General features: G+C 65.1%; 49 protein-coding genes and 1 pseudogene (2 of these 50 cut by a window edge). 21 read left to right on the top strand and 29 right to left on the bottom strand.

What is annotated here, in order from left to right; translation table 11 throughout:
- From ACFLEY_RS12605 to ACFLEY_RS12585, 5 genes are all read right to left on the bottom strand, one after another.
- Positions 1-720 carry the beginning of a methanol/ethanol family PQQ-dependent dehydrogenase gene (locus ACFLEY_RS12605; protein ID WP_060908409.1) on the bottom strand. 1,008 nt of this gene lie to the left of the window's left edge, so the window shows 720 of its 1,728 coding nt (coding positions 1-720); its start codon is at positions 718-720; its stop codon lies off the left edge, out of view.
- A gap of 118 nt (positions 721-838) precedes the next feature.
- Positions 839-1,480, bottom strand: coding sequence for a ubiquinol-cytochrome c reductase iron-sulfur subunit (locus ACFLEY_RS12600; RefSeq protein ID WP_060908410.1), 642 nt, complete (start codon positions 1,478-1,480; stop codon positions 839-841).
- A gap of 246 nt (positions 1,481-1,726) precedes the next feature.
- Entirely contained in the window at positions 1,727-2,191 is a 465-nt protein-coding gene (locus ACFLEY_RS12595; protein ID WP_060908411.1) for a group III truncated hemoglobin, read from the bottom strand.
- Between the two features lie 139 nt (positions 2,192-2,330).
- Positions 2,331-3,182 (bottom strand): 3-hydroxybutyryl-CoA dehydrogenase, encoded by an 852-nt coding sequence (locus ACFLEY_RS12590; protein ID WP_011088963.1) that lies wholly within the window; start codon positions 3,180-3,182, stop codon positions 2,331-2,333.
- A 264-nt stretch (positions 3,183-3,446) separates the two neighbouring features.
- On the bottom strand, positions 3,447-4,925 hold the full coding sequence (locus ACFLEY_RS12585; RefSeq protein ID WP_060908412.1) for an FAD-binding oxidoreductase: 1,479 nt from the start codon (positions 4,923-4,925) through the stop codon (positions 3,447-3,449).
- A gap of 227 nt (positions 4,926-5,152) precedes the next feature.
- Between ACFLEY_RS12585 and hisC the strand changes: the two genes are divergently transcribed.
- A complete protein-coding gene (gene hisC, locus ACFLEY_RS12580; protein WP_060912641.1) occupies positions 5,153-6,205 on the top strand; it encodes a histidinol-phosphate transaminase in 1,053 nt (350 codons plus the stop codon).
- Between the two features lie 128 nt (positions 6,206-6,333).
- Entirely contained in the window at positions 6,334-7,032 is a 699-nt protein-coding gene (locus tag ACFLEY_RS12575; RefSeq protein WP_011088966.1) for an ABC transporter permease, read from the top strand.
- On the opposite strand, the gene ACFLEY_RS12570 is transcribed toward ACFLEY_RS12575, so the two are convergent.
- On the bottom strand, positions 7,006-7,815 hold the full coding sequence (locus ACFLEY_RS12570) for an extracellular solute-binding protein (protein ID WP_038966748.1): 810 nt from the start codon (positions 7,813-7,815) through the stop codon (positions 7,006-7,008). The two genes, ACFLEY_RS12575 and ACFLEY_RS12570, sit on opposite strands and share 27 nt — an antisense overlap.
- A gap of 297 nt (positions 7,816-8,112) precedes the next feature.
- Here ACFLEY_RS12570 and ACFLEY_RS12565 point away from each other — a divergent pair, with 297 nt between their 5' ends.
- The 4 genes from ACFLEY_RS12565 to ACFLEY_RS12550 all read left to right on the top strand — a co-directional run bounded on the left by ACFLEY_RS12565 (position 8,113) and on the right by ACFLEY_RS12550 (position 13,083).
- The gene (locus ACFLEY_RS12565) at positions 8,113-9,378 is read left to right on the top strand and encodes a hypothetical protein (protein ID WP_060908413.1); all 1,266 of its coding nucleotides are present in this window, start codon (positions 8,113-8,115) and stop codon (positions 9,376-9,378) included.
- Positions 9,379-9,440: 62 nt separating this feature from the next.
- Positions 9,441-9,725 carry a TonB-dependent receptor plug domain-containing protein gene (locus tag ACFLEY_RS12560; RefSeq protein WP_028174348.1) on the top strand — a complete coding sequence of 95 codons (285 nt, stop codon included), beginning with the start codon at positions 9,441-9,443 and terminating at the stop codon, positions 9,723-9,725.
- 168 nt (positions 9,726-9,893) lie between these two features.
- A complete protein-coding gene (gene blaBJP, locus ACFLEY_RS12555) occupies positions 9,894-10,778 on the top strand; it encodes a BJP family subclass B3 metallo-beta-lactamase (protein ID WP_060908414.1) in 885 nt (294 codons plus the stop codon).
- A 295-nt stretch (positions 10,779-11,073) separates the two neighbouring features.
- On the top strand, positions 11,074-13,083 hold the full coding sequence (locus ACFLEY_RS12550) for a bifunctional diguanylate cyclase/phosphodiesterase (protein ID WP_211433432.1): 2,010 nt from the start codon (positions 11,074-11,076) through the stop codon (positions 13,081-13,083).
- Between the two features lie 2 nt (positions 13,084-13,085).
- Here the strand turns inward: ACFLEY_RS12550 and ACFLEY_RS12545 are convergent, their stop codons facing one another.
- From ACFLEY_RS12545 to ACFLEY_RS12510, 8 genes are read right to left on the bottom strand one after another with little or no spacing between them, the layout of a single operon-like run.
- Positions 13,086-13,805, bottom strand: coding sequence for an ABC transporter ATP-binding protein (locus ACFLEY_RS12545; protein ID WP_060908416.1), 720 nt, complete (start codon positions 13,803-13,805; stop codon positions 13,086-13,088).
- On the bottom strand, positions 13,798-14,553 hold the full coding sequence (locus ACFLEY_RS12540; protein ID WP_028174344.1) for an ABC transporter ATP-binding protein: 756 nt from the start codon (positions 14,551-14,553) through the stop codon (positions 13,798-13,800). Before ACFLEY_RS12540 ends, ACFLEY_RS12545 begins: the two co-directional genes overlap by 8 nt.
- A complete protein-coding gene (locus tag ACFLEY_RS12535) occupies positions 14,550-15,548 on the bottom strand; it encodes a branched-chain amino acid ABC transporter permease (protein WP_060908417.1) in 999 nt (332 codons plus the stop codon). Before ACFLEY_RS12535 ends, ACFLEY_RS12540 begins: the two co-directional genes overlap by 4 nt.
- Complete coding sequence (locus tag ACFLEY_RS12530) at positions 15,545-16,420, bottom strand: branched-chain amino acid ABC transporter permease (RefSeq protein WP_028174342.1); 876 nt, start codon at positions 16,418-16,420, stop codon at positions 15,545-15,547. The genes ACFLEY_RS12535 and ACFLEY_RS12530 overlap by 4 nt, the downstream gene beginning before the upstream one ends.
- 11 nt (positions 16,421-16,431) lie before the next feature.
- Complete coding sequence (locus tag ACFLEY_RS12525) at positions 16,432-17,673, bottom strand: ABC transporter substrate-binding protein (protein WP_060908418.1); 1,242 nt, start codon at positions 17,671-17,673, stop codon at positions 16,432-16,434.
- 22 nt (positions 17,674-17,695) lie between these two features.
- Positions 17,696-20,071 (bottom strand): xanthine dehydrogenase family protein molybdopterin-binding subunit, encoded by a 2,376-nt coding sequence (locus ACFLEY_RS12520; RefSeq protein WP_060908419.1) that lies wholly within the window; start codon positions 20,069-20,071, stop codon positions 17,696-17,698.
- Positions 20,068-20,592, bottom strand: coding sequence for a (2Fe-2S)-binding protein (locus tag ACFLEY_RS12515; RefSeq protein WP_060908420.1), 525 nt, complete (start codon positions 20,590-20,592; stop codon positions 20,068-20,070). The genes ACFLEY_RS12520 and ACFLEY_RS12515 overlap by 4 nt, the downstream gene beginning before the upstream one ends.
- Entirely contained in the window at positions 20,589-21,449 is an 861-nt protein-coding gene (locus ACFLEY_RS12510; RefSeq protein WP_060908421.1) for a xanthine dehydrogenase family protein subunit M, read from the bottom strand. Before ACFLEY_RS12510 ends, ACFLEY_RS12515 begins: the two co-directional genes overlap by 4 nt.
- A gap of 255 nt (positions 21,450-21,704) precedes the next feature.
- Between ACFLEY_RS12510 and ACFLEY_RS12505 the strand changes: the two genes are divergently transcribed.
- On the top strand, positions 21,705-22,325 hold the full coding sequence (locus ACFLEY_RS12505; protein ID WP_060912642.1) for a TetR/AcrR family transcriptional regulator: 621 nt from the start codon (positions 21,705-21,707) through the stop codon (positions 22,323-22,325).
- On the opposite strand, the gene hutU is transcribed toward ACFLEY_RS12505, so the two are convergent.
- Genes hutU through hutI form a run of 3 tightly spaced genes read right to left on the bottom strand, consistent with a single transcriptional unit; the run spans position 22,326 to position 26,780 of the window.
- Positions 22,326-23,996 carry a urocanate hydratase gene (gene hutU / locus ACFLEY_RS12500; protein WP_060908422.1) on the bottom strand — a complete coding sequence of 557 codons (1,671 nt, stop codon included), beginning with the start codon at positions 23,994-23,996 and terminating at the stop codon, positions 22,326-22,328.
- A 13-nt stretch (positions 23,997-24,009) separates the two neighbouring features.
- Complete coding sequence (hutH, locus tag ACFLEY_RS12495) at positions 24,010-25,569, bottom strand: histidine ammonia-lyase (RefSeq protein ID WP_060908423.1); 1,560 nt, start codon at positions 25,567-25,569, stop codon at positions 24,010-24,012.
- Positions 25,566-26,780, bottom strand: coding sequence for an imidazolonepropionase (hutI, locus tag ACFLEY_RS12490; RefSeq protein WP_060908424.1), 1,215 nt, complete (start codon positions 26,778-26,780; stop codon positions 25,566-25,568). The genes hutH and hutI overlap by 4 nt, the downstream gene beginning before the upstream one ends.
- A 99-nt stretch (positions 26,781-26,879) precedes the next feature.
- Between hutI and ACFLEY_RS12485 the strand changes: the two genes are divergently transcribed.
- The 8 genes from ACFLEY_RS12485 to ACFLEY_RS12450 all read left to right on the top strand — a co-directional run bounded on the left by ACFLEY_RS12485 (position 26,880) and on the right by ACFLEY_RS12450 (position 34,672).
- The gene (locus tag ACFLEY_RS12485; protein WP_060908425.1) at positions 26,880-28,238 is read left to right on the top strand and encodes a formimidoylglutamate deiminase; all 1,359 of its coding nucleotides are present in this window, start codon (positions 26,880-26,882) and stop codon (positions 28,236-28,238) included.
- Complete coding sequence (gene hutC, locus ACFLEY_RS12480) at positions 28,235-28,963, top strand: histidine utilization repressor (RefSeq protein WP_060908426.1); 729 nt, start codon at positions 28,235-28,237, stop codon at positions 28,961-28,963. Before ACFLEY_RS12485 ends, hutC begins: the two co-directional genes overlap by 4 nt.
- Positions 28,964-29,073: 110 nt before the next feature.
- Positions 29,074-30,018, top strand: a complete 945-nt coding sequence (locus tag ACFLEY_RS12475; protein WP_060908427.1) for an ABC transporter substrate-binding protein — start codon at positions 29,074-29,076, stop codon at positions 30,016-30,018.
- 71 nt (positions 30,019-30,089) lie between these two features.
- Positions 30,090-30,863 (top strand): ABC transporter permease, encoded by a 774-nt coding sequence (locus ACFLEY_RS12470; protein ID WP_060908428.1) that lies wholly within the window; start codon positions 30,090-30,092, stop codon positions 30,861-30,863.
- Positions 30,860-31,645 carry an ABC transporter ATP-binding protein gene (locus ACFLEY_RS12465; protein WP_038966753.1) on the top strand — a complete coding sequence of 262 codons (786 nt, stop codon included), beginning with the start codon at positions 30,860-30,862 and terminating at the stop codon, positions 31,643-31,645. Before ACFLEY_RS12470 ends, ACFLEY_RS12465 begins: the two co-directional genes overlap by 4 nt.
- Entirely contained in the window at positions 31,638-32,870 is a 1,233-nt protein-coding gene (locus ACFLEY_RS12460) for a Zn-dependent hydrolase (protein ID WP_060908429.1), read from the top strand. The genes ACFLEY_RS12465 and ACFLEY_RS12460 overlap by 8 nt, the downstream gene beginning before the upstream one ends.
- Positions 32,871-32,885: 15 nt before the next feature.
- The gene (locus tag ACFLEY_RS12455) at positions 32,886-33,599 is read left to right on the top strand and encodes a phosphoribosyltransferase (RefSeq protein WP_211433434.1); all 714 of its coding nucleotides are present in this window, start codon (positions 32,886-32,888) and stop codon (positions 33,597-33,599) included.
- Between the two features lie 146 nt (positions 33,600-33,745).
- Positions 33,746-34,672, top strand: coding sequence for a catalase family peroxidase (locus ACFLEY_RS12450; protein WP_011088991.1), 927 nt, complete (start codon positions 33,746-33,748; stop codon positions 34,670-34,672).
- A gap of 19 nt (positions 34,673-34,691) precedes the next feature.
- On the opposite strand, the gene ACFLEY_RS12445 is transcribed toward ACFLEY_RS12450, so the two are convergent.
- On the bottom strand, positions 34,692-35,624 hold the full coding sequence (locus ACFLEY_RS12445) for an AraC family transcriptional regulator (protein WP_211433435.1): 933 nt from the start codon (positions 35,622-35,624) through the stop codon (positions 34,692-34,694).
- A 1,381-nt stretch (positions 35,625-37,005) separates the two neighbouring features.
- On the opposite strand from ACFLEY_RS12445, the gene ACFLEY_RS12440 reads away from it, so the two are divergent.
- A complete protein-coding gene (locus ACFLEY_RS12440; protein WP_028175692.1) occupies positions 37,006-38,166 on the top strand; it encodes an MFS transporter in 1,161 nt (386 codons plus the stop codon).
- Between the two features lie 2 nt (positions 38,167-38,168).
- Here ACFLEY_RS12440 and ACFLEY_RS12435 read toward each other — a convergent pair whose 3' ends face one another.
- Positions 38,169-39,158 carry a tripartite tricarboxylate transporter substrate binding protein gene (locus ACFLEY_RS12435; RefSeq protein WP_060908432.1) on the bottom strand — a complete coding sequence of 330 codons (990 nt, stop codon included), beginning with the start codon at positions 39,156-39,158 and terminating at the stop codon, positions 38,169-38,171.
- A gap of 293 nt (positions 39,159-39,451) precedes the next feature.
- Between ACFLEY_RS12435 and ACFLEY_RS12430 the strand changes: the two are divergent.
- Positions 39,452-42,288, top strand: a pseudogene (locus ACFLEY_RS12430) (ATP-binding protein).
- A gap of 45 nt (positions 42,289-42,333) precedes the next feature.
- Here the strand turns inward: ACFLEY_RS12430 and ACFLEY_RS12425 are convergent.
- The 3 genes from ACFLEY_RS12425 to ACFLEY_RS12415 form a co-directional block, all read right to left on the bottom strand.
- Entirely contained in the window at positions 42,334-43,272 is a 939-nt protein-coding gene (locus tag ACFLEY_RS12425; RefSeq protein WP_011088996.1) for an aldo/keto reductase, read from the bottom strand.
- Between the two features lie 70 nt (positions 43,273-43,342).
- Entirely contained in the window at positions 43,343-44,836 is a 1,494-nt protein-coding gene (locus ACFLEY_RS12420) for an MDR family MFS transporter (RefSeq protein ID WP_396604658.1), read from the bottom strand.
- The gene (locus ACFLEY_RS12415; protein ID WP_211434333.1) at positions 44,833-45,975 is read right to left on the bottom strand and encodes an HlyD family secretion protein; all 1,143 of its coding nucleotides are present in this window, start codon (positions 45,973-45,975) and stop codon (positions 44,833-44,835) included. Before ACFLEY_RS12415 ends, ACFLEY_RS12420 begins: the two co-directional genes overlap by 4 nt.
- A 143-nt stretch (positions 45,976-46,118) precedes the next feature.
- On the opposite strand from ACFLEY_RS12415, the gene ACFLEY_RS12410 reads away from it, so the two are divergent.
- Complete coding sequence (locus ACFLEY_RS12410) at positions 46,119-46,760, top strand: TetR/AcrR family transcriptional regulator (RefSeq protein ID WP_060912643.1); 642 nt, start codon at positions 46,119-46,121, stop codon at positions 46,758-46,760.
- Between the two features lie 178 nt (positions 46,761-46,938).
- On the opposite strand, the gene msrA is transcribed toward ACFLEY_RS12410, so the two are convergent.
- The 5 genes from msrA to ACFLEY_RS12385 form a co-directional block, all read right to left on the bottom strand.
- Positions 46,939-47,454, bottom strand: a complete 516-nt coding sequence (gene msrA, locus ACFLEY_RS12405; RefSeq protein ID WP_060908433.1) for a peptide-methionine (S)-S-oxide reductase MsrA — start codon at positions 47,452-47,454, stop codon at positions 46,939-46,941.
- A gap of 29 nt (positions 47,455-47,483) precedes the next feature.
- Positions 47,484-47,924: a cupin domain-containing protein gene (locus tag ACFLEY_RS12400; protein ID WP_060908434.1), complete on the bottom strand. Its 441-nt coding sequence runs from the start codon at positions 47,922-47,924 to the stop codon at positions 47,484-47,486.
- Between the two features lie 21 nt (positions 47,925-47,945).
- On the bottom strand, positions 47,946-48,368 hold the full coding sequence (locus tag ACFLEY_RS12395; RefSeq protein WP_011089002.1) for an OsmC family protein: 423 nt from the start codon (positions 48,366-48,368) through the stop codon (positions 47,946-47,948).
- Positions 48,369-48,574: 206 nt separating this feature from the next.
- Complete coding sequence (locus ACFLEY_RS12390; protein ID WP_060908435.1) at positions 48,575-49,423, bottom strand: enoyl-CoA hydratase/isomerase family protein; 849 nt, start codon at positions 49,421-49,423, stop codon at positions 48,575-48,577.
- Between the two features lie 71 nt (positions 49,424-49,494).
- Positions 49,495-50,799, bottom strand: a complete 1,305-nt coding sequence (locus ACFLEY_RS12385; RefSeq protein ID WP_060908436.1) for an epoxide hydrolase family protein — start codon at positions 50,797-50,799, stop codon at positions 49,495-49,497.
- A gap of 190 nt (positions 50,800-50,989) precedes the next feature.
- On the opposite strand from ACFLEY_RS12385, the gene ACFLEY_RS12380 reads away from it, so the two are divergent.
- Positions 50,990-52,054, top strand: a complete 1,065-nt coding sequence (locus tag ACFLEY_RS12380; protein ID WP_026192128.1) for an IS630-like element ISRj1 family transposase — start codon at positions 50,990-50,992, stop codon at positions 52,052-52,054.
- Between the two features lie 111 nt (positions 52,055-52,165).
- Here the strand turns inward: ACFLEY_RS12380 and ACFLEY_RS12375 are convergent, their stop codons facing one another.
- Together ACFLEY_RS12375 and ACFLEY_RS12370 are read right to left on the bottom strand one after the other, a co-directional pair.
- Positions 52,166-52,855, bottom strand: a complete 690-nt coding sequence (locus ACFLEY_RS12375) for a VOC family protein (RefSeq protein ID WP_211433996.1) — start codon at positions 52,853-52,855, stop codon at positions 52,166-52,168.
- Between the two features lie 163 nt (positions 52,856-53,018).
- Positions 53,019-53,684: a sensor histidine kinase gene (locus tag ACFLEY_RS12370; protein WP_060908438.1), complete on the bottom strand. Its 666-nt coding sequence runs from the start codon at positions 53,682-53,684 to the stop codon at positions 53,019-53,021.
- Positions 53,685-54,011: 327 nt separating this feature from the next.
- Between ACFLEY_RS12370 and ACFLEY_RS12365 the strand changes: the two genes are divergently transcribed.
- Both ACFLEY_RS12365 and ACFLEY_RS12360 read left to right on the top strand, forming a co-directional pair.
- On the top strand, positions 54,012-56,855 hold the full coding sequence (locus tag ACFLEY_RS12365) for a winged helix-turn-helix domain-containing protein (RefSeq protein ID WP_060908439.1): 2,844 nt from the start codon (positions 54,012-54,014) through the stop codon (positions 56,853-56,855).
- A 118-nt stretch (positions 56,856-56,973) separates the two neighbouring features.
- A protein-coding gene (locus ACFLEY_RS12360; protein WP_060908440.1) for a hypothetical protein crosses the window boundary here: on the top strand, positions 56,974-57,330 show its 5' portion. 351 nt of this gene lie beyond the right edge of the window; only the first 357 of its 708 coding nucleotides appear in the window; the start codon lies at positions 56,974-56,976; the stop codon falls past the right edge of the window.

Here is a 57,330-nt window from a genome sequence, read left to right as displayed (position 1 = left end):
GTTCTTCCAGTCATCGCCCTGCCAGGTGTCGTGACCGGGCTCGCCTTCGCCGGGAATGGTGTAGGTCCGCCACAGCTCCTTGCCGTCCTTGGCGTCATAGGCGGCGACATAGCCGCGCACGCCGAACTCGCCGCCGGAGCCGCCGACGATGACCTTGCCGTCGACGATAAGCGGCATCAGGGTCATGTATTGGCCCTTCTTGTAGTCCTGCACCTTGGTGTCCCACACCACCTTGCCGGTCTTGGCGTCGAGCGCGACGACATGATCGTCAGTGGTGGCGAGATAGAGCTTGTCCTCCCACAAGCCGACGCCGCGGCTGGTCGGATGCAGCTGGAACAGATCGTCGGGGAGCTGCCGCTTGTAGCGCCAGTACTCGTCGCCGGTTTTCGCGTTCAGCGCGATCACCTGCCCCATCGGGGTCGCCACGAACATCACGCCATTGTTGATGATCGGCGGCGCCTCGTGGCCTTCGACGACGCCTGTTGCAAACGTCCAGACCGGCGTGAGACCCTTTACGTTCGAGGTGTTGATCTGGTCGAGCGGGCTGTAGCCCTGCCCGTCATAGGTGCGCCGATAGAGCATCCAGTTGCTCGGTTCCGGATTCTCCAGGCGCTGCGCGGTGACCGGAGAATAATTCTCGATCGGGCCGGCACCGGCGGCGGTCGAGGCAAGACAGGTGAAGGCGACGAAGCCGGACAGAAACCATTGCTTCCTGGTCATGGACGTTCCCCTTTTTCATCCGTTTGAATTCTTGTGTTGAATTCTTTTCGTTCGTCCCGTCGTCCGCCCGTCGGCGGATGCGACCTCTCGTGACGCGGGCACAACCCGCGACCGTCCATCATCCTGGCTGCGCGCCACCTACCTTTCCGATGAAGTTTCCGGCGACGCTGAGCGAACCTTCAGCGAACGCCAGTGGCAGCGCCGCGAGCCGTCGCGGTGCCGGCCCGAACACGACCTGCGCGCCCGCGCGAGGATCGTATTCGGAGTTGTGGCACATGCACTTGAGCACCTCCTTGTCGCCGACGTCGCTCTTCACCCAGGCGGTGACGGGACAACCGGCATGGGCGCAGATCGCCGAATAGGCGATGATGCCGTCGACGGCGCGCGCGCGGGTCTGCTCGTCGAGCTCGGCGGGATCGAGCCGGATGACCAGGATCTCGTTGAGCCGCGAGGCGCTGCGCACGACCGAGGTCTTGGGATCCTTCGGCCAGGCATGCACCGGCGGCCCGCCGGCCTGCAGGTCGGCCGCCGTGATCAGCTTTCCCTCCTGGTCACCTTCGGAGAAGACGAGCACATCGCCCTTCTGCGGTCGTTCGTCGGAGCCGGGCGGATCCTCGCCTGCGCGCGCCGATGCGGAACAGCCGAGGCAGGCGGTGGTGGCGAGCGCACCCAGCAGCAGCGTTCGCCGCGTCTGCTCTGCGCCCGCGTCAACTTCAGGCTCGGAAGATGAGGAATTGATGTTGAACGATGCGCGCGACATGCCCGCTAGCAGGCGCTGGAACTCTGCCGAAAAAAAGGCGAAGAATTGGCGCCGCAGTGCATCAATATGGCTCTGCTCGCTTTGATTGAACGAGAGTGAACGCGTTCAAACGTATTTTCACCAGTTCTACGCCGTACCACGCGAGCGGCATGATGATTTTGCAGATCAGACCAATGATGTTGGAATTGGTGCAACGCGCCATCGCACGATGTGAGCTGCACGTTTCTCAGGCAGGCATTTTGTGTTTCACGATCTGAGCACGTGACGTGGCGAAGCGATGCGGCCTGCGACGGTTGCCGACGCCATTTCAAAACTGTCGGCGATGCGCCGTGCCTTGTCGATGAAGAGCGCAGCCGCCGCGGGCGGACAGACGTCGCGCGCGGTCTGTTCGAACAGATCGAGCCAGCGGTCGAAATGATCGCCGACAAGACCGAGCGGCAGATGCGCGCGCATCGGCGAGCCATGATAGCGGCCGCTCATCAGCACGACGGACGACCAGAAATCCCCGAGCTTGGCCAGATGCTCGTCCCAATTCCGCACGACCGCGAAGACCGGCCCCAGGAGCGCGTCCTCGCGCACGCGCCCGTAAAAGCGGGCGACGAGTTCCGCGATCATCGCTTCGGTGATCCCGGTGCGCTCGATCGCATCCTGGGTCAGCAGGTTCCGGCGCGCGGCTGCCGCCTCACGCTCGGCCTTCAGTCGATCCGACATTGTCCTTTGTTATCCGTTCCGTTGTTCCCGCGGGCCGCCCGTTCAACATTGTCGGGTCAATTGCGCGCGGCGTCTTTGTCGCAGCGCAAATTGCGGGAGGGGCGGCGAGGCTCGAAGGCCCCGCCGCCTACGCCTGTCATCAGGCGCCGTAAGTGTAGAAACCCTGCCCGGTCTTGCGGCCGAGATGGCCGGCATCGACCATTTCCTTCAGCAAGGGGGCCGGACGGTATTTGGGGTCGTTGAAGCCTTTGTAAAAGACCTCCATCACCGACAACATGGTGTCGAGCCCGACGAGATCGGCGAGCGCCAGCGGCCCGATCGGATGGTTGCAGCCGAGCTTCATGCCGGCGTCGATCTCTTCCGCCGTCGCGATCCCCTCCTGGAGGGCGAAGATCGCCTCGTTGATCATCGGGCAGAGGATGCGGTTGACCGCGAAGCCCGGACTGTTCTTGGCCGTGATCGCCACCTTGCCGACGCGCTGGGCGAAATCGAGCGCCTTGGCGTGGGTGTCGTCGGAGGTCTGCAGGCCGCGGATGAGCTCCAGCAGCGCCATCACCGGCACAGGATTGAAGAAGTGCATGCCGATGAAGCGGTCGGGGCGATCGGTTGCGGCGGCAAGTTTCGTGATCGAGATCGACGAGGTATTGGTTGCAACGAGCGTGCGCGGCGACAGCGTCGCGCAGAGGTCCTTCAGGATCTTGACCTTGAGCTCCTCGTTCTCGGTGGCGGCCTCGATCACCAGGTCGCAATCGGCCAGCTTCGCCCGATCGGTGGTGCCGGTGATGCGCTTGAGCGTCGCCTCGCGGTCGGCCGCCGACATCTTCTCCTTCTTGACCAGGCGCTCGAGGCTGCCGCCGACGGTCGAAAGCCCGCGGTTCACCGCCGCATCGGAAATGTCGACCATCACGACCGAGAGCCCGGCCGCTGCGCAGATTTGCGCGATGCCGTTCCCCATGGTCCCTGCCCCGATGATGCCAACGGTTTGGATCATTGCGTCACATCCTTCTCATCCTTGCGGGCGTGCCGGTAGCGGCGCGGCCCCATTGTTCCTGCATCAGGGTCTAGCACCGCCGCGGGGGAGGCGCGACCTGATCCTGCCCCTTCCTTAAAGCATCCATCGCGGGAATAAAGCCGCAAAAGGGCATGATTTGGAGGCCTCGGGCCCGTTTGGCCCGCGCCATGCGGCGCATGCGCCCGTCCAGGCTGCGGTCAGGACCGGATCGATCAGCGGAGGCAACCTGCGGCGTCAGTCGCCTCATCCGAGACGGAGCACCTTGCCCGGATTCATGATGTTCTTGGGGTCGAGCGCCCGCTTGATCGTGCGCATGATGTCGAGCTCGGTCCTGGAACGATAGTGTTGGAGTTCGTCGAGCTTCTCGATGCCGATGCCGTGCTCGGCCGAGATCGAGCCGGCCATGGACGTGATCAGGTCGTTGACGACCCGCGTGATCGCCGCAGAGTACTGGTTGAGCGTCTCGCGATCCATGCCCTTCGGGCCCATGAAGGAGAAGTGCACATTGCCGTCGCCGATGTGCCCGAGCGGATAGGGGCGGATCGTCGGCAGGATCTCGAGCACGGCCTTGAGACCCCTGTCGATGAACTCGGGAATCCGCGAGATTGCGACCGACACGTCGTAGCTGAGGCCCGGCCCCTCGGCGCGCGATGCCTCGGCCACACTCTCGCGAATGCGCCACATGTTGCGCGACTGCGCTTCGGTTTGCGCGATCACCGCATCGAGCACCCGGCCCGCCTCGAGCTGATCGGCCAAGAACTGCTCCATCCGGCCCGACATGCACGTGCCGCCGTCCTGCCGCGGCCGGGCCGACGACCATTCGAGAAGGAGATACCATTCGGTCTCGGCCTTGAGAGGGTCCTGGGTGCCGGGAATATGGCGCAGCACCATGTCGGTGCAGGCGCGGCTCATGAGCTCGCAGGAGCCGACATTGTCGTCGGACGCGGCATGCGCCTCCGACAGGAGCTCGATCGCCGCCCTGGGATCGCGGATCGCGAGCCATGCCGTGCACAAATCCTTCGGCGCGGGCCAGAGCTTCAGCACCGCCTTGGTGATGATGCCGAGCGTGCCCTCGGCACCCATGAACAGATGCTTGAGGTCATAGCCGGTGTTGTCCTTCTTGAGTGCGCGCAGCCCGTCCCAGACATCGCCGTTGGCCAGCACGACCTCGAGACCCAGCACCAGATTTCGCGCATTGCCGTAACGCAGCACCTGCACGCCGCCGGCGTTGGTGGAGAGATTACCGCCGATCATGCACGAGCCCTGGGCACCGAGGCTGAGCGGAAAGAAGCGGTCGTGGCGCGCGGCCGTGTCCTGGAGCGTCTGGAGGATGCAGCCCGCCTCCACCGTCATGGCGTAGCCGACGGGATCGACATTCAGCACATGGTTCATGCGACCGAGCGACAGCACGATGCCGCGGTGCGCCGGCCACGGCGTGGCACCACCCATCAGGCCGGTGTTGCCGCCCTGCGGCACGATGGCAATGCCGTTGTCGTAGCAGAGCTTGACGACAGCGGAGACTTCCGCGGTATTGGCCGGACACACGACCGCCGCGGCCTGCCCTGTCAGCTCGCCGCGCCAATCGGTCACGAACGGGCGCTTGTCCTGCTCGTCCAGGATCAGGCCCTTGTCGCCCACGATGGCTCGCAAGCGGTCGAGAATGGCTGGCGTCACGGGCGCAGTCGGAATGGAGGGAGCGGTGAGAAGGGCTGCGCCCGGCATGTGTTCCTCGCTTTGCGGCTCTTCTGCGCAGCCTGGGGCGCGCCGGCCTTCGTTGTCGTTCTCAATTCTGGACGTTTGCGCGATGAGCCTAGCACGAAGGTAACGCTCGCGGGAACGTCCCCGGCTGCGACGCTTGCGCAAACCTGCCTCGGCTGCTGAACGGGAAGCGCACTTCCGTCGACGCCCGGCGTGCCTTACTGTGCCAAGATCAACCTGGATTGGAGATCATGAGCCGCTTCTGGAGTCCCGTCGTCCACACGCTGTCGCCCTACGTCCCGGGCGAGCAGCCGAAGCAGGATGGCGTCGTCAAGCTCAATACCAACGAGAATCCCTATCCGCCCTCGCCGCGCGTGCTGGCGGCGATCGCGTCGGCTGCGGAGCGGCTGCGCCTTTATCCAGATCCGCGCGCCACGCGCCTCCGCGAGGCGATCGCGGCGTATTGCGATGTTGCGGCCGAGCAGGTGTTCGTCGGCAACGGCTCCGACGAGGTTCTGGCCCACACCTTCCCGGCCCTTCTGAAGCACGACAGGCCGCTTCTGTTTTCCGACGTCACCTACAGCTTCTACCCGGTCTATTGCCGCCTCTATGGCGTCGCTCACGAGGAGGTGCCGCTCGATGCCGCGATGCGGATCGAGATCGCCGACTACAGGCGGCCGTCGAGCGCCATTCTGCTCTGCAATCCGAACGCGCCCACCGGCATCGCCCTTCCGCGCGACGCGGTCGCGGCACTGCTCGCCGAAAACCCGGACCGGCTGGTGGTGGTGGACGAGGCCTATGTCGATTTCGGCGCCGAGAGCGCCGTGCCGCTCGTTGCGCACCACGACAATCTGCTCGTCATCCAGACCTTCTCGAAGTCGCGCGCGCTCGCAGGCTTGCGGGTCGGATTTGCCATCGGCCAGCGGCCGCTGATCGAGGCGCTGGAGCGCGTGAAGGACAGCTTCAACTCCTATCCCGTCGATTGCCTCGCCATCGCCGGCGCCGTCGCCGCGATCGAGGACGAGGCATGGTTCCTCGAGAGCCGCACCCGCATCATCGCGAGCCGCGACGTGCTCACGCGCGATCTCGCGCAACTCGGCTTCGAGGTGCTGCCGTCGCTTGCGAACTTCGTGTTCGCGCGTCATCGGCGCCGGAGCGGTGCCGATCTCGCGGCCGCCCTTCGCCAGCGCGGCGTGCTGGTCCGCCATTTCAAGAAGCCGCGCATCGAGGACTTCCTGCGCATCACGGTCGGAACGGATGAGCAGTGCGGCCGGCTGATTGAAGTGCTGCGCGAGTTGATCTAGTTGAGGGCATGCGGCGGCCCGCCGCTTGCTCACCACAATGGAAGTTGCAGGGACCAGTCTGTGACGCGCCTTTGCCGCCTCGACATCGACGCCCCGGAGGCCGCCCGAACATTGAAGTTCAGGCGCGGATGAACGACTTCGCACGATCCGTTGGTGCCGCCTTCGCGCTGATCGGCGAGGCCGATTCCGAGCTTGTGGGCATCGTCGCCTTGTCGGTGCGCGTCAGCCTGACCGCGAGCATCGTCGCGCTCCTGATCGGCGCACCGTTCGGCGCCTTGCTCGCGATCGCCCGTTTTCGCGGACGTCAGGTCATCATCGTGCTGACCAATGCGCTGCTCGGCCTGCCGCCGGTCGTGGTCGGGCTCGCGCTCTATCTGCTGCTGTCACGGTCCGGCCCGCTCGGGGCGGCCGGCCTGCTGTTCACGCCGGCGGCCATGGTGATCGCGCAGACGCTGCTCGCGACACCGATCGTGGTGGCGCTGGTGCACAGGCCGGCGAGCCTGCTCTGGGCGGAGTATGGCGATCTGGCGCGGATCGACGGGCTGTCGGTCCTGCGCAGCATGGGGCTCCTGTTCGCGCTGGGACGGACTTCGCTGCTGACGGCCTTTCTCGCGGCCTTCGGGCGCGCCATCGCCGAGGTCGGCGCCATCATCGTCGTCGGCGGCAACATCCGCGGCTTCACGCGCACGATGACGACCGCCATCGCGCTGGAAACCAGCAAGGGCGACCTGCCGCTGGCACTGGGGCTCGGGCTGATCCTGCTCGCGCTCAGTGTGGCGGTGTCGACCGTCGCTTTCCTGCTAGTTGGACGCGTTGGGGAAAAATAGCTGCTCGCCGCCGACCTTGTAGCCGGCAATCGCCTGCTGTCCCTTCGGGGAAACCAGCCAGTCGATGAAGGCCTGCCCATCCTGCGCCTTCACGTTGGAATGCTTTGCCGGATTCACGAGCATGACGCCGTACTGGTTGAAGAGCCGCTTGTCCCCCTCGGTCAGGACGGCGAGCTCGCCGCGGTTCCTGAACGACAGCCAGGTGCCACGATCCGACAGAAGATAGGCGTTCGAGGACGAGGCCATGTTCAGCGCCGGCCCCATGCCCTGACCGATCTCGCGATACCAACTGTCCTTGCCGGCACTGAGATCGACGCCTGCCTCTTTCCACAATCTCAGCTCGGCTGCGTGCGTGCCGGACTTGTCGCCGCGCGAGATAAACGGCGCCTTCGCCGCCGCGATCTTGCGCAGCGCGTCAGCGACGTCCTTGCCGCCGCCAATTCGCGCCGGATCGCTCTTCGGCCCGACGATGACGAAGTCGTTGTACATGACGTCGAAACGCTTCACGCCCTGCCCTTCGGACATGAACTGGTCTTCGGCGGGCCTGTCATGGACGAACACCACGTCGGCATCGCCTCTCCGCCCGATATCCAGCGCCTGGCCGGTGCCGACGGCTACGACCTTCACGTTGATGCCCTCGGCCTTCGAGAACAGCGGCAGCAAATAGCCGAACAGACCCGACTGTTCCGTCGATGTCGTCGAGGCCACGATGATGGTGCGATCCTGCGCAAATGCGCATGTTGACCAGACCAGAACCGCTGCGATGGCGGCAAGCTTCCTCATTGTGACGTCCTCGCTCCCCAGACATCTCAAACTACGCGGGGAGGATGACGCAGGGAAGCCCGACGTTCGGCGGCGCGGTTGCACTGTGGTTGGAGTCACAATGGCGAACGGCGATAATGCGGTGTCATTGCGACCGCAGCTTCTCGCGCGATGGTGTGCGGATGTTCTGCAATTGGTCCTACCCAGATTGACATCGGTGTGGCGGCCGGGGCAGTTTTCCATATTGCTGGCGAATCAGCGATTGCCTCACGCCGAGTACCTCTTGGACAACTCCCTGTGCTTTCGAGACTGATATCGTTGCTGCGCCGCATCCCTGCGGTGAAATGGGCGTTTACGAGGCTTCGGCCCTTGCCGCACGGCGGCAGCATTGACGCCGCACCGATCGCCACGGACGATTCGCCTGCCATCGTCGTCGACGTTGCAGAGGCCGCACACACTCCCGACATCAGCATCAGCGCCGATCCAACGCTCAGCGACCCGGGCACCGCGGTTGCGGATCCGGTCGCCGAGGACGACACCGCGATCTCTGTCATCGCGGAGAGTCCGCCGACGGTGCAAACTGATACCAGCGACAGCGACGGTTCATCCCCGGAGACGCCGACGGAGGTCAACGCGGTCGTCGTGGAGGGGGCTTCGATCTCGTCTGTCGACGAGGAGACCGGGCCCGTTGATGTTCCCGAACTCACCGTCAGCGAGGCCGCACCTGCGGAACTCGGGACGGACGTCGAGTCGGTCGGCGCCGAAAAGGCCTCAGTCCCGTCTGTCGACGTCGATAGCGCGCCGGTCGACATTCCCGAACTCATCGTCAGTGGCAGTCCATCTCGCGAGTTCTCTGCCGGCGTTGAGCCCGTCGTCGCCGAGGCGGCACCGGTTTCGTCCGTCGACGTTGAAATCGCTCCGGCTGCTACCCTCGACGTCGTCGTCAGCCACGAGCCACCTCCTAGCGTCCTCGTGGATGTTGAGCCGGCCGTCGTGGACGACCCGCCTGTCGCTCTTGTCGAGATCGAGGTCTCTGCGGCTGATATCCCAGCCGTCAGCGTCGACAGCGGGTCAACCGCCGACGTCGCCATGGAGATCGAGCCGGTCCCCGCAAGCGATCCCGCACCAGTCACAGCGGTCGCCACGGAGGACACTTCTGCCGCCACCTCCGGGGTCGACGCGGACATCGTGCCGGAGCCGATCCTTGCGTCTCCTGCACCGGAGATCCGCAACGCACCGAAAGTTCGCGCAAAAGCGACGGAACCCGTCGATCGCGCGGCGCTGATCCGGCAGCGCTGGGCGGAGACCGGGATCAGGATGTGGAATCCGCGGCTTCACGGCACCGGCGATGCCACGCTGAACATCCAGGGCCGGGTCGAGTTGCTGCCGCCCGCGCCCGGCGAGACGATGCCGCGCTACGACAAGCTCGAGTTCAGGATGCTGGGCGGGCAGATCGTTTGCGAGGGCGTCATCGTCGAGGCGCCCGCACAGGCGAGCCATCGCAGCTTTACCCGGCTCGCCGAGCCAGGGAAGCCAGACCGGGTCCGCGAGCCGGTGCGGGAACGCCAGGCCGCTCTCGCCTGATCCTTTTCCCTGCGGGGATACTCGCCATATGCTAGGCTGACGCCCCGGATATGGGAGATCGCATGCCCGCGGCATCGTTGCGATTGATCGTGATCGTCGCCCTCTGCATCTCGCAAGGAGCATTGGCGGCGTCCAGTAAGCGGCCGCGCCACGTTCCGGCAACGGCACCCGCCGTCGATCCCGCGGCGCCCTACAAAGCCGACCGGCTCTCGTCCTCGCGTGGCGAGACGATCCTCAATACGCCCGGCCAGACCACCGTGCTCACGCGGCAGGTCCTCGACGACATGAAGGCGACGAGCCTGCGGGACGCAATGCGCTCGACCGCCGGCGTGACGATCGGGCGATAGGCTCGCGCTCAGCTTTCACCAAACGCACCGATATTCCCGCACGGCCCATGAATTTTTGCGGACACGTGGCAGTTGCCCCGAGCGCCAGCCACGACGTAACTTGCGCACCGCTCGGGCCGCAACGCCCGCGCCAGACCAAAACGCCAAGAACACTGTGGGAGGTAAACTATGAGAAGGCTGACGGCCGCGCTGTGTGCTCTGACCCTGCTCTCGACTGGCGCGCAGGCGCAAACCATCAAGGATTTTCTGGCAGTCGCCATGAAGAAATGGACGGCGCCGTTCGAGCCGTTCCAGCTCATCGACAACATCTACTATGTCGGAACCGACGGCATTGCCGTCTATGTCATCAAGACATCGCAGGGCCTGATCCTGATGGACACGGCGATGCCCCAGTCAACCGGCATGATCAAGGACAATATTGCGAAGCTCGGCTTCAAGGTTGCCGATATCAAGCTCATCCTCAACACGCACGCGCATCTCGACCACACCGGCGGCTTCGCCGAGATCAAGAAGGAGACCGGCGCGCAGCTCGTTGCCGGCGAGCGCGACAAGCCACTGCTCGAAGGCGGCTACTATCCGGGTGACGAGAAAAACGAGGACCTCGCCTTCCCCGCGGTGAAAGTCGATCGCGCGGTGAAGGAAGGCGACAGGGTCACGCTCGGAGACACCACGCTGACGGCACACGCAACACCCGGCCACTCGCCGGGCTGCACCAGCTGGGAGATGACCGTCAAGGACGGCAAGGAGGACCGCGAGGTGCTGTTCTTCTGTAGCGGCACGGTGGCGCTGAACCGGCTGGTCGGCCAGCCGACCTATGCCGGCATCGTCGACGACTACCGCGCGACTTTCGCCAAGGCCAAGGCGATGAAGATCGACGTGCTGCTCGGGCCGCATCCGGAAGTCTATGGCATGCAGGCCAAGCGCGCAGAGATGAAGGATGGCGCGCCGAACCCGTTCATCAAGCCGGGCGAGCTCGTGACCTACGCGACCGGCCTGTCGGAGGATTTCGACAAGCAGCTCGCCAAGCAGACCGCGGCGCTGGAGAAGAAATAGCGTCATCAGATGCTGCCTTCCACCTCTCCTCGGGCGGGGAGAGGTGCGGCAACAGGTTGCGCCGCCGCACATGGTTAGCAGAGTGTAGCCGCAGCCTTGCAGTACTTTGCACTCGATACTGCTCGTTTCCATGGCCTCATATCGTTAACGCGACCTCACCAACGCACGCGAGCGGAACGGCTGCGGCAGCGTGCAACCAGCGCTAGCCTTTCCGCACGAAACTCGTCTAACGCGCCCTTTACCCCCGCTGTGCAAGATCGCCCTCGTTTTGAAGGGATCCGGGGCGCGTATTTCAATGCCTGTCGCCAATTTGAAGTCTCACTTCGCCGCCGCAATGCGGCTGTTTCGCGTACCGGCGGACAACCCGGACCTGACGCGCGCGCAGTTCGACGCCTTCTCCAAGCAGGTCCCGCTGCTCTACTTCATTCTCATGAGCAACACGATCGCGGTCGCCTACACATATGTGAACGTGGCGCCGGACTGGTTGACGATGATCGTGCCGAGCGTGCTGACCGTGCTTGCGGCCCTGCGCACCTTCTGGTGGCTGCGCCAGCGTCACCTCGTGCGCAGCGACGCCGACATCCTGCGCAATCTGCGCGCCACCAACTGGATGACATTGCCGATCGGCGCAGGCTTCACCATCTGGTCCTTCGCCCTCTACCCTTACGGCGATCCTTTCGCCAAGAGCCAGGTCGCCTTCTACATGGCGGTGACCGTGATCGGCTGCATCTTCTCACTGATGCATCTGCGCTCGGCAGCGCTGATTGTGACGTTGGCCGTCGATGTGCCCTATGTGCTGTTCTTCTGGGCCACCGGCGAGCCGACGCTGAAGGCGATCGCGGTCAACAATTTGCTGGTCTCCGGCGCGATGGTGACGGTGCTGTTCATCTATTATCGCGACTTCGCCGACCTCGTTGCCAGCCGCAAATCGCTGCTGGCGCAGCAGGCGGCGACCCAGGCACTCTCGGACGAGAACTTCCGCCTCGCCAATCTCGATTCCCTCACCGAGCTGCCGAACCGCCGCCGCTTCTTTGCCGAGCTGTCCAGCGCCTTCGTTGATGCCGAGCGCAGGAGCGTCCGCGTCGCGGTCGGGATCATCGATCTCGACGGCTTCAAGCCGATCAACGACAATTACGGGCACTCGGTCGGCGACCGCGTCTTGATCGAGGCGGGCCGACGCATCCGCGAGGCCTGCGAGGGCTTCGGCCCGCAGCGGGTGGAGTTCGCCCGGCTCGGCGGCGACGAGTTCGGTCTTGTCGTGTGCGGCGACCCCGAGGAGGCGGATCTGACGCGGCTCGGCGAGCGCATCGGCGACCAGGTCAAGCTTCCCTACCAGCTCGACACCGCCCATACCGGTCTATCCTGCTCGATCGGCTTCGCATTGTTCCCGCAGTCGGCAACGACGGCGGAAGCGCTCTATGAATGCGCCGACTATTCGCTCTATCACGCCAAGCGCCATCTGCGCGGCCGCACCGTGATCTTCTCGAGCGAGCTCGAGGCCGAGATCCGCAGCCGCGGCGTCATCGAGAATCTGCTGCGCACCGCCGATTTCAGCACCGAGATGGACCTGGTGTTCCAGCCGATCGTGGACGCCATGAGCGAGCACACTACCGGCTTCGAGGTCCTGGCGCGCTGGCACAGCTCCCGCCTCGGCCTGGTTTCGCCGGCCGACTTCATCCCGGCCGCCGAGCGCATCGGCCTGATCCGGCCGCTGACGCAGGCGCTTCTGATCCGCGCACTCGCGACGGCCAGGACCTGGCCCGACCACATCCGCCTGTCGTTCAACCTCTCGGCCCACGACATCTGCTCGCCCGAAGGGATCCTGCCGCTGATCAGCATCGTGGAGAAGAGCGGGCTGCCGCCACACCGGATCGATTTCGAGATCACCGAGACCGCCGTCACCTTCGACTTCGTGCGCGCGCAGCAGTCGATCGCGGCATTGAAGGCAATGGGCTGCGGCATTTCGCTGGACGATTTCGGCACCGGCTATTCCTCGCTGAGCCACGTGCACCGCCTGCCGCTCGACAAGATCAAGGTCGACCGCAGCTTCGTCGCCGACATCAACGACAATCCCGTCAGCCACAAGATCATCAAGTCGCTCACGGGCCTCTGCGACGACATGGAAATCGCCTGTGTCGTCGAGGGCGTCGAGACCCGCGCCCAGCTCGACAGCCTGCGCCGCCTGGGATGCGACTTCATCCAGGGCTACTATTTTGCAAAGCCCATGCGGGGCGATGCAATCGGCGAGTACCTCGCGAAGGAGCGGCAACGCCTCGACGGCGCCGAGGCCAAGGTCGTGGCCTGAGGTCACACCGCGCAGTAGCGCTCCTGAATGTCCTTGTCCGCCAGCAGCGCCGCGGCGCTGCTTTGATGCACGACCTCGCCCTGGTCGATGATCACGGCACGATCGGCAAGCCGCAGGGCCCATTCGACATTCTGCTCCACCAGAAGCAACGTCTTGCCTTCATCACGCAGGCGGCGGAACAACACGCCCATCTCCTCGACCAGCACAGGCATGATCCCCTCCGAGGGCTCATCGAGCAGGACCATCCTGGGCCTGGCGATCAGGGCGCGCGCGATCGCCAGCATCTGTTGCTCGCCGCCGGAGAGCGTCACGCCCTCCTGATCGAGGCGTTCCTTCAGGCGCGGAAAGGTCTCAGCGATCTCGTCGATCGCGGCACGCTCATCGATCTCGCTGCCGGCAGCAACCAGGCCGAGCCGCAGGTTCTCGCGCACGGACAGGCCAGGGACGATGCGGCGCTCTTCGGGCACATAAGCGAGGCCAAGATGAAAGCGCTGATGGGCACGGAGCGGCAACAGCTCCCTGCCCGCAAAGCGCACGCGACCCGTCGCTTTCGGCATAAGGCCCATCATTGCCCGCAAGGTCGTGGTCTTGCCCGCACCGTTGCGGCCGACGAGCGCAACCACTTCGCCCTCCTTCACCTGCAGGGAAATGCCGTGAAGGACATGGCTCGCGCCATACCAGGCGTGGAGGTTCTCGATTTCGAGCAGCGCGGTCTCAGCCATAGCCTTCACTCTGTCCGAGGTAGACCCGGCGGACTTCCGGATTGCTCCTGATCTCGTCGGGCGCGCCGTCCGCCAGCAGGCGACCGTGATGCAGCACCACGACGCGCTTGGACAGGCCCAGCACCATCTTCATCTTGTGCTCCACCAGCAGCACGGTGCGCTTGTCGGCGAGCCGTTCGAGCAGCGCGACCATGTCCTTGGTCTCCTCCGGTCCCATGCCGGCGGTCGGCTCGTCGAGCAATAGCAATTCCGGCTCGGAGACCAGCGCAATCGCGATCTCCAGCGCGCGCTGCTGGCCATGCGACAGGAATTTTGCCAGCTCGCTGCGCTTACCGAGCAGCCCGACAGCATCGAGCGCGGCATCGGCCCGCACATTCAGCTCCGCCAGCCGGGCACGGTTGCGCCAGATGTCGTAGCCGACGGTCAGCGCCTGTGCTGCCACGCGCACGTTCTCGTGCACGGACAGGTCCGGGAAGATGTTGGTGATCTGGTAGGAGCGCGAGATGCCCTGATGCACGAAGCGATGCTGGGGCAGGCCATTCAGCTCGCGTCCCCTGAAGTGCAGCTTGCCCGAGGTCGGCGTCAAAGCACCCGAGAGAATGTTGAAGAAGGTGCTCTTGCCGGCGCCGTTCGGCCCGATGATCGAGGTGAGCTGTCCCGCCGCAAAGGACACGGTGATGCCTTCGAGCGCGACGAAGCCTCCAAAGCGCTTGCCGATCCCTTCGGCGCGAAGCAACTCGCCGCTCATGGCCGTGCCTTTCCGATGCCGAGCGCATCGAGCAGCGTGCCCCAGATGCCCTTGGGCAGGAACAGCACGAAGAGGACGAAGATCGCGCCGACAAAGATCTGCCAATGCGGCGTCCAGAGCGAGATGACGTCCTCCAGGATCAGGAAGCTCGCCGCGCCGACGAACGGGCCGAAGAAGCTGCGGGCGCCGCCGAGCAACACCATCATCACGATCATGCCGGAGGTCTGGTAGTGCAGGATGTCCAGCGGCACGATCGACAGATGCAGCGCCAGCATGCAGCCGCCGAGCGAGGAGATCGCGCCCGACAGCATGAACACGATCAGCTTGCTGCGCTCGACGTCGTAGCCGCAGGCCCGCGCCCGCTGCTCGTTCTCGCGGATCGCCTCGATGACGGCACCGAACGGCGAGTTCAGGATGCGCGACTGGAACCACAGCGCCAGCGCCGCGAAGACCATCAGCACGTAGTATTTGTTGATGGGGTCGAGGAAATTGATGGGAAGGCCGAACAGGCTGATGCGGTCGACGGTGAAGCCGCGCAGGCCGTTCTCGCCGCCGGTGAAGGTCGAGGCCTGCAGCGCGACGTAATAGACGAGCTGGGCCAGCGCCAACGTCACCATGGAGAAGTAAATGCCACGGGTGCGTGTCGAGACGATGCCGATCGCAGCAGCGAGGCAGGTGCTGAGGAGCACGGCGATCGGCACCGCGGCGAACCAGGGTACGCCGTAGCGGCCGATCGCAATGCCGGTGAAGTAGGCGCCCGCGCCGAAGAAGGCGGCCTGGCCGAACGACAACAGCCCGGTGTAGCCGAACAACAGATTGTAGCCCATCACCACGACCCCGTAGATCAGGACGTTCACGGCCAGCGCCTGTGACGGCAGCAGCCAGGGCAGCACGGCAAGCACCGCGATCGAGAGCAGCACACGCTGGTCGAGAATCCAGGCGATCCCATTGCGCGAGGGCCGGGCTACCGACTCGCCGCTCGAAGGCAGCATCACGCGGTCCTCCCTCTGACGCCGAACAGGCCCTGCGGGCGGATCAGCAGCACCACCGCCATCAGCGCGAACATGACGATGGTCGCCATCTCAGGGGCGAACAGCGCGACCATGCTGATGGATATGCCGACCATGAGGCCGGCAACGACAGCCCCGACGATCGAACCAAGGCCACCGATCACGGTCACCACGAACGCCTCCGCAAGCACGAGCGAGCCCATCTCCGGATTGACGCTGCGCATGGGACCGGCGAGCACGCCGCCGAGCGCGGCGAGCCCGACGCCGAGGCCGAAGATCGCAAGCCAGACCCGGCCGATATCGACGCCGAGCACCTGCATGATGGTGGGATCGCGCGCGCCGGCGCGCACGATCAAGCCGATGCGGGTCTTTTCCAGCGTCAGCCAGAGCACCAGCAGCACCACGGCCACCAGCGCGATGACGAACAGGCGGTAGCGCGGGAAGAAGCCGATGCCGAGATCAAGCACACCGACCAGTTGCGGCGGGGTTGGAAACGGAATGCCGTCGCTCCCGAACACGATGCGCACGCCTTCGACGAGGATGTAGCTGAGGCCGAAGGTGAGCAGCAACGGATCGTCGATCGAGCGCCCATAGAGCCTGCGGATCAGGACGAACTCGATCAGCATGCCGAAGGCGCCGATCAGGATGGGAGCGAGCAGCAGTCCCCACCAGAAGCTTCCCGTGAGCGACGCCAGATACAGCCCAGCATAGGCCCCGATCATGAACAGCGCGCCATGGGCGAAATTCACCACCCCGAGCATGCCGAACACGATCGTCAATCCAAGCGCAGTGATCACCAGGACCGCCCCAAGGGCGATCCCGGAGAGAAGCTGCATGATGATCAGCGACAGGTCCATCGTCACAAGACTTACGTCGCGTGGCCGAGTTCGCTGCAGCTGCGCAGCATGTCGTCGGAGCCGGCGTCATTGGCGAGAATGGCGAACAGATCGTTGTCGTGGGCCATCGCGGACTTCTTCTTGGACTCCAGCACCAGCACCGACTGCACCGACTGATGATCGCATTTGCGGTAGTGCTGCGGCCCCTTGGTCAGATCGTACTGCAGCTTCTCCAGGGCATCGACGACCTTGTCGGTGTCGGTGCCGCCGGCGGCCTCGATGGCGGCCAGCAGCGATCCGACGCCAGAATAGCCATAGGCACCGTAATCGGTCGGGATCGCGCCGCCGTTGGCGGCCTTGAATGCCGCGGTGAAGCTGGCTGCCGTCTTGCTCTGCATCTCCAGGCCCCAATAATAGTTGGCGCCGCCGACCACGCCCTCGAACACGTCAGGGCCAACCGCGAGGCGCTGGTTGTGCAGGATGACGGGCACGACGATCTTCATCTGCTGCTTCACGCCGAAATCGACCGCCTGCTTGATCGCGTTGGCCTGGTCCCGGCCGAAATTGGAGATGCAGAGCACGTCCGGTCGCATCGACATCAGCCGCGGCATGAAAGTGGAATAGTCGGCCGCCCCGAACGGATGCAGAATTTCGCCGACAGTGTCAGCACCAATGGTCGTCTGCGCGCGCTTGAAGCCGCGCAGCATCTCATGGCCGTAGGCATAGTCGGCAACGAGATGGGCGACCTTCATGCCCTTCTTCAGGGCCTGCCGCGCTACCGCAGCGGTGGTCATGTGCGGGTTGAGCGCCTCGTGGAATGTGTACTTGCTGAAATCCTTAGCCTCGTTGATCGTGTCGGACTGACTGATCGAGACGTAGATCACGCCGCGGGCGCGGGTGACCTCGTTGACTGCGAGCTGCACGGCGCTCGAGAGCGCGCCGACCACCGCATGAACCTTGTCTTTCTCGATCAACTCCAGTGTGCGGGTCGCAGCTTCGCCCGCATTGAGCTTGTCGTCGCGCACCATGAGCTCGACCTTGCGGCCGCCGATGCCGCCCTTGTCGTTGACGAGCTTGACGGCGAGCTCGGCGCATCTGACCTGGTCGCGCGCTTCCGCTGCGAACGGGCCCGTCAGCGGCGTCGGGAAGCCGATGCGGATCGTCTCATCGGCGGCGCGGCCGAGCCGGGGCATGGCGAGCAGGGCTGCGCTGGCGGAGAAGCCGGCGAGCGCAGCGCGGCGGGTTATTTTCGGGGTCGAACCGGATTTAGGCATGATTTCCTCCAGGGTCTTTTTTCTAGAAACGCTTCAGGGCTTTCAGGACTTTTGTCGGCGTGATCGGAATTGAGTTGATCGTGGCGCCGAACGGCGCGAGCGCGTCGTTGACCGCGTTGAGCACGCAGGCTGACGCCGCCGCCGTGCCGGCCTCGCCGACGCCCTTGGCGCCGAGCACGGTGTCGGCGGTCGGCGTCTCGACATGGCCGATGACGATGTCGGGCATCTCCATCGGCATCGGAACGAGGTAATCGGCGAGCGAGCCATTCATGAGCTGACCGGTTTCGCTGTAGCGGCATTCCTCGAACAGCGCGGCACCCAGCCCCTGCACGACGCCGCCGCGGAGCTGCTCGTCCACCAGCATCGGATTGATGACACGGCCGCAATCCTCGACGATGAAATGCTTCAGCACCTTGATGAAGCCGGTCTCGACATCGGCCTCCAGCGAACAGCCCTGAATGCCGTTGGTGAAGGCGAAGGGATAACCCTGCGGGGCGAAGTGATGGCTTACCGTGAGCTGCGCCTGCGTGCCCGGCGGCAGCGTGTCGGAGCGGAAATAGGCGATGCGCGCGATCTCCGCGATCGGCATTCGCTGGTTCCGCGTCACCGCATCGACGACCTCGCCATCGATGATGTCGAGCGCAGATGGCTGCTCCTGGAGGATCAGCGCGGCGATCTCCAGAATATTGCGCTTGAGCGCACGCGTCGCCTGGAGCGCAGTCTCGCCGCCGATGCCGGCGCCGCGGCAGGCCCAGGTGGCGCCGCCATGCGGCGTCACCTCGGTATCGCCGGTGATGACCTTGACGCGCTCCTGCGCGAGGCCGAGCTGGTCGGCCACGATCTGGCTGATGATCGCCTCGGTGCCCTGCCCCTGCTCGGTGACCGAGATCAGGCAGCGCACCTCGCCCGACGGCGTCAGGCTGAGAATGGCGCCGTCCTGTGAGGAGATCCGCGCGCCTCCGACGCCATAGAAGGCCGGGCTCGGGTTGGTGATCTCGACAAAGGTGGCGATGCCAATGCCCCGATAGATGCCGCGCTTGCGCAAACTCGCCTGCTCGGCACGCAACGCGTCATAATCCATCATCTCATGCAGGCGCTTCAGGCAGGCCTGATGGGACAGCGCCTCGAAGCGGTAGCCGGTCGGCGAGGTCTGCGGATAGGCATCATCGGCGATCACGTTCTGTGCGCGGATGGCAAAGGGATCGAGCCCGACCTTGGCTGCGGCCATATCCACCAGCCGCTCGGTGACGGCGCAAGCGATGGGATGGCCGACAGCGCGATACTGGCTGGTCTGCACCTTGTTCTGGAAGAGCACCTCCAGCGTGGCGCGATAGTTCCTGAAGCGATAGGGCGCGCCCATCAGGCGGATCACCTGATTGCCTTCGACCACGCTGGTGCGCGGATAGGTCGAGAACGCGCCGATCGCGGTCAGGTCAAGGACGTCCATCGCCAGGATTTCGCCCTTGGCATCGACCGCCATGCGGGCCCGGACGCGATGGTCGCGGGCATGGATGTCGGAGACAAAGGATTCAATGCGGTCGGCGACATATTTGACGGGGCGGCCGAGCAGGATCGAAAGGCCGACCACCGCCATGTCCTCGTGATAGACATGAAGCTTCATCCCGAAGGAACCGCCGATGTCGGTTGCGATGACGCGAACGCGGGCCTCGGGGATGCCGTAGTGGCGCGAATAGAGATCCTGGAACTGGTAAGGCGTCTGCGTCCCGTGATGCACCGTGAGCGCGCCGGCAGCGGGATCATAGTCCGCGACGATCGCGCGCGGCTCCAGCGTCACGGCGGTGTGGCGGCCGAAGGAGAATTCCTCCTCCACCACGTGGGCCGCATGAGCGAAGGCCTCGTCGACGGTGCCGTTGTCGAGCTGAGCGCGAAAGCAGGTGTTGTTGGCGCTGCCGGGATTGATCACCGGCCCACCCGCTTCCCGCGCACTGTCGATATCGACAACGAGGGGAAGATCCTCGTAATCGATCTCGATCAGTTCCAGCGCGTCTTCCGCGATGGCCCGGCTCTCGGCGACGACGGCGACCACGGCCTGCCCGGCCCAGACCACGCGATCCAGCGGTAACGGCAATTGCGGCGCCGAGGTCATACCCTTGAAATGATCGAGCGTGCCGATCCAGGGCGTGCAGATTTTTGCGAGGTCCTCACCTGTGGCGACCAGATGCACGCCTTCGAGCGCACGGGTCTGCTCGGTGTTGACGGCGACGATCTTGGCGTGCGCATGCGGGCTGCGCAGGAACGCAGCGTACAGCATGCGCGGCAGGCGGAGATCGCTGACATAACGGCCGCGGCCGGCAAGCAACCGCTTGGCGTTCGGGCGTGGCACTGAACGGCCGATATAAGAGTTCGGGCGGTCGAGCGAGGTCCGTGGCGCGCTCATGTCGCGCCTCCGTTGTCGCTGCGCGCCTTGGCAACGGCATCGATGGCATCGACGATCGCCTCGTAACCGGTGCACCGACAATAATTACCCGACAGCGCGTCGCGGATCTCCTCGCGATTCGGCCGCGCCACCCGCGAGAGCAACTCGTTGGCGTTGACCAGCATGCCCGGCGTGCAGAAGCCGCATTGCAGCGCGTTGCGACGATGGAATTCGGCCTGGAGATCGGCGATCACGCCGCTTTCGGTGAGACCTTCGATGGTCTCGATCTTCGCACCGTCGGCCTGCACCGCGAACATCAGGCAGGAATGCACGGCGCGGCCATCGAGCTGCACGAGGCAGGCCCCGCAGGCGCCCATCTCGCAGCCGGCATGCGTCCCCGTCAGTTCGAGCGCATTGCGCAGGCAATCGACCAGCGTCTCGCGCGGCGCGACCTCGCAGGCAACCTTGCGGCCGTTGACGACGAGGCGGACCCGCACGGTCGCCTCGGCGTCCCCCAGCAGGGTTTCGTCGAAGCCGCTCATGCGCCCTCACCCAGACGTCCGAGCAGGCGTCCCAGCAGCACACGGGCGAGATGCAGCCGCATCGCCGGCGGCACCTCGTCGCTGTCAGGCGGCGCGAGATCGCCTTCGAGCGCGGCTTGGGCGACAGCGATACGCTCCGCATCGAGGGACGAGCCGATCAGGGTCGCCTCCGCTCCCTTCACCCGTGTCGGCGTATTGCCGACAGAGAAAAAGGAGATGCGGATGTCCTCGATGCGTTCGCCGGAGAAGGTCACAAGCATGCCGCAGCCGACCAATGCATAGTCGCCGCGCCGCCGCGCCAGTTCGTCGAACGCAAAGCGCTGGTCGGCCTTGAACAGGGGAACGTAGACAGCGGTGATCAGCTCGCCGGGCTGCAAGGCCGTCTCGAACAGGTCGATGAAGAAATCGTCGGCTTTCACCCGCCGGGCGCCGGAAGGACCCACGACCTCGATCTCGGCATCAAGCGCCAGCGTCATCGCTGGAAATTCGGAAGCCGGGTCGGCAAGCGCAACGCTGCCGCCAAAGGTGCCGCGGTTGCGAATCGCGGGATGGGCGACGAACGGCGCCGCGGCATGCAGCAGCGGCGCGAACTCGGCGATCAGCGGCTCGCTCAGCATCTCGCAATGGCGCGTCAGCGCGCCGATGCGCAAATAGCCGCCTTCGCGCCTGACGCCGCGCAGCTCGTCAATATGGGTGATGTCGATCAGGAGCCGCGGCGCCTGCAGCCGCAGCGACAAGGCCGGCACGAGGCTCTGGCCCCCGGCGATGAAGCGTGCCTCATCGCCAGCGCGCGCATGAGCGTCCAGCGCCTGGTCGATCGTCGCAGCACGAAAATAGCTGAAAGCCCTCGCCTTCACCGCCGTTTCCTCGATATCCGTCGGCTCATCAGCCGGGATGCCAGATTTGTAACCATCTGGTCTCAAAATCCTGACATGCCTCCGGGGAACGGTCAACAGGAAATGACCATTTGGTCACAAATGCACCTTGGGCTATGAAGGCAACAACACGTGCGATTCAGCGACGAAATGGCCCGAAAAGCGCAGAAACCAGCGAAGCGACCGGTCCGACGACGGCCCGAGACAGGCAGCAAGACCGCGCCAAAGCGCCGCAACATGCGCGCGGCCGACCGCGAGCGCGCAATCGTGGACGAAGCGATCCGCTTCTTTGCCGAGCATGGCTTCGAGGGACAGACCCGCGAACTGGCAAAACGCATGGGCATCACCCATTCGGCGATCTATCGCCACTTCCCGAGCAAGGAAGCGCTGATCGAGCGGGTGTACCAGGAGGTCTATCTCAGCCGCTGGTCGCCCGACTGGGGGCCGATGATCCAAGACCGCTCGCTGTCGCTGGAGGTGCGGCTGACGCGCTTCTATCTCGACTATGTCGAACGCGTCTTCGAGTACAATTGGGTGCGGATCTTCGTCTTCTCCGGCATGAAGTCGTTCGGCATCACCGGCCGCTATCTCGACATTGTCCGCCGCGAGATCATCGAGCCCGCGGCCGCCGAGCTGCGTCACGATCTCAAGCTGCCCGATGCGAAGTCCCGCCCACTGAGTGAGCGCGAGACCGAGCTGTTCTGGGGCCTGCACGGCCGCATCTTCTATCTCGCCATCCGCAAATTCATCTACGAAACGCCGATCCCGCCCGATCTCGACGCAATCGTCCGCGACGCCGTCCAGACCTTCATGGATGGCGCGAAGACGACGATGCCAAAGCTGCTGATGAGCGGCTAGCTACTTCGAAAGGCTCGGCAGATCGAGCCCCTTGTCACGAGCGCAGTCGATCGCGATGTCGTAGCCCGCGTCGGCATGGCGCATGACGCCGGTGGCCGGATCGTTCCAGAGCACGCGCGCGATCCGCTTTGCAGCTTCCGGCGTGCCATCAGCGACGATCACCATGCCGGCATGCTGCGAATAGCCGATGCCGACGCCGCCGCCATGATGCAGCGACACCCAGGTCGCGCCGCTGGCGCAATTGAGCAGCGCGTTGAGCAGCGGCCAGTCGGACACCGCGTCCGATCCGTCCTTCATGGCTTCGGTCTCGCGGTTCGGGCTTGCCACCGAGCCGCTGTCGAGATGGTCGCGGCCGATCACGACCGGCGCCTTGAGCTCACCGCGCGCCACCATCTCGTTGAAGGCAAGGCCGAGCCGGTGACGATCGCCGAGGCCGACCCAGCAGATGCGCGCCGGCAGCCCCTGGAATTTGATGCGTTCCCTGGCCATGTCGAGCCAATTGTGCAGATGCTTATCGTTCGGCATCAGCTCCTTGACCTTGGCATCGGTCTTGAAGATGTCCTCGGGATCGCCCGACAGCGCAGCCCAGCGGAACGGCCCGACGCCGCGGCAGAACAGAGGGCGGATATAGGCAGGGACGAAGCCGGGGAAATCGAAGGCGTTCTTCAGGCCCATGTCCTGCGCCATCTGGCGGATGTTGTTGCCGTAGTCGAGCGTCGGAATCCCTTGCGCGTGGAAATCCAGCATGGCCTGGACATGCTCGACCATCGAGGTCTTCGAGGCGCGCTCGACGGCCTTCGGATCGGACGCGCGCTTGGCTTCCCAGTCGGCGAGCGTCCAGCCTTTGGGGAGATAGCCGTTGATCGGGTCATGGGCGCTGGTCTGGTCGGTGACGATGTCCGGCTTGACGCCGCGACGCACCAGCTCCGGAAAAATCTCCGCGGCATTGCCGAGCAGGCCGACTGAGATTGCCTTCTTCGTCTTTGCGGACTCTTCCATGATCGCGAGCGCCTCGTCGAGCGTCGCGGCCTGCCGATCGAGATAGCCGGTGCGCAACCGCATCTCGATGCGGCTCGGCTGGCATTCAACTGCGAGCATCGAGGCTCCCGCCATGGTCGCGGCCAGCGGCTGCGCGCCACCCATGCCGCCAAGGCCGGCGGTGAGAATCCATTTGCCGGCAAGGCTGCCGCCATAATGGCGACGACCGACCTCGACGAAGGTCTCGTAGGTGCCCTGCACGATGCCCTGGCTGCCGATATAGATCCAGGAGCCGGCCGTCATCTGGCCGTACATCATCAGGCCCTTGCGATCGAGCTCGTTGAAATGGTCGAGCGTCGCCCAATGCGGCACGATGTTGGAGTTCGCGATCAGCACGCGAGGAGCATCGGCGTGGGTGCGGAAGACACCGACCGGCTTGCCGGACTGGATCAGCAGCGTCTCGTCGTCTTCGAGCTTGCGCAACGCCGCCGTAATCCGGTCAAAGCTCTCCCAGTCGCGCGCGGCACGGCCGATCCCGCCATAGACGACGAGCTCGCTCGGGCGCTCCGCGACATCAGGATCGAGATTGTTCATCAGCATGCGCAAGGGAGCCTCCGTCAGCCAGCTCTTGGCGCTGATGTCGCGGCCGCGGGGCGCGCGGATGGTGCGGTCGTTGTCCAGTCGGCGGTTCATGCGGAACACCTCTTCAGGCAAGTCTCGGAAATGGATCAGATGGGAGCACGCCGATCGCAGCCGCCGGCAGCGCATCGGCCTCGACGAGCGCGGCTGCCTTGGCGAGATCGCCGGCCATGTAGCGGTCGGCACCGAGCGCGGGCACCTGTTCGCGGAGCGCGGCGATGACGGCGACGAGCGGCGCGCTGGTCGCATGCGGCGCGCGCAGCGTAATGCCTTGCGCGGCGACCAGAAGCTCGATGCCGAGGATGGCGGCGAGATTGTCCGCCATATCGGCGAGGCGCCTCGCCGCATGCGCGGCCATCGACACGTGGTCTTCCTGGTTGGCGCTGGTCGGCGTCGAATCGATCGAGCAGGCAGCCGCACGCTGCTTGTTCTCGGCATAGAGCGCGGCCGCCGTCACCTCGGCGATCATGAAGCCGGAATTGATGCCGGGATCGGGCGTGAGGAACGGCGGCAGACCGAAATTCAGCGCGGGATCGACCAGCGTCGCGATGCGCCGCTCGCTGATCGCGCCGATCTCCGACAGCGCGAGCGCGATCGTATCGGCCGCAAACGCCACGGGCTCGGCGTGGAAATTGCCGCCGGAGACGATCTCGCCGGTCTCGACCAGGACGAGCGGGTTGTCGGTGACGGCATTGGCCTCGACGATCAGGGCTCGCGCAGCCTGCGTGATCAGATCGAGCGCGGCCCCTGCGACCTGCGGCTGGCAGCGCAGGCAATAGGGATCCTGCACGCGTTCGTCGCCTTCGAGATGCGACAGGCGGATGTCGCTGCCGTCGAGCAGCGCGGTCAGCGTCGCAGCCGCGGCGATCTGCCCGGCATGGCCGCGCAGCGCCTGGATTTCAGGGCGGAACGGCGCTGTGGAGGCCATCGCTGCATCGACCGACAGCGCGCCGGTGACGAGCGCGGCACGGGCCAGATGAAACCCACGCAGCACGCCGGAAATGGCATAGGCGGTTGAAAACTGCGTACCGTTGATCAGCGCGAGCCCCTCCTTGGGCCCGAGGGTCAGCGGCGCAAGCCCGGCGGCAGCGAGTGCCTCGCCGCCGGACATGGTCTTGCCGTCGACAATCGCCTGTCCCTCGCCGATCATGACGGCGGTCATGTGCGCGAGCGGCGCGAGGTCACCGGAGGCGCCGACCGAGCCCTGCTGCGGCACCAGCGGACAGACGCGCCGCGCCAACATTCCCTGCAACTGCTCGATCACCTCGCGGCGTACGCCGGAAGCGCCGCGCCCGAGCGAGATGATCTTCAGCGCCATCATCAGCCGCACGATCGGCTCCGGCGTCGCCGGACCGACACCGCAGCAATGCGAGACGATGAGGTTGCGCTGGAGCAGCGCGGTCTGGTCGGGCGGGATGCGCTTCGAGGCGAGCTTTCCGAAGCCGGTATTGATGCCGTAGACGGGGGTGTCTGCTTGCGCCGCCTTGGCGACGATCGTCGCGGCTGCTTCGACACGCGGCCAGAACGACGGATCGAGCACGACGGGCTGTCCCGCAAGCACGCGCGCGAGATCGTCGAGGCTGACCGTTCCCGGTTTGACGACGATCGCCGCGTCCTGCTCCGTCATTGCCCCCTCCAAACCCGGCGGTGCAGCGGATTGAAGCCGATGCGGTAAACGAGCTCGGCGGGCCGCTCGATGTCCCAGATCGCGAGATCGCACCATTTGCCGGCCTCTAGCGTGCCGGTTTCATCGAGCACGCCAAGCGCCCGCGCGCCTTCGCGGGTGACGCCGGCGAGGCATTCGGCCACTGTCATCCGGAACAGCGTCGCGCCCATGTTCATCGCCAGCAGCAGCGAGGTCAGCGGCGAGCTACCGGGATTGCAATCCGTCGCCAGCGCCATGTGGACGCCGTGCTTGCGGAACGCCTCGACCGGCGGCTTCTGCGTCTCGCGGATGAAATAGAAGGCGCCCGGCAACAGCACAGCCACCGTTCCCGCCTTCGCCATCGCGGCAGCACCTGCTTCATCGGTATGCTCGAGATGATCGGCCGACAGTGCGGAGAATTTTGCAGCGAGCGCGGCACCGCCGAGGTTCGACAGTTGGTCGGCATGAAGCTTCACCGGCAGCCCGAGTCCCCTCGCCGTCTCGAACACCCGCGCGGTCTGCCCGGCGGAAAACGCGATGCCCTCCATGAAGGCGTCGACGGCATCGGCAAGACCAGCCTTGGCAACCGCGGGCAGCATCTCCTTGCACACGAGATCGATATAGCGATCCTTGTCACCATCCGCCTCGGGCGGCAGCGCATGGGCGCCGAGGAAGGACGTGCGGATCGCAACCGGCCGCTGGCGGCCGAGGCTGCGCGCAGCTGCGAGCTGACGCGTTTCGGTCTCGGCATCGAGGCCGTAGCCGGACTTGATCTCGACCGTGGTGGCGCCCTCGCCGATCAGCGCGTCGAGCCGCGGCAGCGCGCTTGCGACGAGCTCGGCCTCGCTCGCCTTGCGCGTCGCGGCCACCGTCGAGACGATGCCGCCGCCGGCGCGCGCGATCTCCTCGTAGCTTGCCCCCTTCAGACGCAGCTCGAACTCGTGCGCACGGTTGCCGCCATAGACCAGATGAGTGTGGCAGTCGACGTGGCCCGGCGTGATCCAGCGCCCCGCGCAATCGATCCGCTTGATGGCATCTGCGTCCGCCGGAAAGTCCGCCGCCGCACCCGCATAGACGATGTGGCCGCCGCGCGCGGCAATCAGGCCGTGCTCGATTTCGCCGAGATCGGGGCGATCGGCCCGCATCGTGGCGAGGCGGGCATTGTGCCAGATCCGGTCGAAGCGCTCTGCCATGCAACTGTCCCTTCGCGGATGTCCCTGCGCCCTGGGATGCTTGACTTATATGTCTAGACATATAATCGTAAGGCGGTTCTGTCCAGCCGGCGTGTAATCATGACCCGACTGCATTTCGCCTCCGCGCTCCTGCCCTCGGGCTGGGCCAATGACGTGCAGGTGGTGATCACCGCCGGCGCGATCGCGGCGGTGACGCCGGGCGTGTCGCCGCCCGCCGGCGACGAGCGCCACGACATCGCGCTTCCGGGGCTGGCGAGCCTGCACAGCCACGCCTTCCAGCGCGGCATGGCGGGACTTGCGGAACAGCGCGGCGACTCGACTGACACGTTCTGGACCTGGCGCGAGACGATGTATCGCTTTGCGCTGGCGATGACGCCGGACGATGTCGCGGCCGTCGCAACGCTGCTTTATGTCGAAATGCTGGAGCAGGGTTTTACCCGCGTCGGCGAATTCCACTATTTGCATCACGATCGCGACGGCTCGCCTTACGCCGACCTCGCCGAAATGGCCACGCGCATTGCGCAGGCTGCCGAAGCGTCGGGTATTGCGCTGACGCTGCTGCCGAGTTTTTATGCGCATGGCTCTTTTGGGGGCGCAGCACCACATGCCGGCCAACGCCGCTTCATCTGCTCCGTCGATCGGTTTGCGGCCCTGATGGCTGCCTCGCGCAAAGCGATCGCAAACTTGCCAGGGGCCAATATCGGCATCGCGCCGCACAGCTTGCGCGCGGTGGCGCCGGACGAGCTCGCCGCGATCATTCCGCTCGCCGACGGCGGTCCCGTGCACATTCATGCCGCCGAGCAGGTGAAGGAAGTCGAGGATTGCCTGGCCTGGTCGAGCCGGCGCCCCGTGCAATGGCTGCTGGAGCACGCACCGGTCGATCAACACTGGTGCCTCATCCACGCGACACACACGACGAACGAGGAGGTCACCGCGCTCGCCAAGGTGGGCGCGGTAGCCGGCCTCTGCTCCATCACCGAAGCGAGCCTCGGCGACGGCATTTTTCCAGCCCGCGAGTTCCTCGACGCCGGCGGCCGGCTCGGCGTCGGCACCGATTCCAACGTGCTGGTCGGTGTCGCCGACGAGCTGCGCCAGCTCGAATATGGCCAGCGGCTGAAGCATCGCCAGCGCAATGTGCTCTCCGGCGGCGCAGGCGCCTCGACCGGACGCACGCTGTTCGATCAAGCGCTCGCCGGCGGCTCGCAGGCACTTGCGCAGCCGACTGCCGGCCTCACTCCGGGGGCGCGCGCCGACATCGTCACGCTCGATGCCGCGCATCCGTCGCTCGCGGGACGTCAGGGCGATGCGGCCATCGACGGCTGGATCTTTGCGGCAGGCAGCGGCGCGATTGATTGCGTCTGGGCCGGCGGCGACAAGGTCGTCGAGGGCGGACGGCACCGGCTGCGCCAGGCGGCGCGCGAGCGCTTCAACGCATCGGTGCGGAGGCTGCTCGCATGAGCCTCGCTACTGATGGCGCCGACCAGCCGACGCTCTACAAGCGGATCCGCGCCGACATCGAGAATCGCATCCTGACCGGCGAGTGGCCGCCGGGTCATCGCATTCCGTTCGAGCACGAACTGGTGGCGCGCTACGGCTGCTCGCGCATGACCGTGAACAAGGCGCTGTCGGAACTCGCGCAGGCCGACTTGATCGAGCGGCGGCGGCGCGCCGGATCGTTCGTCCGCCGGCCGCAGCATCAGTCCGCGGTGCTCAAGATCGCCGACATCCGCGCCGAGATCACCGCGCTCGGCCGCGCTTACGGCTACGAGCTGATGCATCGCAAGCTGCGCATGGCGACCGCCGCCGACCGCGACCGTCTTGGCGTGAAGAAGGCCGGCAAGGTGATCGCGATCGCCTGCCGCCATAGCGCCGACAACGTGCCGTTTGCCGTCGAGGACAGGCTGATCGACCTCTCGTCCGTGCCGGATGCTGCGACCGCGGACTTCTCGCGCGAACCGCCCGGCTCGTGGCTGCTTCACCATGTCCCATGGACGGAGGCCGAGCATACGATCAGCGCCATCGTTGCGGACGATCGCGCGGCGCAAGCGCTCGACATCGCCGTCGGCGCGCCCTGCCTCGTGATCGACCGCTACACCTGGCGCAGCACGCGCACGATCACCGCTGTGCGGCTGCTCTATCCCGGTGACTCTCACCGCCTTGTCGCCCGATTCAAGGGAGGCTGAGAGATCAATGTCGGCACAATTCGTGCAACGCTTCGGGCAACGGTCCGCATGGACCGACACGAACAGATCAACAGGACGTCAATCCATCGATCGGCAAGAGGACGACAATCATGCGTAGTTCAAAGGTATTTGCGACAATCATTGCCCTGGCGGCCTCCACTCCCGTGCTCGCCGACGACGTCAAGGTCGGCGTCGGCATCTCCGGGTGGACCGGCTTCGCGCCGCTGACGCTGGCGAAGGAAGCCGGCATCTTCAAGAAGAACGGCCTCGACGTCACGATCAAGAAGATCCCGCAGAAGGACCGCCACCTCGCCATCGCCTCCGGCGACATCCAGTGCGCGGCGACCACGGTCGAGACCTGGATCTCCTGGAACGCCAACGGCGTCGCCACCAAGCAGATCTTCCAGCTCGACAAGAGCTATGGCGCCGACGGCATGGCCGTGCGCAACGACATCGCCGCGATCAAGGATCTGAAGGGCAAGACGGTTGCGGCCTCCGCGCCGGGCACCTCGCCGTATTTTGCGCTGGCCTGGATGCTCAAGAAGAACGGCCTCACCACGAAGGACGTGACCGTGGTGAACCTCGAGCCGGCCGCGGCCGCGCAGGCCTTCGTCTCCGGCCAGAACGACGCTGCCATGACCTACGAGCCGTATCTGTCGACCGTGCGCGCCGCGCCCGACAAGGGCAAGATCATCGCCACCACGCTGGACTATCCGATCGTGATGGACACGTTTGGCTGCACGCCGAAATTCCTGAGCGAGAATCCGAAGGCGGCGCAGGCGCTCGCCAACAGCTATTTCGAGGCGCTCGAGATGATCGCCAAGGACCAGGCCAAGGCCTATGAGATCATGGGCGCGGACGTGAAGCAGACCGGCGAGCAATTCGGCAACTCGGCAAAATATCTGCGCTGGCAGGACAAGGCCGCGAACCAGAAGTTCTTCGCGGGCGATTTCCTGACCTTCAACAAGGACGCCGCCGAGCTCCTGCTCGAGATCGGCATCATCAAGGCCGCGCCGAAGGTCGAGGACCTCTACGACGCGAGCTTCATCAAGTAGACTTCTGCAAGCTGCCGGTTCCGCCAGGAGGCGGAGCCGGCGCGTGATCGACCATTCGGATAGACAGTTTGATGCGTCCCCTGGATCCCGTGACATCGAGGCAGCGTGTGGCCTTTGGCCTCGCGTTCTTCGTGCTGTTCGTTGCCCTCTGGTCCTGGGCGACCTTCGGCGGCCATGTGTCGAAGACCTTCCTCGCCAACCCGCTGACCATGGTGCAGGAAGGTTTTGACCTGCTGACGAAGCAGGGCTTCATGTTCGACATCGGCATGACGATCTGGCGCGTCGTCGGCGGCTTCGCGCTCGCCGCGATCATCGCGGTGCCATTCGGCGTGCTGATGGGTGCCTACAAGCCGGTCGAGGCCTTTCTCGAACCGTTCGTCTCCTTTGCACGCTACCTGCCCGCCTCCGCCTTCATCCCGCTCTTGATCCTGTGGGCCGGCATCGGCGAGCTGCAAAAGCTGCTCGTCATCTTCATCGGCTCGGTGTTCCAGGTCATCCTGATGGTGGCGGTGACCGTCGGCGCGACGCGCCGCGATCTGGTCGAGGCGGCCTATACGCTCGGGGCCAGCGACCGCGGCATCATCCTCCGTGTGCTGCTGCCCTCCTCCGCGCCGGAGATCGCCGAGATCCTGCGGCTGGTGCTGGGCTGGGCCTGGACCTATGTCATCGTCGCCGAGCTGATCGGCTCGTCCTCCGGCATCGGCCATATGATCACCGACAGCCAGGCGCTGCTCAACACCGGCCAGATCATCTTCGGCATCATCGTGATCGGGCTGATCGGCCTCGTCTCCGACTTCCTGTTCAAGGCGTTCAACGCCTGGCTGTTTCCGTGGAAGCTCGCATGACGACGCTGAAGATCGAACAGGTCTCACGGACCTTCCCCGCGCGTCACGGCAATGCGCCGACCAGGGCGCTGGAGCCGACCGACCTCATCATCGGCAACAACGATTTCGTCACCATCCTCGGCCCCTCCGGCTGCGGCAAGTCCACGCTGCTTCGTATCGTCGCCGGCCTCGACCGGCCGACCGGCGGGCGCGTCACGCTCGATGGGCGCGAGGTGACGGGCCCGGGGGCGGATCGCGGCATGGTGTTCCAGTCCTACACGCTGTTTCCCTGGCTGACCGTGCGCGAGAACATCGCCTTCGGCCTGCGCGAGCGCGGCGTGTCGCAGGACGAGCGGTACAAGATCGCCGACGCCTTCATCCGCCAGGTCGGATTGTCCGGCTTCGAGAACCACTGGCCCAAGCAGCTCTCCGGCGGCATGCAGCAGCGCACGGCAATCGCCCGCGCGCTTGCCAATGATCCAAAGATTCTGCTGCTCGACGAGCCCTTCGGCGCGCTCGACAACCAGACTCGCGCCTTGATGCAGGAAATGCTGCTCGGGATCTGGGAGCGCGACCAGAAGACCGTGCTGTTCGTGACCCACGACATCGAGGAGGCGATCTTCCTCGGCAGCCGCGTCATCGTCATGAGCGCACGCCCCGGCCGCATCAAGGCCGAGATTGCCATAGACCTGCCGCATCCGCGTTCCTACAAGATCAAGACCACGCCGGAATTCGTCCAGCTCAAGGAACGGCTGGTCGAAGAAATCCGCACCGAGGCGTTGAAGGTTGCCGAACATGCCTGACAATGGTCCTTCCTTCGACGGCGCACGCGTTCTCGCCGACCTCAATGCGCTGCGCGCCATCGGCGCCTACAAGACCGGCGTGCACAAGCCGACCTTCTCCGAACCGCACAAGCAATCGCTGGAATGGCTGGTTCAGAAGCTGCCCGACGCGTCTCTCTCCGCCGCGGTCGACGGCATCGGCAATGTGTTCGGGACGAGCACCAAGCCCGGCCCAAAGCTTCTGGCGGGCTCGCACCTGGAAAGCCAGAACTACGCCGGCTGGCTCGATGGTCCGCTCGGTGTCGTCTACGCGCTCGAAGCCGCGCGGGTGCTCAATGCCGATCCGTCCGTGAACGGCGCGGTCGAAGTCGCTGCCTGGTGCGACGAGGAAGGACATTTTGGCAGCTTCCTCGGCTCGCGCTCCTATCTGGGGCAAGTCACCGAGGCCGACATCGACGCCGCGCGCGACCGCACCAACGGACGGCCCATGCGCGATGCGCTCGCCGACATGGGGCTCGCCGGACGTCCGCGTGTCGCCGCCGAGAAGGGGCGGCACGTCGGATATCTGGAGGCGCATATCGAGCAGGGCGACACGCTCGAACGCGGGCAGCTCGCGATCGGCGTCGTGACCTCGATCGTCGGCATCTGGCAATACCGGATCAACTTTGTCGGCGAGCAGAACCACGCCGGCACCACCCGCATGGCTGCGCGCAAGGACGCCGGCCTTGCGCTGGCCAAATTCTGCGTCGCGATCGACGAGCGCTTCCCGGCCGCGTGCGGTCCGCGCACGGTCTGGACCACGGGCCGCATCACGCTCGATCCGGGCGCGCCGAGCATCATTCCGGGTGGCGCCGAAATGCTGTTCCAGATCCGCGACGACAACCCGGCGGTCATCGCGCGGCTGGAGGAATTGCTGAAGGCCATGGCGGACGAGGTCAACGCGAGCGGCCCCTGCGCCGTGACCGTGGAGAAGCTGCGGACCGGTGCTCCCGCCTTGATGAACTCCGGCTTTCAGGACGCGATCGAAGCTGCGAGCAAGGCTGTCGCCGGCGGACGATCCATCCGCATGCCCAGCGGCGCCGGCCACGACGCGCAGATGCTCGCGACCATCATGCCCGCGGGGATGCTGTTCGTGCCGTCGATCGGCGGCATCAGCCATCACTGGACCGAGAACACCGCGGACGCCGACATCGTCACCGGCGCGCAGGTCTTCGTCGACGCCTGCCGGCGAATCCTCGGTGGTTAGGCCTCTGATGCCGGCATGAGCGCAAGCGAGACTTATACCGATGCGACGACCGGCTACTGGCAGGAGCTGACGCCGGAGGTTCCCTTGCGTTTCCCGGCTACGCCACCTTATCGCTTGGGCTATCCCGCGACACTCCCCTGCGGCCGTATCCTGGTTCTGCCGCTGCGCCAACTGCCCGATGGCGACCGCGCCGTCGCATCGCTGATCGCCAATCAGGCCTCACACCTCGTCGTCGCCGCGCTGGCCGACCACATGGCGACGCAGGCGCGCGCGTTCGATGCTGAGATCATCGTCGGACTCCCGACCCTTGGTCTTGCCTTCGCATCGCAGGTCGCAGAACGGCTCGGACAGCCGCGCTATGTCCCGCTCGGCTATTCGCGCAAATTCTGGTACGACGACGCGTTGTCCGAGCCCGTGAGTTCAATCACCAGCCCCGACGCCGGCAAAAGGCTGCGGCTGGATCCGAACCTGCTGCCCCTGCTCGAAAGCCGCCGGGTGGTGCTGGTCGACGATGCGATCTCGACCGGCGCGACTGCGCTCGCGGCGGTGCGGCTTTTGCAGACGATCGGCGTCGAAATTGCCGGCATGGTCGTTGCGATGAAGCAAACCAATCGCTGGCATGCCTCGACCACGGCCCTTCCGGTTCGCGCAGTCTTCGGGTGCCCGCTCTTCCAACGTGGCGACGGCGGCTGGATACCGCTCGCGGAGACGCAACCCAACATTCCCTGATGGGTCAGGCGATTGCGAGCATCGGCTATGTTGGCCGGCCCGAGGCACCTGTCTTGAGCAGGATTGGGCAAAACCCGACCGCTTTGGGAAAGATCGCGGGTCCGTATCGCGGCTAGAATCTGGCTCGCACACGCGAGAGATCCGCCATGGCCGAGAGCCCGAACGATGCCGCAACGCCCGCCTCCATCGTCGACGCCCTGAAGGCCGTCGCGGGCAATCCACCGAAGGTCCGCGCCAGCTTCGCCAAGGGCTGGTGCGTTCGAGGTACCTACACCCCGTCGGACCGCGCGGAGGAGATTACGCGGTCGCAGAGCTTCACAAGGCCATCGCGCGTGCTGGCGCGCTTCTCGGTCGGCGGCGGCAATCCCAACGTCGCGGATACCAACAATCTGGTGCTGCGTGGCTTCAGCTTCAAGCTTGGCGACGACGATCATCGCTCGGATATTCTGGTGGAGAGCGCGCCGGTGCATTTTGCACGAACGCTGGACCAGATGCTGGCCTTTCTCAAGGCGCGTATCCCGGGACCCGATGGCAAGCCGGACATGGCGAAAGTGAAAGCGTTCTCGGCGGCCAATCCCGAGACGCTGAACCAGGCGAATTACATCGCCGCGCGTGCGTTGCCCGGAAGCTTTGCCGGCACGACCTATTGGGGCGTCCATGCCTTTCCGGCAACAAACGAACAAGGCGAGACCCGCTTCATCAAGTTCAAGGTCGTCCCGGCCCGCGGCGAGATCACGCTGAGCGAGGACGAAGCCAGGACGAAGCCGGCCGACTTCCTGCACGACGACCTCGGCACGCGGATCGCTGCGGGCAATGTCCGCTTCAACGTCATGGCGCTGCTCGACCGCCCCGGCGACCCCACCATGGATGTCACCATACGCTGGCCCGACGAGGATCAACGCGACGAGGTGCGCCTGGGCACGATCGTGATCACGGGCTTCGAGCCGGATCAGGCCTGCGACGTCACCATCTTCAATCCGGCCAATCTCGCCGAGGGCATCGGTCACCCGCCGGACGAGATCTTTGCAGCGCGGCGCGCCGCCTACATGATCTCGCTCGCGAAGCGCCGCTGAGGACGGAAGGCGTCCGGATTCACGTCTCGCCGTTCGATGCACCGAGCATCTCGCGGCGCCATGCTGCCGGGCTGACGCCGACGATCGAGGAGAACACGCGCGTGAAGTGACTCTGGTTGGCAAACCCGGCCGAGATCGCGATCTCCGACAGCGGCAGGTCGCGAACGCTCATCAACTGCTTGGCGGCCTTCACGCGCTGCTGAAGCAGCCATTGGTGCGGCGGCACACCGACCGAGATTCGAAACGCGCGGGAGAAATGGCTGACCGAAAGGTCGAGCTCGGCCGCGATCCTCTGCAACGAGAGCTTGCCGCCGAGATCCGATTCGAGCCTCTCGCAGGCGCGTTTCGCCTGCCACGGCGCGAGACCGCCGCGCGCGAGCCCGGGCGTGCGCTGGAGCCCGCCATAGGTCTGGGCGACATGGGCGGTCAGCCCGAGCATCATGTGATCGATGAAAAGCTGATTGGCCTCGTCCGGCCGGCGCAGGCCCTCCTGCAGCGACGCGCCGATGTGGCGGACGATTCGGTCGTCATGGCCAACGCCGATCTGACAGTCGAGCTCGTCAACCCGCGGCGCGTTGCACTGTTCGGCGATGCTGTCGAGCGCCGAACGTGGAATGTAGAAGAACAGGGAATGGAACGGCTTGTCGATCACGTAGCGCGGATCGCACTTGAGGTCGTACAAATAGGTCGTACCCGCATGGACGTCCGCGGTCATGATGCATTTGCCGCGCTCCCAGAGCTCGCAATCCGGGTAGTCGTGAAGCTTCAGGCTGACGAGAAAGGCATCTTCGGCGGCGAGCGATCCGGACAGGCCGGGCACCGGGTTGTCATTCCGGGTTTCGGTCACCGCGAGCTCGGCGCTACGCAGCGAGCGCGTAACCAGCGAGGGCGGCGCATCCTTCAAACGCAGGAACTGCCCTAGCCTCTGTCCGTAGGCGCCTGCCTGTGTCATCGGGTCAGTCCTTCCGCGGGTCCAAGTGCAGGCCACAGCGCCCCGCAATTTGCGGAAGGTATTATCGGACATCCGCCGCAGGCTGTCCACGCGCGCACGAGGCGAACAGCTCTCGCCCGACACTTTCACATCGGCGCAACAGGACGATTTGGCAGCAACTTCAATGCGGTTTTGACGTTCCCTCTCCATCCGGAAGCTGATCACGCGTTTTCAAGAATCCACGACAAAATGCCGCGACGTCCCGTGCGGGTGTCGCAGCGCTGGAACGAGGTTCCGCCGCCGAACCTGAACTCCTGGACGTTGTCGTATTTGCCCTTGGTCAGCGGCAGTATCAGACTTGCCGGTCGTCATTGCGAGCGCAGCGAAGCAATCCAGAGTCTTTCCGCGGAGGGATTCTGGATTGCTTCGCTGCGCTCGCAATGACGGAGGATGAGGTATGGGCTGGTTCTTCAGATGATACTCCCGCGAAGGCGGGGAATCCAGTACGCCGCAGCTTCTCGGCTCCATCACAACCGCTTCTGGAATACTGGATCGCCCGCCTTCGCGGGCGAGGACAGCGAGCGTGTGGTCGCAGACACGCCTTCGCATCCTCGCGGCGTAATTCGCCCGAGCTTTGCTTGATCTCTCCACCTCTCAATCAAGAGGGCGCAGGGAAGGCCGGGTGCCGGCTGGCACCCGCGGTCCGCTGCGCGAAAAGCACACGCAGGAAGAACCGCACAGCAGCATACAGGTGTAGCCAATCACTCGGCCTTCCCTGCGCAGTGGTTGGACGGCTTATGCCGTGCTCTCCCGGGAGCCGAGTTCGTTCTGGCCTCCCTCGTCCTTGCGAAAGTCACCGGCACCGCGCCGGTTGACGCGACTGCCGCATCCGCAAGCACTTGACCGTAGCAACGACGGCCAGGACCACACGGTTTTGCCGTACGCACGGCCCGCCATTTCGCCGCAGTTTTCCCGGCCCTGTCGACGGAGCCGGAAACTTACAGACGAGACGAACCTGACAGCGCCGCTCATCCAGCACGAAGTCTTGGGCTCACGGAGAGCAATCCGCCCTGCCCACGCCTCTCGCGCCCGACGCTGCCGCGTCCACCGCAAGCCCGGCTCGCGAAACGTGACGACACAAGATCGCCCCTCAAGGATGAGCCGGGATGGGCGACACATACGACAAATCAGAATTTCTGTAAATCGGAATATTTTCATGACGAGGGATTGACGGGGCAGCGAAACAGGGCCGGTGTTTTGCCCGACAGGCAATCCGCCGGCGCCGAGATGCTCCGCAACATCTGGGAACTGCTGCGACAAATCGGGCACATCAGGACATAAAGTCGCGGTAATCGTCGGGCTTGTCGACCGCGCCCTCCTTGCCTCTGCTTCCGGAGTTCTCATGCTTTCTGCCGACCGGCCGGCGACACGGCTTGCGACGCGACTTGCCTTCCTCGTCGCGGGCTTCGGCATCGCGTGCTGGGCGCCTCTGGTGCCGTTTGCGAAGGCACGGCTCGGCGTCGACGACGGCGTTCTCGGACTGCTGCTGCTCAGCCTCGGCATCGGCTCGGTCGTCGCAATGCTTCTGACCGGAATCATGAGCGCGCGTTACGGCAGCAGGCCGATCATCATCGCCGGCGGGCTCGGTCTGGCGCTGGTCCTGCCTCTGCTGGCCATCGCAAGCTCGCCGGCGACGCTGGCACTGGCGCTGCTCGCCTTCGGCGCCGCGCTCGGCTCCATCGACGTCGCCATGAACATCCATGCGGTGGAGGTGGAGCGCGCAGCGAAACGTCCGCTGATGTCCGGCTTCCACGCGCTGTTCAGCATCGGCGGCTTCGCCGGATCAGCGCTGATGACCGCGCTGCTCTCCCTGCAACTCGGCGCGCTCGCCTGCACGCTTATTTGCTCCGTCCTGATGCTGATTGCGATGCTTGTGACCTGGTCGCGCCTGCTTCGCTCAGTGCAGGTACAGGACGGACCGCTGTTCGTGCTGCCGCACGGCTCCGTGCTTCTGCTCGCGCTGCTCGGCGCCATCACCTTCCTGGTCGAAGGCGCGATGCTCGATTGGGGCGCACTGCTCGTCATCGGCGCCGGCCTTGTCTCCGAGGCGCAAGGCGGGATCGGCTACATCGTGTTCTCGATCGCGATGACGATGGGGCGACTCGGCGGCGACGCCGTCGTTGCGCGCATCGGGGATCGCACCACCCTGTTCTGGGGGAGCATCATTGCGGTCGCGGGCTTTGCGGTGCTGCTCACGGCTCCGGTTGCGGCGGTCGCCATAGTCGGCTTCCTGCTCATCGGCCTCGGCGCCTCGAACCTCGTGCCGGTGCTGTTCCGCCGGGCAGCCCGGCAGACGGTGATGCCCACGGGGCTCGCCGTCGCGGCGATCACGACCGCGGGCTACGCCGGCATCCTCGTTGGTCCCGCCGGCGTCGGCTTCGTCGCACGACTTGGCGGATTGCCGACGGCGTTCTGGCTGCTGGCTGTGCTGATGGGACTGGTCACGCTGTCGGCGCGCATCGTCACGACGGAGCAGCGCGAGGTATCACCTGCCGGCACGTGAGCTCATGACTTGCTCAATCCAATCGATCTGATCACGGGCGCCAGGCTTGCCGTTGTCGCATCGATAATGCGCTGGAATTTGTCCGGACTTGAATCGCTGTCCGGCTCCATGCCCTGGGCACGGTAGCTCGCCTGAAGCGCCGGATCGGCCATGGCGAGGCGCGTCGTCTGCGCGATCCGATCGATGATCGCATCATCGGTGAGTTTGGGAGCAAAGATGCCGAACCAGCCCTCATATCTGAGATCCGGCATGCCGGATTCGACGGCGGTCGGAATATCAGGTGCGCCGCTCAGCCGCCTTTCGGTCGTGACCGCAAGCAGCCGGATCTTTCCGGCCTGGCTCAGCTGCTGCAATTGAACCGACATGACGCCGATGACGAGCGAGATCTGGCCGCTGACGAGGTCGTTGGTCGCCTGCGCGATACCCCGATAGGGAACGTGGACGATGTCCAGTCCGCCCGCCTGCTGCTTGAACGATTCCCCGACGAGATGATTGCCGGTGGCGATCCCGGGCGTCCCGTAGGACAGCTTGCCCGGATTGGCCTTCGCGTAGGCGATCAGTTCGCGCAAATTTGCGGCAGGCACCGACGGATGGACGGCGAAAACCAGCGCACTGTTGATCAGGCGATAGATGGCCCGGAAATCGCCGACGGAATAACCGGGATTTGACGAGGTCAGAGGAATGATGACCTGCGTACTGCCATTGCCGAGCAGCAGCGAATAGCCGTCGGGCTCCTCGCGCGCGACCGCCGCGGTTCCGATCGCGCCACCGGCGCCGCCGATGTACTCGACGAAAGTCGGCCCGAGCAGCGCCGACATCTTGTCCACCCAGGGGCGCCCGATCTGATCGCCCGCTCCGCCGGCTCCATACGGAAGCACGAGGCGAATGGGACGAGACGGATAATCGGCGGTTTGCCCGCTGCGCGGGATGGCGGCGAGCGCCGCCGCGCCCGATAACGCATGAACGACCTGTCGCCGCGAGTAGGAGGGCATGTCTCAATTCCGGGAGCGGTAGTCACTGTCGAGGCGGGACCGGCTCCCGAACCAAGCAATCGCAGCAATCCGCGACCGCCGTCAATGCTCCGCCCGGACAAGTCCCGGCGCGGTCGCCATGGGACGGCGACCTAACCCCTTACGTTCTAAGTCTTATTCCGGCGGGCCGGTGGCGACCCAAGCGATCTGCGCAGGTCTGCCAGCCATGCTGCTTTCGGACAGTTTACTGTACGCCTCGTTCTGCTAGACCAAAAAGTAATACCTTTTGACTCCCGTCGTGGGGGCAATGGCGCGTGCCAGAGCATAACGAAGACTCGGCCATTTCATTTGGGCCATTTCGCCTGTTTCCAAAGTCCCGGCTCTTGGAGAAGGAGGGCTCGCCGCTTCATGTCGGCGGCCGCGCGCTCGATATCCTCATCTTCCTGGCCGGGCGCCCCGGTGAAGTCGTCGACAAGAGAGAGCTGGTCAAGCGCATCTGGGCCGACGTCAATGTCGACGAGGGCAGCCTGCGCTTCCATGTCGCAGCGCTGCGCAAGGCGCTCGGCGATACCGGCAAGTCGGCCCGTTATGTGGTCAATGTGCCCGGCCGCGGCTATTGCTTCGTCGCGTCGCTCGCTCAAGCGGCCCCTCCGGTCGCGCCGGTCCCCCTCGACATCGTTCCTCCGCGCTCCCTGCCCGTTCAGCTCGCGAAGATGGTCGGACTAGGAGGTCATCGAAAAGATCTCGAACGGACTGTCGCTCTATCGCTTCATGACCGTGGTCGGCCCGGGCGGGATCGGCAAGACCGCGGTCGCCGTCACCGTCGGGCATCGGCGTTCCCAGGATTTCGGCGGCCGCGTCTTCTTCGTCGACTTCGGCCCGCTGCGGGATGCCAGCCACATTGCAACCACCATCGCCTCCGCGCTCGGGCTGACCATCAGCGCGGAGGATCCGACGCCGGCCCTGCTGACATTTCTCAAGGCCGGCCCGGCCCTGCTGATCTTCGACAGCTGCGAACACGTGCTGGACAACCTGGCCCCGCTCGTCGAGCGCATCGTTCGCGAAGCGCCGCAGCTTCGTGTTCTCGCGACCAGCCGCGAGTCGTTCCGGAGCGAAGGCGAGCGGATCTTCCGGCTGTTCCCGCTGGATTGTCCGCCGGAACGGGAAGACCTGGGTGTCGACGAGGTCCTCACCTACCCCGCGGCCCAACTCTTCATCGAGCGCATTGCCCAGAGCTCGGGTCCGTTCCAGCTCAGCGCGGAAGAGGCCCCGCTCGTCGCGAGCATCTGCCGGCGCCTCGACGGCATTGCGCTGGCAATCGAGCTCGCGGCGGGCCGCGTCAATGCCTATGGCATCGCAGGCACGGCTTCCCTGCTCGACAGCCGTTTTTCGCTGCAATGGCGCGGACGACGCACGGCCGTGCCGCGGCACCAGACGCTCGCCGCGGCCCTCGACTGGAGCTACGACCTGTTGCCCGCGGCTGAGAGTGCCACCTTGCGGCGACTGTCGGTGTTCGCCGGGCCCTTCGCGCCGGAGGCGGCCGCCACGGTCGCGGCCGGCGACGGCGTCAGCGCATCGGAAACCCTCGAAGCGATCGACAGCCTGGTCACCAAATCGCTGATCTCGCCGTCCGGCTCGCGGACGCTGCGCTATCGCCTGCTCGACACCACCCGCACCTACGCGCATGGAAAGCTCAACGAGCTCGGTGAAACCAGGCAGTTCGCGCGGCGCCACGCGGAGCATTTTCGCGATTTCTTCGAGCGGGCCGAGGCCGACACGTCGACGCCGCTGCCCGAGTGGCTGCACGTGTATGGTGCGGAGCTGGACAATGTGCGCTCCGCGCTGGACTGGGCCTTCGGGCCCGACGGCGATCCCGCGCTGGGAATCGCGCTGACGGCGGCCGCGGTCACGCTGTGGGTGCGGCTTTCGCTGTTCGCCGAATGCCGCGAGCGCTGCAGAACGGCACTGGCGGCGCTCGGAGACAGCGGCGGTGACGGCCGCGTCCGCATGCAGCTCCTGTCGGCACTCGGCTGGTCGCTGATGTATGGCGAGGGCCGTGCGCGCGAGGCGCGCCCGATCCTCGAGACAACCCTCGAGATCGCCGACAGGCTCGACGACAAGGATTTCCGCCTGCGCGCGCTCTGGGGCCTGTGCATCGACCAGTTCAACAACGGACAGTTCGGCAAGGCCCGCGCACTCGCCGACCGTTTTGCGAACGCGGCGGCGAATTCTCCCGACAAGTCCGATGTCCTGCTGGGCGACCGGCTGATGGCCGTCGCGCTGCATTATCTCGGTGACCAGAACGACGCGGCTGTGCATCGATAGGGTGAACGCGTCGCTGCATGTGCTGGCGGAGAAGCCGAAGATATTCCCGCTCGACCTCAGGATATCGACGCAATATTTCCGGGCCCGCATCCTGTGGCTGCAAGGCCTCGCCGACCAGGCCCAGGCGCTGGCCGCACGAACCATCGAGGAGGGCCTCGCCAACGGCCACGCGCTGACCTTCTGCAGCGTGCTGGGACAGGCGGCCTGCCCGATCGCCTTCTGGGCCGGCGATTTCGACGCCGCGGAACAGCACGGCACGGAGCTGCTCGAACACACCGAGCGACACGCGATCCGGCTGTGGGGCCTGTGGGCACGCGCCTTCAACGCGGCAGTCGTTGCCAAGCGCGGCGACGTCGCGACCGGCCTGCCGCTGCTGCGCGAAGAGCTCAACCGCGCCGGCGATGCGCGCTTCCTGCCGCGCTTTCTTCCTCTGCTCGGTGAACTCGCCGCGTGTTTCGGCGAGGCCGACCAGACCGATCGCGGCCTGGAGATGATCGAGGACATATTGGCGCGTTGCAACGACCGCCAGGAGCGCTGGTATCTGCCGGAGCTGACGCGCATCAAGGCCGAATTGATGCTCAAGCAGACCAAGGGCCTGCCCGCCGCCGAAGCGGCTTTTCGCGAGGCCATGGACATCGCGACGCACCAGGGCGCACGATCGTGGGAGCTGAGATGCGCCATCGGCCTCGCGCGGTTCAGACTGGGACAAGGCCGCGATGCAGAGGCGCTGGAGGTTCTGGAAACCGTTTGCCGGCCGCTGACCGAGGGATCCCGCACCGCCGACATGCGCGAGGCCCGAGGCCTGATCGCGCAGCTCCGGAACTGAGGCAGCGCTGCTCGGCCGTCGAGCGATCGCTCCGCACTGCCCGGTTCATCGGGCCCTTGGAATAAATCCGGGCACGCCAGTCTCCACCACTGCGTTGAACCTGACGTTCGTCGTGATCCCGTCTCGTATCTCCCGCATCGCATCCTCGGGCAGAGCCGAGATGTCAAAATTCTCCCGGATTCGCGCGGGATTGGTCGAGGTCGTCAGGAACGCCGTGCCGCGCTGGACGGCCCACGCCAGGCAAACCTGAGCCGGTGTCTTCTGCACGCGCCGCGCGATGGCTGTGATCACGGGATCCTCCAGCACGCGCGGCTCCATGGCATGTCCCAACGCCGCGAACGCCTGGAGCACGATGCCATGCTCGCGACAGAAGTCGAGCAGGTCCCATTCGGGAAGATACGGATGCGATTCGACCTGCACCATGGCAGGCCTGATCCGCGCGACGGCAACGATCTCGCGCAGCTTCTCCAGGGTAATGTCCGACAGGCCGATCGACTTGCAGTGCCCCTCGTCAACGAGGCGCTCCAGCGCGTGCCACGTCTCCACCAATGTAACGCCGGAATCATAGATGACCCGACCGCTTGCGTCGCGCGGATCCTGCTCGTCACCGGGCTGAAAGGCAAAGGGCGTATGGATGATGTAGCAGTCGATCTCGTCGAGTTGCAGCCGTCGGCGGCTGGCGTCGAAGGCAGGCTTGACCCGCTCCGGCCGATGATTGGTGTTCCATAGCTTCGTCGTCACGAACAGCTCCTCGCGCCGGAGCTTCCCGGCCTTGAAGGCGTCCTGCATCGCATCGCCGACCGCCGCTTCGTTGCGATAGCGCTCCGCACAATCGAGATGTCGAAATCCGGCCTCCAATGCGGCCCTGATGGCCTGCCTGGTCACGAGCGGATCCGGAATGAGCGTGCCAAATCCCACTGCCGGAATCGTCACGGACTCATGAGTTGGAATCCTCGTGTCACGAAGCGAATCGGAGGTCGTCATGGTGATACTCCCTTGTTGTCTGCTCGCCGCCCTAGCGGACGAAGCGATCGAGGTTGGCGGCTCCCCGGCATTAACCGGCAGGCCGTGGCTTGCGGAGAAAGAACACCAGCGGGATCACGACGAGCATGGCGAACATCAGGATCTCGAACTGATCGATGACCGCGACCGTGGCCGCCTGATGCGTGACCATGCCGTTGAGCGCGGCAAGGCTTGGCTTCCCGATCGGGTCCGCGCCATGCGCCGCGACGCGGAAAGGCGTGAGATGCTTGGCGAGCGCGACGTGCACGGCCTGGGTGTTGGCATAGAAGAAGAGCTGGACCACCGCGATGCCGATGGTGCTGCCATAAAGGCGCGACAGGTTGATCAGCGCGCCGCCTTCCGGGCGAAGCTTCGGATCGAGCGTGCCGAACGCGGCCCTCGCGAGCGCCGGCAACAACATGCCGAGACCGGCACCCTGGAGCATGCCGGCTTCGACCACCGGCCGCCAATCCATCGCCGGCGAATAGCCGAGCATCAGCCAATTGGCATAGACCACCAGCGCCATGCCGCCCATGAGGAACGGCCGGTAGTCGACCTGCCCCGGAACCAGGCTCGTCAGCACCAGCGCTCCCACCAGCGCCACACCGCGCGGAATGGTCATGTAGCCCGTGGTGTCGACGGGATAGTTGAGCAATTCCTCCAGCATCGGAGACGTCAACGCCAGGGTCGGCAGCAGCACGAAGCCAAGCGCGAAGGAGATGACCGTCGAGAGGACGAGATTGCGATCCCTGAACAGCGCCGTGCGGAGAAAATGCTCCCGGGTCGTCAACACGTGCACGCTGAAGAGATAGAAACCCAGGACCGAGGCGACCGCCTCGGCCCAGATCTCCGTCGAGGCAAACCATTCGAGGCGCTCGCCGCGGTCCAGCAGCATCTGTAGCCCGATCATGCCGACGGAAAAGGTCGTCAGGCCGAAGAAGTCGAAGGGCTGGCTTCGCTCGGCCCGCTTCTCGCTCAGCAGCGAGGCCATCGTCATGAAGATGAAGGCCGTCATCGGCAGGCTGACATAGAAGATCGACGCCCAGCCGTAGTATTCACTGAGCCAGCCGCCAATGGCGGGGCCGGTGCTGATGCCGAGCAGGGAGCAGACCGTCGATGCCAGGCTCATGCGCGCATGCCGCGCCGGCGTCACCTCGAGCAGGATGGCCAAGGAGAGCGGCGCGAGCGGTCCGCTCGCCGCGCCCTGGAGGATCCGCGCCAGCACGAACTGGATCGACGTCGTTGCCAGCGTGTCGAGGACAAGACCGAACGTGAAGATGGCGAGGGCAGCCTGATAGACCGCCTTGCGGCCATAGCGGCCCGCGAGCCACTGCGTGATCGACATGGTCACGGCACTTGCCGCGATATACGAGGAGAACACCCAGCCGACCTCGTCATTCGCCATCGAGAGCGTCGCCTGAATGTGCGGCAACGCTGCATTCGGTATCGAGATGTTCACAGCCTGCATGTAGATCGCGATAAGGGCCGCCGCGGAGATCGCACGATGGTCGCCGGCCGCGCCGGTCGATGGGACGGTCGTGCTCATTTGACCTCCGTCGCGAGCGCGCCTTGGAGCAGATGCGGCCAGCTGCGGCGGTGGCCGGTATCGACCCGCGCCGTCACGCTGATGCCGGAGAACAACGGCCGGGTCGGATCGAGATCGTCGAGCTCGAGGCGCACCGGCAGCCGCTGCACGACCTTGACCCAGTTCCCGGTCGCATTCTCCGGCGGCAGGACCGAGAAGTCCGACCCGGTGCCGGGACTCATGCTGACGATATGCGCCCTGAACTTGCGATCCGGATAGGCATCGACGTCGATCGTCGCCTCCTGGCCCGGACGCATGTGGGTCAGGCCGGTCTCGCGAAAATTCGCCTCGATCCAGATGTCCCCGCTGGACATCAGCGAGAACGTCGGCGCTCCCGCGTTGACGAAGCCCCCGATCTGCAAGTCGTCGACCTTCGTCACGATACCGTCGTCGGGCGCAATCACCGTCGCGTAGGAGAGATCGAGCCGCGCCCGGTCGAGCTGGGCTCTTGCCGCGCGAACCGTGGGATGACGATCGGCATCGATATCGGGATCGCCGTTGAGCGCGACGACCGTGTTGGCAATCTGCTGTTCGATCGATGCCATGCGGTGGCGGGCGACCTTGAGATCGGTCTCGGCCCGCTCATAGACCGCACGCGGCGTGAAGTCGGAGGCGACCAGCATCTTCTTGCGATCGAACTCGCGTTCGTCGAAGGAAGCCGATTCCCTGGCCGATTGCAGCTCCGCCTGCTGCTGGCGGTGGGTCGCCTTGAGCGAGTCGATCTGGAGTCGCGCGCTGCCGAGCCGCGCCTCGGCCTGATCGACCGCAATCTGATAGGGCTCGGGATCGATCCGAAACAGGACCTGCCCCCGTCGCACGCGCTCGTTATCGCGCACGGCGATCTCGACCGCCTGGCCTGACACCCGCGCGTTGATGGTCACCTTGGCGGCACGCACGAACGCGTCGTCGGTCGAGACATATTGTTCCTGCGCAAGATACATGAAGGCGCCGAACACGGCGACCACGGTCGGCAGCGCGAGCATCAGGGGCCGGCGCAGCCGCCGGCCGAGGTCCGCTCCGAACAATGGCACAGCCCCCTCGCTCCCGCGGAAGCTGCGATCGCCCAACCAGCCGGCGATTGGCGCAAAGTTCAAACGCATCGTGAGCCCTCGTCTTATCTTTTTTACTAACGTACATTACAAATATTGTACTGCAGTGCCGCTATCAAGACGCGCGGCCATTGATTTTTATAACGGTCCATACAAATATATGTGTGGAACAGTACAACCAGGATTTTGGCGACATGGCACGGAAGAAGAGCGAAGCGGGCCCGGCGCGCCGCGGACGACCGCCCGCCTATGACGCAGAGACGGCCCTCAAGCGAGCGACGGAGACGTTCTGGAGAACCGGCTACTCCGGCACGTCCCTGGACAAGGTCGCCGCCGCGACCGGCATGAGCCCACCGAGCCTCTACGCCGTGTTCGGCAACAAGCACACGCTCTATCTCGAAGCGCTCGCGCGCTATTGGGAGATAAGCCTTGCCGCAACGCGTGAGGCCCTCGCGGGGGACCATCCCTTGGACGAAGCCCTGATGCTGGCCTATGACGCAGCGCTGTCGATCTATTTTTCCGGCAAGGGAACCGCGCGGGGCTGCTTCGTGGTGGGAACCGCGGTGACCGAAGTCGCAGAAGATACGGCGATCCGGAACAGCGTAGCTGCGGGATTGCGCGCGATTGACGCCGATTTCGAGGCCCGCTTCCGCCTTGCCCAGGACAAGGGCGAACTGAAGCGTGATGCCGATCCGGCAGCGCTTGCAATCCTCGCCTCTGCCACGATGCATACCATCGCCATTCGCGCTCGCGCCGGCGCCCGCCGCGCCGAGCTAAGGGAGCTTGCCCGGAAGGCCGTGGACGTGATCTGCGGATGCCGGGCAGATGCGCATTGAGCCGCGAGGCGTTCTCGGGATCGAAAACCTGCGTGCCGGTGACGGTCGGGAGCAACTCTCCCGCACAATGAAATGACGACAACCGGCACATTTGCATTCCTCGTCAATAGGCGGCTGCCGTCGCGAGCGGTCCGCGCGCAAGACCCAGCCTCTCCCCGGCAATACGTGACGATGCGATCTAGCCTCCCGCAGCCGCCGCCCGCCGCGGCAGCTTCCGGCCGGGCCGGATGAAGTGACAGGTGTAGCCGTCCGGATAGCGCTCGAGATAATCCTGGTGCTCCGGCTCGGCCTCCCAGAAATCGCCGGCGGGCGTGACCTCGGTCACCACTTTGCCGGGCCACAGATGCGAGGCCTCGACGTCGGCGATCGTGTCTTCCGCGATCCGCTTCTGCTCGTCGCTCGTCGTGAAGATCGCGGAGCGATAGCTCGTGCCCCAGTCATTGCCCTGACGGTTGAGCGTGGTGGGATCGTGGATCTGGAAGAAGAACTCCAGCATCGTCCGGTAGCTCGTCTTGGCGGGATCGAAGATGATCTCGATCGCCTCGGCGTGCCCCTCGTGATTGCGATAGGTCGCGTTCTTGACCTCTCCGCCGGTGTAGCCGACGCGAGTCGAAGTCACCCCGGGCTGCCTGCGGATCAGATCCTGCATGCCCCAGAAGCAGCCGCCGGCCAACACTGCGCGTTCCGTCGTCATTTGATGCTCCATTCATTCAGTCGAGATATTCAGCGCTGGTCCGCAGCCGCATGCAAGCGCGGATCATCATGGTCATCGTGATATTCGAGGCCCAGCGGACCGATGGCGGAAACCTGCGTGACGTATTCGCCTGATTTCGCCCAGTGATAATGCCAGGTCTCGCCGGGCAGCACGATGACGCTGCCCGGCGGATAGGCCTTGACCTTGTCGCCATCAAAACGCTCGCCGAGCCCGATATAGAAGACACCCGACATGGCCGTGTAGATGCGGTCCTCAGGATGCTTGTGCGGCATCAGCCTAGTGCCGCCGGGCACCTTCACCCGGACCACGTAAGGTCCGGGCTCGGCGGGATGGCCGACCATGACGGCGAGGCGCGCGCCGGATGGAAACGCCGGGAACGGCTGCCACGCGATATCCTCCGGCAGGATCGCGCGGAACCTGTCTTCATCCGGCTGATGTTGGCGAGGCATGGTGCTGCTCCCTCTGTTCGGTCAGATCAGCTTGGCGTCGAGCGTGATCGCCGCGTTGAGCACCTTCGACACCGGGCAGTTCTTCTCGGCCTCGCCGGCGATCTTGGCGAAACCTGCGTCGTCAAGGTTCGGCACCTTGGCGCGCAACGTGAGCGCCGACTTGCTGATCTTGAAGCCCTTGCCTTCGGGCTCGAGCGTAACCGCGGCCTCGGTCGAGAGCTCGTCCGGCGTGAAACCGGCAAGCTGAAGACCGAAGGCCAGCGCCATGGTGAAGCAGCCGGCATGGGCCGCAGCGATCAACTCCTCGGGATTGGTGCCCTTCTCGTTCTCGAAGCGTGTCTTGAACGAATAGGGCGTCTCGGCGAGCACGCCGGATTCGCTCGACAGATGGCCTGTGCCATCGCGGCCGGTGCCCTTCCAGACTGCTGTTGCTTTGCGGATCATCTCAATTCTCCTTGTTGGGTTTAGCGCCGGCGCTCGGTACCGGAGGAAAGCGACATTGGCACGACCGCCTGTCACCATTCCAACCGGCCGAACGCCGCAGCGGTTCCGTCGGAGCCCCGTTCCGATGGAATCGGAACGGCGCTCCGGATTCTTGTTTTGACGCGTTTTCTTCACGCGAACCGGTATCCACTTCGTTCGAAAACGCTCTAATTTCCGATCTGTCCGACGTGGAAGCCGAGCCGGTTCTCGACGTCGCCGGCGCGATGGAAGCCGCGCGCCATCAGCGCCTTGATACGGGCCTGGCTTGCCGGGCGGCCAAGCGCGGCCAGGAACGCATCCCACTCGGGCTTGATCTCGACATCGGGCGGAAGACTGGCGACATCGACCAGGCGCTTGGTCTCGGCAATAGCCTCCTTGTCGAACGACGCGATACGCATGGCGAGCGCCTCGACGAAGCCATCGAGCTCGGCATCCGGCAGCGACCGGTTCACATAGCCGTAGCGTTCGGCGAGATCGCCGCGAATGTCGTCGGCGCCGAGCAGCACTTCGAGCGCACGGCCGCGGCCCATCAGGCGCGGCAGCCGCGCCATCGGTCCGCCACCGGGCACGAGGCCCGCACCGACTTCCCATTGCGACAGGATCGCCTTCTCGCGGCTGGCAAAGCGCATGTCGCTGGCGAGCGCGAGCTCGCTGCCGACGCCGGTGGCGCGGCCCCGGATCGAGGCAATGGAAACCACCGGCGCACGGCTGAGACGCACCAGCATGTCGGGCAGCGCCTGGAGACCGGTCGGCCCGGGCGGGATGCCCAGCGAATCCTCCAGCGGCGCGAGGAAGTCGTAATGCGTGATGAAAAAGCCGTCGACGGCACTGTCGAACACGACAACCTTGACTTCCGGATCGGTCTCGATCGCGGTGACGATGTCGCCCAGCAGCGGAAGCTGCTTCGGGCCGAAGATGTTCACCGGCGGCATATCGAAGGTGACGCGCCAATATGACGGCAGGCGGCGCTCCAGGCGGATGTCCTCGGTCGTGAAGGTACGTTCGGGGCGGTTCATTGTTTGCACTCCTGATATGGTGTCGTTCAAGGACTGGGACACGCGCCGGGTGCGCGCGTCCCCCATGCGGTTCAGATCGACTGGCGCAGCGGGCGGAAGGCGGTGCGCATTTCCGCAGAGAACAGCGCGGGCTGCTCCCAGGCGGCAAAGTGGCCGCCCTTGTCGAGCCGGTTGTAGTGCATCAGCTTCGGGTAGGCCTTTTCGGTCCAGCTGCGCGGGGCGGCATAGATCTCGTCCGGAAACACGCTGACGGCGACCGGGATATTGATGTGCTTGGGTTCGAAGAACACCAGCTTGTTCTCCCAGTACAGTCGGGCCGACGAGACCGCGGTGTTGGTGAGCCAGTACAGCGTGATGTTGTCGATCACATCGTCGCGCGACAGCCCTTCCGCCTTGCCGTCGAACACCCGCGCGATCATCGCGGCGCTGCGCGCATCGTGATCGAGCATCCAGGACGCAAGGCCCGACGGCGAATCCACGAGGCCATAGAGCGTCTGCGGCCGGTTCGACATCTCGATCGCGTAGCCGAGATAGAAGTCGTCGAGCTGGTCGTAGGCAATGCGCTCTTCGGCCGAGAGGTTTGACGGGCGCGTTCCGCCGGGCTGCAGCGCCTTGGCGATGTCATCAGGGACCGTGGCGGGCATGTTGGTGTGAATGCCGAGCAATTCCGGCGGCGCGATCACCGCCATCTGCTCCGTCACCGCATTGCCCCAATCACCGCCTTGCGCGACGTAGCGATTGTAGCCAAGCCCGTTCATCAGCACGATCCAGGCACGCGCAATGCGCTGTGGATCCCAGCCGAGCGTCGTCGGCTTGCCGGAGAAGCCATGGCCGGGCAGCGAAGGGATCACGAGATCGAACGCGTCCGCCGCCTTCGCTCCATGCGCGGTTGGATCGGTCAGCGGGCCGACGATCTTCATCTGCTCGATGATCGAACCCGGCCAGCCATGCGTGACGATCATCGGCAGCGCATTCTCGTGCCTGGAGCGGACGTGGATGAAGTGGATGTCGACGCCGTCGATCTCGGTGACGAATTGCGGCAGCGCGTTGAGCCGCGCTTCCACCTTGCGCCAGTCATAATCGTTCTGCCAGTAGCGCACGAGCTGCTGGACCGTGGTCAGCTGCACGCCCTGCGACTGGTCGGCGACGATCTCGCGATCGGGCCAGCGCGTTGCCGCGAGGCGCCGGCGCAGATCGAGCAGATCCTCCTCGGGCACGTTGACGTGGAAGGGGCGGATCGCGCCGCTCGCCGCCGCCTTTGCCGGACGGAGCGGCAACAGGCTCGCAACGCTGGCGGCGACCGCGGTCATCGCGGCCTGGCCCAGCAATTGACGGCGGTCGGGGTTGAGGATGTCGGCTCGTGCTTGCGTGGTCATGTTGGATCTCCCTTGCTTTGGTCGGCACCGTTGACCGAATTCGAAATCGAGACGTCGGCTCGTCGTGAAAGGAGATTGGCGCAGGCACTTCCGATTTGCTCGTTATGGATTGTTAGACCGCGTTAGCCGTTGCGAGCCTGCGCGCTAGTACCCACTTTTCTTGGAACGTGAGTCGTGATTCAAGGTCGGGATGATACCCGAAGCAAGAGAAGTCCACCTTTCGAGGAAAGATCGCAAGGTGCTTGAGGCGTGCTGTCGCTCACCGGTGACGTTGCAGCGCGATTTGAAGCGGGCGCGGATAGTTCTGTTGGCGGCGGATGGGCGCAGCACCCGGTCGATCGCCAAGGAAGTTGGGGTCCAGCCGCGGATTGTCAGCCTTTGGCGGCATCGCTATGCCGACCATGGCCTTGAAGGGCTGCAAGACAAGCCGCGGCCTGGCAAGCAGCCGATCTATACGAAGACGACCGACAAGCGGATTCTGAAGCTGCTGGATAAGCCGCCACCGCAAGGGTTTGCGCGCTGGACCGGCCCCCTGCTGGCCGAGGCGCTGGGCGATGTCGATGTCCAATATGTCTGGCGGTTCCTGCGCAGCCACAAGATTGACCTGGTGGCTCGCAAGTCCTGGTGCGAGAGCAACGACCCGAACTTTACGGCCAAAGCCGCCGATGTTGTCGGCCTCTATGTCGCGCCGCCGGCGAAGGCCATTGTGCTGTGCGTGGACGAGAAGCCCTCGATCCAGGCTTTGGAGCGAGCGCAGGGTTATCTGAAGTTGCCCAATGGCCGCGCCTTGACCGGCCAAAGCCACGATTACAAGCGGCATGGCACCACAACATTGTTTGCGGCGCTCGAAGTCGCCACCGGAAAGATCATCGCGACCCATTCAAAACGCCGGCGCCGCGTCGAGTTTCTCGATTTCATGAACAGCGTCACCGCGGCTTTTCCGAACCGCAAGCTTCACGTCATCCTCGACAACCTCAACACCCATAAAAAGAACGAGGACTGGCTCAAGGCCCACCCCAACGTGCAATTTCATTTCACGCCGACAAGTGCGTCATGGCTCAATCAGGTCGAAGTATGGTTTTCCATCTTGCAGGGGCAGTCGCTCAGCGGCACCTCCTTCACGAGCCTCAAGCAGCTTCAGGAACACATCGATGCCTACGTCAACGCATACAACGACAGAGCCGAGCCCTTCGTCTGGACCAAGAAAAAGGTCCGTCAACGCCGTTTCAAAGGCCGCCGTATCACTCAGCTCTGATTCCGGGTACTAGAGGCTAGCGATCGACGATCCTGCGATGGGCGCGATACAACGCAACACGGCGTGCGATGACCAAGTCATCGCACGCCGTGAATGGAGGATGCAGCAACTTCAGGACGGCAGCGGCTGACCGGCCTGCTCGCGCACGATGTAGTCGGCGTACCAGTCCGCCCAGTTGTCGTCGTGTCCGCCGGTTCGCTTCTCATGCTCGCCATGCGCCACCGCCGCGCGGCGCAGTGCCGCCGCCAGATCGCTCTGCGAGGGGAAATTCGTGCCGTCTGTCGCGATGCGTCCGGGCAGTCGTGTGGTGATCTCCTGGAACAGCCAGCCATTGCCGTCGGGATCGCTGAACGAGGCGAAGGAGCTGTAGCTGCCGCGCTTCGGGTCAACACCGCTGACCCGGATACTGCCGAACAGGTATGGCTCGTCCGGCCCGGCATGAACATCGCCGCCGCCGTGGAACGGCTCGCTGACCGCGATGCCGCGGCCAAGCAGATCTTGTCGTGCCGCCTCCAGATCGGAGACGATCAGATACAGGCCGCGCACCGAGCCGGGCGCTGCCGCCGTGACGTTCCTGCCGAAGATCACCGAGCAGGCCGAGCCCGGCGGCGTGAACTGGATCACGCGCCAGTCGTCGCCAGAGGAAAAATCGGCGTCCATTCGCCAGCCGAGGCGCATGTAGAACGCCTTGGCGCGGTCGACGTCGGACACCGGGATCACGACGACCTCGAGCTTCAGATCAACGCTGCGCGACGGCGAGGGTCTGGTCCCGGCTTCGCGATCGATTTCGAGTGTAGCCATGTCGAACTCCCTGATGTGAGGCGCGGGCTCTCAACCGAACCCATTCTTGCAGGCTCAACTTTGCTTTGCAGGCTCAACTTTGCGCAGAACGACGAATGTCGCTCGTTCTCGAATGCCTGCTTGAATGCTTGGGCTCGTTAGCGGTTCCGGACACAGTCGAACTTCAAGCAGCCGGCATCACGATGGTCACCCGCGTGCCGCCCTCCCCCGCCTCGCCATGCAACCGCGCGCGGATGCTGCGTGCGAGCCCTTCGAGAATGCGGATGCCGGTGCCCTGAAGCGGCCCGGTGGCGCCGATCCCGTTGTCGGCCACCGTGCAGACCCAGGCGCCGTCGCGGTTGTCCATGTCGATGCGGATCAGTGCCCCATTCTTGTTCGGGAAGGCATGCTTTGCCGCGTTCGTGACCAGCTCCGTCAACATCAGCGCGAGCCGATGACATTGCGATGCCGGCAGCACGCCGCTCTCGATCGCGGCCTCGCAGCGGACGCCCGCCGGCTCCAGCACCGCTTCGGAGAGCGCTCCGCAGAGATTCTCGAAGAAAGCCCCGACGGAGACGGCCGAGTCATCGTCGTTGTCGGACAGGAGCTGATAGAGCCTGCCGAAAGCAACGACGCGCCGCTCGAACCGATCCACCGCAAGCGACACGTCCCTGGTGCCGGCCCGCGTGAAGTCGCGACGGACTGACGCACCCAGCAGCGTCAGCGTGTTCTTCATGCGGTGATGGGACTCCCGCAGCACGAGTTCCCAATCACGCGACTGATCGTCAAGGCTGGCGGCAAATTGAGATCGAACGGCACTGCCGTCCGACATGGAGCCGATAACGGACATGATAGCCTCCCATTGGAATAGGACCTAACTCGGAAGCCATACTGGATGCATCGCGCGCGTTTTGCCCGTTAGACGTTGCAAGATTCTGTTATGATCGGCGGCATCACAAACCGGCAGCGGAGGCTGTCGTCGCGACGGTCAAGCCTGCTGACGATTTGTCGCAGTCGCGTCATAAACCGCTCGCGTTTAAGCAAAATTCGCGACGGGTATCCCGCCTGCATTCGGCCGATCCCCACGCGATTTCGCCACTTTCGGTCCGTTTACTGATAACCTCGCTCAGGTAGGTCAAAGCGCAGACGCCAGCCCTTTCACTGGAATCATTGGCCCGTGCCGGACACTAACGACCAGGATTCGACCATTGCCTTCGGTCCATTCCGGCTGCTCGCAAAGTCGCGGCTGCTGGAGAAGGACGGCGCCCCGCTTCACCTTGGCGGCCGCGCACTCGACATTCTGATTTTTCTCGCCGAGCGCGCCGGCGAGGTCGTTGACAAGCGCGAGTTGATCAAGCGCGTCTGGTCCGGCGTGACGGTCGACGAAGGCAGCCTGCGCTTCCACATCACGACGCTGCGCAAGGCGCTGGGCGATGCCGGCGAAGGTGCCCGCTACGTCGTCAACGTCCCCGGACGCGGCTATTGTTTCACCGCCCCGCTGCTTCACCCGGCGCCTTCGGAGAGCCGAACGAGCCCGCCTGTTGCGTCGCCCCACGCGCTGCCCTCACCGCTTGCGAGGATGATCGGGCGGGACGAGGCCGTCGAGAAGATTTCGGCCGAGCTTGCCCTGCATCGCTTCGTCACAATTGTCGGCCCCGGCGGGATCGGCAAGACCTCGGTCGCACTTGCCGTCGCGCATGGCGAGCTCACGGCCTTCGACGGCCACGTGAGCTTCGTCGATTTCGGAGCGCTGACGGATGCCCGACTCGTTCCCGGAACGATTGCGGCGACCCTGGGCCTGACTGTCAATTCCGACGACCCGATGCCGGGCCTGCTGGCGTTCCTGCGCAGCCGGCGGACGCTGCTGGTCTTCGACAGTTGCGAGCACATCCTCGACGAGCTCGCACCAGTGGCCGAGCGGCTCGTCCAGGAGGCGCCGGAGCTGCATATTCTCGCCACCAGCCGCGAATCCTTTCGCAGCGAAGGTGAGCGCGTCCATCGGCTGTTTCCGCTGGATTGCCCACCAGAGCGCGATGGGCTCGGCGTCGCCGACATCCTTGCCTATCCCGCAAGCCAACTCTTCGTGGAACGCATTGCCGAGAGCCTGAGCGAATTCGAGCTCAGCGAGGAGGATGCGCCGCTCGTCGCCGAGATCTGCCGGCGGCTGGACGGCATTGCGCTGGCGATCGAGCTCGCGGCCGGACGCGTGAACGCCTATGGCATTGCCGGGACCGCCTCGCTGCTGGACAGCCGCTTCTCGCTGCTGTGGCGGGGACGGCGCAGCGCAATCCCGCGGCACCAGACCTTAAGCGCGGCGCTCGCCTGGAGCTACGATTTGCTGCCGGCAGCCGAAAGCGCAACGCTGCGCGGATTATCGGTATTCGTCGGGCCCTTCACCCTGGAAGCCGCGCTTGCCGTCGCGTCCTGCCAGGGTATCGGCGAATCCGAGGCCGTCGAAGCCATCTCGAACCTGCTCTCCAAGTCCCTGATCGCGACCTCGCCCGCGGAGCGGCGGCTGCGCTATCGCCTGCTCGACACCACCCGCACCTTCGTCGCCGGCAAGCTGGTCGAGAGCGGCGAAGCGGCCCGCGTCGCGCGTGCCCACGCCGAATATTTCCGCGATTTCCTGCACGACATCGCGCTCAAATCCACGGGCATGCAGAGCGCGGGCGGCTTCCTTCCCTATGCCGACCACCTGCCCAATGTGAGGGCCGCGCTGACCTGGAGCTTCTCGGATGTCGGCGACCGGACGATCGGCGTGGATCTGGCGGCCTCAGCGGCCCAGTTCTTCCTCGAGCTAACATTGCTGACGGAATGCTACCGCTGGACACAGCAGGCGCTTGTATCTCTCGATAAGGGCGTGATCGACAGCCGCCAGGAGATGACGTTGCAGGCCGCGCTCGGCGTCTCCGTGATGTTCACGCAGGGCAATACGGAGGCGGTCCGCTCCGCCTTCACGCGCAGCCTCCAGCTTGCCAGAGAGCTCGAGGACCTGCACTGGCAGCTCTGGCTGCTGCGCGGCTTGCACATCTACCTGACCAGGGTCGGAGATTTTCACGGCGCGCTCGGAACCGGCGAGCAGGGCGAAGGCGTCGCGCGGAAGCTGAATGATCCAGCCGCCACACTGAACGTGGAATGGATGCTCGGCGTCGCCCACCATCTGATCGGCAACCAGGACAAGGCCGTGCAGTTCTGCGAGAGCGCGATGGTGCACAATCCCGGCTCGCAGCGGCTGAACATCGGCCATCTCGGTTATGACGACCGCATCGTTGCACTGGTGGCGCTGGCGCGCGGGCTCTGGCTCACCGGCCGGCCCGATCGGGCCATCGAGGCGGCCAGATACACGGTGCGCGAGGCCGAGCTGCTCGAACAGCCGCTCACCCTCGGCATTTCCCTGATCTGGACCATCTACGTGTTCCTCTGGGTGGGCGACTGGGCCAGTGCCGAAAGCCTGATCGAGCGGCTGATCGACCATTCGGCGCGGCACTTCCTCGGCCCCTACCACGCGGTCGGCATCGGCCAGAAGGGCGAGCTGCTGCTGCGCCGCGGCGACGTCGCCGGCGGGATCGAGCATCTTCGCCGCAGCCAGGCGACGCTATACGCCACACGGCACCGGATCATGACGACGGTGTTTGCGACCGCGCTTGCCGAGGGTCTCGTGGCGCAGAACCAGCCCGATGAGGCCTTGCGCACGATCGATGAGGCCATCGCCCAGATCCCCGAGCACGGCGAATCCTTCGACATGCCGGAGATGCTCAGGGTCAAGGGCGACATCCTGGCCGGGTCGGGAAATGCCGCGGGGGCCGAGAATTACTTCCGGAAATCGCTCGATCTATCACGCCGGCAATGCGCGCTCGGCTGGGAGCTGCGGGGGGCGATCAGCCTCGGCCGCGTCTGGCGTCATGCCGGAAAGGCCGGCGACGCACGCGATCTGCTCGCGCCGCTCCTCGCGCGGTACCAGGAGGGCCTCCAGACCCGTGATCTCGTCGCCGCCAGGGAGCTCCTGGGCGCGCTGAATTGAGAGTATCTTCAACGAGATACCGCCATACTGCCTGCTCGCAACTCCTAACAACTTCTAACACGCCAAGCCGCATCCGCCCCGCCATGGTGGTGACGTTTCACGGTGGATATGGCGGGACATGGCTCTCCTTCACGATGTAATCGATGCTAGTGGCGGTTTGGACCGCTGGAGCAGCTTGAACCGTTTCACGCTCCACCTTTCCGTCGGCGGAATGCTGTTCTCCAGTGCCGGACATGCAAGAGAATTCAAGGATGTGACCGCGGAAGGCTCGACCCGGACGCAATCCGTCCGCTTCACCGGCATCACCGGGGGAGAACACTCAGGCTCCTTTCAACCGGACGCGATCACGATCGAAAGCCTGGATGGCGAGGTGCTGCGGACCTGGCGCAATCCGAGCCTTGCATTTCCCGAGGCCAGTGCCCCCGCGCTTGCGGACGAACTGCATCTCGTCTTCTTCTGCGGCGTCGCGATCTGG

This window comes from Bradyrhizobium sp. YCK136, from assembly GCF_044570075.1.
Lineage (GTDB): Bacteria > Pseudomonadota > Alphaproteobacteria > Rhizobiales > Xanthobacteraceae > Bradyrhizobium > Bradyrhizobium diazoefficiens.
Note: the sequence above shows the minus strand (reverse complement) of the source record. Positions and strands in the feature narration are given on the sequence as shown.

Excerpts from the sequence above, each read along its gene's own strand:
- ACFLEY_RS12600 (WP_060908410.1), bottom strand. The coding sequence starts at position 1,480 with ATGTCGCGCGCATCGTTCAACATCAATTCCTCATCTTCCGAGCCTGAA.
- ACFLEY_RS12595 (WP_060908411.1), bottom strand. The coding sequence starts at position 2,191 with ATGTCGGATCGACTGAAGGCCGAGCGTGAGGCGGCAGCCGCGCGCCGG.
- ACFLEY_RS12590 (WP_011088963.1), bottom strand. The coding sequence starts at position 3,182 with ATGATCCAAACCGTTGGCATCATCGGGGCAGGGACCATGGGGAACGGC.
- ACFLEY_RS12585 (WP_060908412.1), bottom strand. The coding sequence starts at position 4,925 with ATGCCGGGCGCAGCCCTTCTCACCGCTCCCTCCATTCCGACTGCGCCC.
- hisC (WP_060912641.1), top strand. The coding sequence starts at position 5,153 with ATGAGCCGCTTCTGGAGTCCCGTCGTCCACACGCTGTCGCCCTACGTC.
- ACFLEY_RS12575 (WP_011088966.1), top strand. The coding sequence starts at position 6,334 with ATGAACGACTTCGCACGATCCGTTGGTGCCGCCTTCGCGCTGATCGGC.
- ACFLEY_RS12570 (WP_038966748.1), bottom strand. The coding sequence starts at position 7,815 with ATGAGGAAGCTTGCCGCCATCGCAGCGGTTCTGGTCTGGTCAACATGC.
- ACFLEY_RS12560 (WP_028174348.1), top strand. The coding sequence starts at position 9,441 with ATGCCCGCGGCATCGTTGCGATTGATCGTGATCGTCGCCCTCTGCATC.
- blaBJP (WP_060908414.1), top strand. The coding sequence starts at position 9,894 with ATGAGAAGGCTGACGGCCGCGCTGTGTGCTCTGACCCTGCTCTCGACT.
- ACFLEY_RS12550 (WP_211433432.1), top strand. The coding sequence starts at position 11,074 with ATGCCTGTCGCCAATTTGAAGTCTCACTTCGCCGCCGCAATGCGGCTG.
- ACFLEY_RS12545 (WP_060908416.1), bottom strand. The coding sequence starts at position 13,805 with ATGGCTGAGACCGCGCTGCTCGAAATCGAGAACCTCCACGCCTGGTAT.
- ACFLEY_RS12540 (WP_028174344.1), bottom strand. The coding sequence starts at position 14,553 with ATGAGCGGCGAGTTGCTTCGCGCCGAAGGGATCGGCAAGCGCTTTGGA.
- ACFLEY_RS12530 (WP_028174342.1), bottom strand. The coding sequence starts at position 16,420 with ATGGACCTGTCGCTGATCATCATGCAGCTTCTCTCCGGGATCGCCCTT.
- ACFLEY_RS12525 (WP_060908418.1), bottom strand. The coding sequence starts at position 17,673 with ATGCCTAAATCCGGTTCGACCCCGAAAATAACCCGCCGCGCTGCGCTC.
- ACFLEY_RS12520 (WP_060908419.1), bottom strand. The coding sequence starts at position 20,071 with ATGAGCGCGCCACGGACCTCGCTCGACCGCCCGAACTCTTATATCGGC.
- ACFLEY_RS12515 (WP_060908420.1), bottom strand. The coding sequence starts at position 20,592 with ATGAGCGGCTTCGACGAAACCCTGCTGGGGGACGCCGAGGCGACCGTG.
- ACFLEY_RS12505 (WP_060912642.1), top strand. The coding sequence starts at position 21,705 with ATGCGCGCGGCCGACCGCGAGCGCGCAATCGTGGACGAAGCGATCCGC.
- hutU (WP_060908422.1), bottom strand. The coding sequence starts at position 23,996 with ATGAACCGCCGACTGGACAACGACCGCACCATCCGCGCGCCCCGCGGC.
- hutH (WP_060908423.1), bottom strand. The coding sequence starts at position 25,569 with ATGACGGAGCAGGACGCGGCGATCGTCGTCAAACCGGGAACGGTCAGC.
- hutI (WP_060908424.1), bottom strand. The coding sequence starts at position 26,780 with ATGGCAGAGCGCTTCGACCGGATCTGGCACAATGCCCGCCTCGCCACG.
- ACFLEY_RS12485 (WP_060908425.1), top strand. The coding sequence starts at position 26,880 with ATGACCCGACTGCATTTCGCCTCCGCGCTCCTGCCCTCGGGCTGGGCC.
- hutC (WP_060908426.1), top strand. The coding sequence starts at position 28,235 with ATGAGCCTCGCTACTGATGGCGCCGACCAGCCGACGCTCTACAAGCGG.
- ACFLEY_RS12475 (WP_060908427.1), top strand. The coding sequence starts at position 29,074 with ATGCGTAGTTCAAAGGTATTTGCGACAATCATTGCCCTGGCGGCCTCC.
- ACFLEY_RS12470 (WP_060908428.1), top strand. The coding sequence starts at position 30,090 with ATGCGTCCCCTGGATCCCGTGACATCGAGGCAGCGTGTGGCCTTTGGC.
- ACFLEY_RS12465 (WP_038966753.1), top strand. The coding sequence starts at position 30,860 with ATGACGACGCTGAAGATCGAACAGGTCTCACGGACCTTCCCCGCGCGT.
- ACFLEY_RS12460 (WP_060908429.1), top strand. The coding sequence starts at position 31,638 with ATGCCTGACAATGGTCCTTCCTTCGACGGCGCACGCGTTCTCGCCGAC.
- ACFLEY_RS12455 (WP_211433434.1), top strand. The coding sequence starts at position 32,886 with ATGAGCGCAAGCGAGACTTATACCGATGCGACGACCGGCTACTGGCAG.
- ACFLEY_RS12450 (WP_011088991.1), top strand. The coding sequence starts at position 33,746 with ATGGCCGAGAGCCCGAACGATGCCGCAACGCCCGCCTCCATCGTCGAC.
- ACFLEY_RS12445 (WP_211433435.1), bottom strand. The coding sequence starts at position 35,624 with ATGACACAGGCAGGCGCCTACGGACAGAGGCTAGGGCAGTTCCTGCGT.
- ACFLEY_RS12440 (WP_028175692.1), top strand. The coding sequence starts at position 37,006 with ATGCTTTCTGCCGACCGGCCGGCGACACGGCTTGCGACGCGACTTGCC.
- ACFLEY_RS12435 (WP_060908432.1), bottom strand. The coding sequence starts at position 39,158 with ATGCCCTCCTACTCGCGGCGACAGGTCGTTCATGCGTTATCGGGCGCG.
- ACFLEY_RS12425 (WP_011088996.1), bottom strand. The coding sequence starts at position 43,272 with ATGACGACCTCCGATTCGCTTCGTGACACGAGGATTCCAACTCATGAG.
- ACFLEY_RS12420 (WP_396604658.1), bottom strand. The coding sequence starts at position 44,836 with ATGAGCACGACCGTCCCATCGACCGGCGCGGCCGGCGACCATCGTGCG.
- ACFLEY_RS12415 (WP_211434333.1), bottom strand. The coding sequence starts at position 45,975 with ATGCGTTTGAACTTTGCGCCAATCGCCGGCTGGTTGGGCGATCGCAGC.
- ACFLEY_RS12410 (WP_060912643.1), top strand. The coding sequence starts at position 46,119 with ATGGCACGGAAGAAGAGCGAAGCGGGCCCGGCGCGCCGCGGACGACCG.
- msrA (WP_060908433.1), bottom strand. The coding sequence starts at position 47,454 with ATGACGACGGAACGCGCAGTGTTGGCCGGCGGCTGCTTCTGGGGCATG.
- ACFLEY_RS12400 (WP_060908434.1), bottom strand. The coding sequence starts at position 47,924 with ATGCCTCGCCAACATCAGCCGGATGAAGACAGGTTCCGCGCGATCCTG.
- ACFLEY_RS12395 (WP_011089002.1), bottom strand. The coding sequence starts at position 48,368 with ATGATCCGCAAAGCAACAGCAGTCTGGAAGGGCACCGGCCGCGATGGC.
- ACFLEY_RS12390 (WP_060908435.1), bottom strand. The coding sequence starts at position 49,423 with ATGAACCGCCCCGAACGTACCTTCACGACCGAGGACATCCGCCTGGAG.
- ACFLEY_RS12385 (WP_060908436.1), bottom strand. The coding sequence starts at position 50,799 with ATGACCACGCAAGCACGAGCCGACATCCTCAACCCCGACCGCCGTCAA.
- ACFLEY_RS12380 (WP_026192128.1), top strand. The coding sequence starts at position 50,990 with ATGATACCCGAAGCAAGAGAAGTCCACCTTTCGAGGAAAGATCGCAAG.
- ACFLEY_RS12375 (WP_211433996.1), bottom strand. The coding sequence starts at position 52,855 with ATGGCTACACTCGAAATCGATCGCGAAGCCGGGACCAGACCCTCGCCG.
- ACFLEY_RS12370 (WP_060908438.1), bottom strand. The coding sequence starts at position 53,684 with ATGTCCGTTATCGGCTCCATGTCGGACGGCAGTGCCGTTCGATCTCAA.